This is a genomic window from Arenicella sp. 4NH20-0111 (assembly GCF_040366405.1).
Classification (GTDB): Bacteria; Pseudomonadota; Gammaproteobacteria; order Arenicellales; family Arenicellaceae; genus Arenicella.
Map to the genome: position 1 here is coordinate 115,344 of NZ_BAABWF010000003.1, position 57,671 is coordinate 173,014.

At 45.7% G+C, this 57,671-nt stretch carries 46 protein-coding genes and 1 riboswitch (2 of these 47 cut by a window edge); of the genes, 27 read left to right on the plus strand and 19 right to left on the minus strand.

Annotated features, from left to right (window positions below):
- Window positions 1-621: the 5' portion of a glycosyl hydrolase family 18 protein gene (locus tag ABWW54_RS07945; protein ID WP_353411709.1), read on the minus strand. It extends 549 nt beyond the left edge of the window; only the first 621 of its 1,170 coding nucleotides appear in the window; the start codon lies at window positions 619-621; its stop codon lies beyond the left edge, outside the window.
- 168 nt (window positions 622-789) lie between these two features.
- Between ABWW54_RS07945 and ABWW54_RS07950 the strand changes: the two genes are divergently transcribed.
- Window positions 790-1,794, plus strand: a complete 1,005-nt coding sequence (locus ABWW54_RS07950) for a Gfo/Idh/MocA family protein (protein WP_353411710.1) — start codon at window positions 790-792, stop codon at window positions 1,792-1,794.
- 83 nt (window positions 1,795-1,877) lie between these two features.
- On the opposite strand, the gene ABWW54_RS07955 is transcribed toward ABWW54_RS07950, so the two are convergent.
- The 4 genes from ABWW54_RS07955 to ABWW54_RS07970 all read right to left on the minus strand — a co-directional run bounded on the left by ABWW54_RS07955 (window position 1,878) and on the right by ABWW54_RS07970 (window position 5,706).
- Window positions 1,878-3,155 carry an inorganic phosphate transporter gene (locus ABWW54_RS07955; RefSeq protein WP_353411711.1) on the minus strand — a complete coding sequence of 426 codons (1,278 nt, stop codon included), beginning with the start codon at window positions 3,153-3,155 and terminating at the stop codon, window positions 1,878-1,880.
- A 46-nt stretch (window positions 3,156-3,201) separates the two neighbouring features.
- Window positions 3,202-3,879, minus strand: coding sequence for a TIGR00153 family protein (locus ABWW54_RS07960; protein ID WP_353411712.1), 678 nt, complete (start codon window positions 3,877-3,879; stop codon window positions 3,202-3,204).
- A 148-nt stretch (window positions 3,880-4,027) separates the two neighbouring features.
- Window positions 4,028-4,639, minus strand: coding sequence for a carbonic anhydrase (locus tag ABWW54_RS07965; RefSeq protein ID WP_353412074.1), 612 nt, complete (start codon window positions 4,637-4,639; stop codon window positions 4,028-4,030).
- An 8-nt stretch (window positions 4,640-4,647) separates the two neighbouring features.
- Window positions 4,648-5,706, minus strand: a complete 1,059-nt coding sequence (locus ABWW54_RS07970) for a TAXI family TRAP transporter solute-binding subunit (protein WP_353411713.1) — start codon at window positions 5,704-5,706, stop codon at window positions 4,648-4,650.
- 138 nt (window positions 5,707-5,844) lie between these two features.
- On the opposite strand from ABWW54_RS07970, the gene ABWW54_RS07975 reads away from it, so the two are divergent.
- Entirely contained in the window at window positions 5,845-6,321 is a 477-nt protein-coding gene (locus tag ABWW54_RS07975) for an arsenate reductase ArsC (RefSeq protein WP_353411714.1), read from the plus strand.
- 303 nt (window positions 6,322-6,624) lie between these two features.
- On the opposite strand, the gene ABWW54_RS07980 is transcribed toward ABWW54_RS07975, so the two are convergent.
- Entirely contained in the window at window positions 6,625-8,244 is a 1,620-nt protein-coding gene (locus ABWW54_RS07980; RefSeq protein ID WP_353411716.1) for a tetratricopeptide repeat protein, read from the minus strand.
- The gene (locus tag ABWW54_RS07985) at window positions 8,241-10,058 is read right to left on the minus strand and encodes an O-linked N-acetylglucosamine transferase, SPINDLY family protein (RefSeq protein WP_353411717.1); all 1,818 of its coding nucleotides are present in this window, start codon (window positions 10,056-10,058) and stop codon (window positions 8,241-8,243) included. The genes ABWW54_RS07980 and ABWW54_RS07985 overlap by 4 nt, the downstream gene beginning before the upstream one ends.
- A 271-nt stretch (window positions 10,059-10,329) precedes the next feature.
- Here ABWW54_RS07985 and ABWW54_RS07990 point away from each other — a divergent pair, with 271 nt between their 5' ends.
- The 13 genes from ABWW54_RS07990 to ABWW54_RS08050 all read left to right on the plus strand — a co-directional run bounded on the left by ABWW54_RS07990 (window position 10,330) and on the right by ABWW54_RS08050 (window position 24,009).
- Complete coding sequence (locus ABWW54_RS07990) at window positions 10,330-12,339, plus strand: UvrD-helicase domain-containing protein (RefSeq protein WP_353411718.1); 2,010 nt, start codon at window positions 10,330-10,332, stop codon at window positions 12,337-12,339.
- 426 nt (window positions 12,340-12,765) lie between these two features.
- On the plus strand, window positions 12,766-13,407 hold the full coding sequence (petA, locus tag ABWW54_RS07995; protein ID WP_353411719.1) for a ubiquinol-cytochrome c reductase iron-sulfur subunit: 642 nt from the start codon (window positions 12,766-12,768) through the stop codon (window positions 13,405-13,407).
- 3 nt (window positions 13,408-13,410) lie between these two features.
- Window positions 13,411-14,805, plus strand: a complete 1,395-nt coding sequence (locus tag ABWW54_RS08000) for a cytochrome b (protein ID WP_502907781.1) — start codon at window positions 13,411-13,413, stop codon at window positions 14,803-14,805.
- A gap of 15 nt (window positions 14,806-14,820) precedes the next feature.
- Window positions 14,821-15,609, plus strand: coding sequence for a cytochrome c1 (locus tag ABWW54_RS08005; RefSeq protein WP_353411720.1), 789 nt, complete (start codon window positions 14,821-14,823; stop codon window positions 15,607-15,609).
- A gap of 184 nt (window positions 15,610-15,793) precedes the next feature.
- Window positions 15,794-16,417, plus strand: a complete 624-nt coding sequence (locus ABWW54_RS08010) for a glutathione S-transferase N-terminal domain-containing protein (protein ID WP_353411721.1) — start codon at window positions 15,794-15,796, stop codon at window positions 16,415-16,417.
- A gap of 37 nt (window positions 16,418-16,454) precedes the next feature.
- Entirely contained in the window at window positions 16,455-16,883 is a 429-nt protein-coding gene (locus tag ABWW54_RS08015; RefSeq protein ID WP_353411722.1) for a ClpXP protease specificity-enhancing factor, read from the plus strand.
- A 61-nt stretch (window positions 16,884-16,944) separates the two neighbouring features.
- Window positions 16,945-17,646: a phytanoyl-CoA dioxygenase family protein gene (locus ABWW54_RS08020; RefSeq protein ID WP_353411723.1), complete on the plus strand. Its 702-nt coding sequence runs from the start codon at window positions 16,945-16,947 to the stop codon at window positions 17,644-17,646.
- A 74-nt stretch (window positions 17,647-17,720) separates the two neighbouring features.
- Complete coding sequence (hslV, locus tag ABWW54_RS08025) at window positions 17,721-18,266, plus strand: ATP-dependent protease subunit HslV (RefSeq protein WP_353411724.1); 546 nt, start codon at window positions 17,721-17,723, stop codon at window positions 18,264-18,266.
- A 14-nt stretch (window positions 18,267-18,280) separates the two neighbouring features.
- Window positions 18,281-19,621, plus strand: a complete 1,341-nt coding sequence (hslU, locus tag ABWW54_RS08030) for an ATP-dependent protease ATPase subunit HslU (protein WP_353411725.1) — start codon at window positions 18,281-18,283, stop codon at window positions 19,619-19,621.
- Window position 19,622: 1 nt separating this feature from the next.
- Window positions 19,623-19,922, plus strand: coding sequence for a hypothetical protein (locus tag ABWW54_RS08035; RefSeq protein ID WP_353411726.1), 300 nt, complete (start codon window positions 19,623-19,625; stop codon window positions 19,920-19,922).
- 51 nt (window positions 19,923-19,973) lie between these two features.
- Window positions 19,974-20,816 carry an SDR family oxidoreductase gene (locus tag ABWW54_RS08040; protein WP_353411727.1) on the plus strand — a complete coding sequence of 281 codons (843 nt, stop codon included), beginning with the start codon at window positions 19,974-19,976 and terminating at the stop codon, window positions 20,814-20,816.
- Between the two features lie 228 nt (window positions 20,817-21,044).
- A complete protein-coding gene (gshA, locus tag ABWW54_RS08045; RefSeq protein WP_353411728.1) occupies window positions 21,045-22,628 on the plus strand; it encodes a glutamate--cysteine ligase in 1,584 nt (527 codons plus the stop codon).
- Between the two features lie 10 nt (window positions 22,629-22,638).
- Entirely contained in the window at window positions 22,639-24,009 is a 1,371-nt protein-coding gene (locus tag ABWW54_RS08050; protein ID WP_353411729.1) for a 3-oxoacyl-ACP reductase, read from the plus strand.
- Window positions 24,010-24,083: 74 nt separating this feature from the next.
- On the opposite strand, the gene ABWW54_RS08055 is transcribed toward ABWW54_RS08050, so the two are convergent.
- From ABWW54_RS08055 to ald, 9 genes are all read right to left on the minus strand, one after another.
- Window positions 24,084-25,238: a sterol desaturase family protein gene (locus tag ABWW54_RS08055; protein WP_353411730.1), complete on the minus strand. Its 1,155-nt coding sequence runs from the start codon at window positions 25,236-25,238 to the stop codon at window positions 24,084-24,086.
- A 192-nt stretch (window positions 25,239-25,430) separates the two neighbouring features.
- Window positions 25,431-26,612 carry a mechanosensitive ion channel family protein gene (locus tag ABWW54_RS08060; RefSeq protein ID WP_353411731.1) on the minus strand — a complete coding sequence of 394 codons (1,182 nt, stop codon included), beginning with the start codon at window positions 26,610-26,612 and terminating at the stop codon, window positions 25,431-25,433.
- A gap of 147 nt (window positions 26,613-26,759) precedes the next feature.
- Window positions 26,760-27,461 carry a lysophospholipid acyltransferase family protein gene (locus ABWW54_RS08065; protein ID WP_353411732.1) on the minus strand — a complete coding sequence of 234 codons (702 nt, stop codon included), beginning with the start codon at window positions 27,459-27,461 and terminating at the stop codon, window positions 26,760-26,762.
- A 28-nt stretch (window positions 27,462-27,489) separates the two neighbouring features.
- Entirely contained in the window at window positions 27,490-28,053 is a 564-nt protein-coding gene (gene gmhB, locus ABWW54_RS08070; protein WP_353411733.1) for a D-glycero-beta-D-manno-heptose 1,7-bisphosphate 7-phosphatase, read from the minus strand.
- A gap of 19 nt (window positions 28,054-28,072) precedes the next feature.
- Window positions 28,073-30,163: a glycine--tRNA ligase subunit beta gene (gene glyS / locus ABWW54_RS08075; protein ID WP_353411734.1), complete on the minus strand. Its 2,091-nt coding sequence runs from the start codon at window positions 30,161-30,163 to the stop codon at window positions 28,073-28,075.
- A 10-nt stretch (window positions 30,164-30,173) separates the two neighbouring features.
- Window positions 30,174-31,079, minus strand: coding sequence for a glycine--tRNA ligase subunit alpha (gene glyQ, locus ABWW54_RS08080; protein ID WP_353411735.1), 906 nt, complete (start codon window positions 31,077-31,079; stop codon window positions 30,174-30,176).
- Between the two features lie 496 nt (window positions 31,080-31,575).
- Window positions 31,576-32,733 (minus strand): glycosyltransferase family 4 protein, encoded by a 1,158-nt coding sequence (locus ABWW54_RS08085; protein ID WP_353411736.1) that lies wholly within the window; start codon window positions 32,731-32,733, stop codon window positions 31,576-31,578.
- Window positions 32,723-33,439: an FkbM family methyltransferase gene (locus ABWW54_RS08090; protein ID WP_353411737.1), complete on the minus strand. Its 717-nt coding sequence runs from the start codon at window positions 33,437-33,439 to the stop codon at window positions 32,723-32,725. The genes ABWW54_RS08085 and ABWW54_RS08090 overlap by 11 nt, the downstream gene beginning before the upstream one ends.
- Window positions 33,440-33,600: 161 nt before the next feature.
- On the minus strand, window positions 33,601-34,716 hold the full coding sequence (gene ald, locus ABWW54_RS08095) for an alanine dehydrogenase (protein ID WP_353411738.1): 1,116 nt from the start codon (window positions 34,714-34,716) through the stop codon (window positions 33,601-33,603).
- Window positions 34,717-34,964: 248 nt separating this feature from the next.
- On the opposite strand from ald, the gene ABWW54_RS08100 reads away from it, so the two are divergent.
- The 6 genes from ABWW54_RS08100 (at window position 34,965) to nrtS (ending at window position 40,897) form a co-directional block, all read left to right on the plus strand.
- Window positions 34,965-35,450, plus strand: coding sequence for an Lrp/AsnC ligand binding domain-containing protein (locus tag ABWW54_RS08100; RefSeq protein WP_353411739.1), 486 nt, complete (start codon window positions 34,965-34,967; stop codon window positions 35,448-35,450).
- A 376-nt stretch (window positions 35,451-35,826) separates the two neighbouring features.
- Window positions 35,827-37,236 (plus strand): type I glutamate--ammonia ligase, encoded by a 1,410-nt coding sequence (gene glnA / locus ABWW54_RS08105; protein ID WP_353411740.1) that lies wholly within the window; start codon window positions 35,827-35,829, stop codon window positions 37,234-37,236.
- Window positions 37,237-37,418: 182 nt separating this feature from the next.
- Complete coding sequence (gene glnL, locus ABWW54_RS08110) at window positions 37,419-38,498, plus strand: nitrogen regulation protein NR(II) (RefSeq protein ID WP_353411741.1); 1,080 nt, start codon at window positions 37,419-37,421, stop codon at window positions 38,496-38,498.
- Window positions 38,491-39,873, plus strand: a complete 1,383-nt coding sequence (ntrC, locus tag ABWW54_RS08115; RefSeq protein ID WP_353411742.1) for a nitrogen regulation protein NR(I) — start codon at window positions 38,491-38,493, stop codon at window positions 39,871-39,873. The genes glnL and ntrC overlap by 8 nt, the downstream gene beginning before the upstream one ends.
- Before the next feature lie 97 nt (window positions 39,874-39,970).
- Window positions 39,971-40,642, plus strand: coding sequence for a TIGR04211 family SH3 domain-containing protein (locus tag ABWW54_RS08120; protein WP_353411744.1), 672 nt, complete (start codon window positions 39,971-39,973; stop codon window positions 40,640-40,642).
- Between the two features lie 12 nt (window positions 40,643-40,654).
- Window positions 40,655-40,897 (plus strand): nitrate/nitrite transporter NrtS, encoded by a 243-nt coding sequence (nrtS, locus tag ABWW54_RS08125; protein WP_353411745.1) that lies wholly within the window; start codon window positions 40,655-40,657, stop codon window positions 40,895-40,897.
- A 70-nt stretch (window positions 40,898-40,967) separates the two neighbouring features.
- On the opposite strand, the gene ABWW54_RS08130 is transcribed toward nrtS, so the two are convergent.
- Entirely contained in the window at window positions 40,968-41,843 is an 876-nt protein-coding gene (locus tag ABWW54_RS08130; protein WP_353411746.1) for a TraB/GumN family protein, read from the minus strand.
- A gap of 124 nt (window positions 41,844-41,967) precedes the next feature.
- On the opposite strand from ABWW54_RS08130, the gene ABWW54_RS08135 reads away from it, so the two are divergent.
- Together ABWW54_RS08135 and ABWW54_RS08140 are read left to right on the plus strand one after the other, a co-directional pair.
- Entirely contained in the window at window positions 41,968-43,008 is a 1,041-nt protein-coding gene (locus ABWW54_RS08135; RefSeq protein ID WP_353411747.1) for an AraC family transcriptional regulator, read from the plus strand.
- 134 nt (window positions 43,009-43,142) lie between these two features.
- Window positions 43,143-43,451 carry a hypothetical protein gene (locus ABWW54_RS08140; protein WP_353411749.1) on the plus strand — a complete coding sequence of 103 codons (309 nt, stop codon included), beginning with the start codon at window positions 43,143-43,145 and terminating at the stop codon, window positions 43,449-43,451.
- A 223-nt stretch (window positions 43,452-43,674) separates the two neighbouring features.
- Here the strand turns inward: ABWW54_RS08140 and ABWW54_RS08145 are convergent, their stop codons facing one another.
- Window positions 43,675-44,799 carry a ribonucleotide-diphosphate reductase subunit beta gene (locus tag ABWW54_RS08145; protein ID WP_353411750.1) on the minus strand — a complete coding sequence of 375 codons (1,125 nt, stop codon included), beginning with the start codon at window positions 44,797-44,799 and terminating at the stop codon, window positions 43,675-43,677.
- Between the two features lie 22 nt (window positions 44,800-44,821).
- Window positions 44,822-47,656, minus strand: a complete 2,835-nt coding sequence (locus ABWW54_RS08150; RefSeq protein ID WP_353411751.1) for a ribonucleoside-diphosphate reductase subunit alpha — start codon at window positions 47,654-47,656, stop codon at window positions 44,822-44,824.
- 173 nt (window positions 47,657-47,829) lie between these two features.
- Window positions 47,830-48,086, minus strand: a riboswitch (cobalamin riboswitch).
- Between the two features lie 149 nt (window positions 48,087-48,235).
- Here ABWW54_RS08150 and ABWW54_RS08155 point away from each other — a divergent pair.
- From ABWW54_RS08155 to ABWW54_RS08170, 4 genes are all read left to right on the plus strand, one after another.
- Window positions 48,236-48,970 (plus strand): SDR family oxidoreductase, encoded by a 735-nt coding sequence (locus tag ABWW54_RS08155; protein WP_353411752.1) that lies wholly within the window; start codon window positions 48,236-48,238, stop codon window positions 48,968-48,970.
- Window positions 48,971-49,284: 314 nt separating this feature from the next.
- Window positions 49,285-55,980, plus strand: coding sequence for a starch-binding protein (locus ABWW54_RS08160; protein WP_353411753.1), 6,696 nt, complete (start codon window positions 49,285-49,287; stop codon window positions 55,978-55,980).
- A 19-nt stretch (window positions 55,981-55,999) separates the two neighbouring features.
- Window positions 56,000-57,322, plus strand: a complete 1,323-nt coding sequence (locus tag ABWW54_RS08165) for a DUF1552 domain-containing protein (RefSeq protein WP_353411755.1) — start codon at window positions 56,000-56,002, stop codon at window positions 57,320-57,322.
- Between the two features lie 137 nt (window positions 57,323-57,459).
- Window positions 57,460-57,671: the beginning of a helix-turn-helix domain-containing protein gene (locus tag ABWW54_RS08170; protein WP_353411756.1), read on the plus strand. 589 nt of this gene lie beyond the right edge of the window; 212 of the gene's 801 nt are visible here — the first part of the coding sequence; its start codon is at window positions 57,460-57,462; the stop codon falls past the right edge of the window.

Below are 57,671 nucleotides of genomic sequence, written 5' to 3' on the forward strand. Positions count from 1 at the left end.
GAAGTCGATGCCTGATAACGTTGTATACCCCAATAGGTGGTAGACACATTGATTGCAACTGGTCTGACTTTTGTCGGCGGAGTATTTGTGAGCATTGCTGACGGCTTTATTGGGTAGAGTTTTACCGATCATCGATGTACGGGTATAAACTGGAAACTTGGTATTGAGCAATTGTGTAATACTCTGCGCCAGTTTTTCTATTGATACGTCGGTTCCCATTGAGTCCCATATATCTTCAAATTCTTGCCCGCCGAATGAAATTATCATTTTTTTGTGTGGAAATTCGTGAGCTAACTGCGTCCAGGTCAAATAGCTTTGAGGAATGTGTTTTGGGGACGCTTTGGGCAGGTCCAATAGTCCATTTGAGCTTGAAATTCGCCCACTTTTATCCCACCTAGCAAAAGAAAGAATGTATACGTCGGCGTTGGATTTGCTTAAGAGACTGACCGCATTATGAGGCAGTGACCACGAAGTTAAATACGCAATTTTTGTCGTTTGTTCGGTGGTTTGCCACTCGCCTTGCAGCTCAGCATGCGTGGAGTCGTGAAACAGAGCCGCGCTGATTAGTAGGGATATAAAGACCAGCCTTTGCGGAATGATGATGTAAAGTTGCATACTCATGAATTGGTTTAAACCTTGCTTAGCGTTACCGTCTGTGTAAAAATGACAACGTTGTCATTAAGATGTGATTCTATTCGTTTGACGCAATAGGGTCAATAGAGGCTATTTGTTTAGTGTAAGTAGCCGACTTTGAGATTTTACTATTTATCAATCAAGAGTTGAGTTTTCATGAGTGTTTTTAATTGGGCCATCGTTGGTACGGGTGGAATTGCTGAGCGATTTGCAAGTGTCCTGTGCCAGAGTGATAAATACGGAAAAATAAAAGGAGTACTGGGAACCAGTGAGAGTAAGGCATTGGCGTTCATGCGCAGCAGCGCTAGGGGACTTGTCGCCGAGCCAAACTGTTACACAAACATCTCAGAACTTATAGAAGATGGTGGTGTGGATGCAGTCTATGTCGCAACACCTCATCCTTCGCACTATACGTTGGCTGCCGCTCTATTGAAGGCAAAAAAACCGGTGTTGTGCGAGAAACCATTGACCATTAACAGTAAGCAGGCCTCGGAGTTGGTGGCACTTTCTGGTGAAAGTCACACGTTTTTAATGGAGGCGCTTTGGACAAAAACATTACCAATCTGGCGCCGTATTGAGTCTATTATTGAAGCCGATCAGATAGGTATAGTCGATAATTATAGCTGTGATTTGAGTTATTACTTCCCATTTGAGCCTAAGCATCGGTTGTTTAATCGAGAGCTTGGCGGGGGCGTCACTCTGGATCTCGCCGTGTATCCGGTCGCGTTGGCAAACGCGTTATCAGGTGTGCCGACTGGCATTTTAGCAAGTACCGTTTTATGTGAGACGGGCGTCGATGCTAAAACCAGTATTGCGCTAACCTTTGAAGACGGAGTGACTGGTCTTTTCTATAGCTCTTGCCATAGCAATTCTGAGGGCGTGTTTAGAATAACCGGATCAAAAGGAATTTTGGAAGCGCACAACCTTTTTTCGGGTGGCGCGCAGTCTATTATCCTCAACATAGACGGTATTAGAGCGGAGGAAGTTTTCGAATTTGACGTTAACGGTTTTGAGTATCAAATCAGTGAGGCAATTTCGTGTGTCCGAGCCGGAAAAACACAAAGCGATCTGGTGCCACATAAAAACACCCTCGAAGTCCTAAGAGTATTGGACGCGGTGGGTAATCAGATTGGACTGAACTATTCAGAGTCATCGCTCTGACGGTTACTTTTGTGGAGTCTACTATGAGCTTAGAGTAGGGTTAGAACCCGTCAATATTTGATGAGTTCTAACCGGTCGAAACGCTAGCCAAATATTGCTTTTAATATGAAAAAGAAAATAATTGATAAGCTGGCGCCTGCGGGTAGAGTGACCACCCAAGACATAAAAATATTACCCACAACTTTAAGGTTCAGAGCGCCAATACCGCGAGCTAATCCGACGCCCAACACCGCACCAACCAACGTGTGTGTGGTTGAAATAGGGAGGCCCCATGTGGAGGCAAATACAACCGTGGTGGCGGCGCCCAATTCCGCGGCAAACCCGCGGCTTGGCGTGAGCTCAGTGATTTTACGCCCAATTGTTGCCATTACCTTAAATCCGTAAGTAGCAAGGCCAACGATGATACCGATTCCTCCGAGTAGCAGAATCCAAGCTGGGAGAGCGGATTTTTTGGTGATCTCACCTCCCGACTCAATGACGCTGGCGATTGCGGCTAGCGGGCCAACGGCATTTGCGACATCGTTAGAACCGTGGGCAAATGCCATGGCAGAAGCGGTGAAAATCATAAGTATCGCGAAGAGGCTTTCCACGTTCGCAAATCGATTGTTTCCCTCCGACGTTTCTTTAACTCTTGATAACATGATGCCGCCTATAATCGCGACAATAACGCCAATAAGAGCTCCCAGCGGAAGACTGTTCAAAAATTTACTGCCAAGCCCGAAATCTAGTGCAAACCCTGTGTTCTTCACTCCTTTTAGGAGAGTCACCATGCCGATCATAAAGCCTACAAAGAACATATAGATCGGTACGTATTTCTTTGCGTTCTTAAACGGATTTTCGGTGTCTAAGATCAATTTTTGAACGCTCATAAATAGGATGAAAGAAATAGTGCCAGCGAGTACAGGTGAGACGACCCAACTGGCAACAATGGTCCCAACTTTGGACCAATTTACCGCATCCATTGAAATGCCAACAGCGGCAAACCCAACCAAAGCTCCAATAATTGAGTGGGTGGTAGAAACGGGCCAGCCTTTCATGCTGGCTACCAGTAGCCAGGTGCCGGCGGCTAAGAGTGAGGCCATCATGCCAAAAACCAGTAAGTCTGGCTGTTCCATGATGAGTGTTGGGTCAAGAATGCCTTTGCGAATCGTTGCTGTAACTTCTCCGCCGGCCAAATAGGCACCAGCAAACTCAAATATTACGGCAATGATGATGGCTTGTTTCACGGTTAAGGCGCGTGAGCCAACCGAGGTGCCCATGGCATTTGCGACGTCGTTGGCACCAATACCCCAAGCCATAAAGAATGCAAAAATGCAGCCTAAAATAAGCAATATGTGACCGTGTTGTGCGATTATTTCCATAGTTGTAAGAGAAAAGTTGTAATGTTTGTTTTTCGATAGCTGGTATTTATCGCGCGATCAATAATTGAAGCTTACCACCTGCACTTTGAGCGGAATCGGCTAACTCACCAATCCATTCAATGATTTTGTATAAGAACATCACTTCAACCGGAGGAAGTTGTTCTTCAATTTCAAACAAAGCCGCTCTAATTTGGATTTGTTGTTCGTCATTCTCATGTTCTAAACGATTAAGTTGGTCGATTAAATTATGAACGACGTCGAGTATTCGACCTTTAAAGCCCAATTCCAATAGCTCATCCATTTCATTGACAGCGGTGACGGCTTGGGCTGAAGTGTCTATGGTTGTTTTGATGAAGGATCTAACTTGATCTATCAATGAATCTGGAAAACGCATTTTTCTGCCCAGCATGATCCCAGCTATATCCTTGGTGAAATTAGCGATTTCATCTTGTTTGGTGACCAACAACAGTAGATCGCCTCGATCAACCGGCATCATGAGGCTGTTTGGTAGGTTTGACCGAAGGTTGTTTTTCGCATCATCCGCGGCATGTTCAAGCTCTGTAATTCTGTCGTACACTTGACTGGCAGTTTCCCAATTGTTATCGACTGATGCTTCAAAAAAATCATCGAGCAATTCGGCGCATTGATGAGCTAACTTTATATGGTCTTGTATTGGCCGAACAGGAGATTGACCAAACAAGTTGCTAAAAGGAGTGTCTGCCATAGTGCTTACCTTAGTTGTGTGTTTTTTGCATAGAACATTAGCATAGATAAAATCGCCACTGCTTTATGATTGTTATAACGGCTGGTTGTAGCGTGGAGTTAAACCCAGATATAGAACGTCTTCGAAGTGAATGATGGAGGCGAACCAGTTACTCGTAAAATGCCACCTTACCGGTTTCTAATGCGTACTCGGCACCCACGACTTTAAGTTTGCCCTTTTTTATCAGCGACCGAATGATAGTAGAACGCGAGGTTAGACTGTTAACAGAGTGTTGTACATTTGCTTTCATTGCTTTATGTAACAACAGTTCTTTATCAGAGCCCTGATCAGCATTAACCACAGGAAGTACGGCGGGTGTCACGCGGTCCACAATCGAAGCAATATTCGGGGAAATTTCGTCAGGGTGATCAATGAGTGCGTTTACCGTAGCGCTCACAGCCCCACAGTGCGTATGCCCTAAAACGATGACAAGTTCTGTACCAAATTGTTGGCAGGCGAACTCGATGCTGCCTATTTGCGATGGCGCGACCACATTACCGGCGACTCTTATGACAAATAGCTCACCTAAGCCTCGATGGAAAACCAACTCAAGGGGAACCCTCGAATCTGAGCAACCGAGTATGATGGCAAATGGAGTTTGCCCCTTCTTTGCATCTTCGAGCGTGACTGATGTGGTTAGCGCTGCACCACCTTCGATGGCTTTAACAAAACGGTCGTTACCGTTTTTCAACTTCTTAAGGGCTTGTTCTGCGTCCATAATTATAAGATTTATTTTAGTAATCGAGCTTCTTTGTAATAGCGCTCCGCTCCAGGATGTAGCGGGATTGAAATGCCGGCGTAGGGAAGCTCTTTTTTGACAAGGGTTGCTAGAGATGGATGCAGTGACGTAAAGTCGCGAAAATTTTCCACTACTTCTTTCACTACATTATAAATGGCTTTCGGTGAGGTGCTTTCATGAGCTACGAAGGTTGCTCCCAAACCAAATGATCGAATGTCTTCAGTGCTGCTGAGGTATCGACCTTTTTGAATGATTCCGGTGCGATAAAAGGGTTTGTCTGCAATCAATGCCTTAATGGCCGGATCATCAATGTCTAATATCTTGAGGTCGCAATCCTCGGGTAGTGACTTCAGGTTGTCTTCCAAACTGCTCGTAAGCAATAAAATAGAGTCGAGAAGTCCATCACAAATTTGAGCGATTTGCCTTTTGTCGCTCATTGGACGAATCTCTTTAAAATTGTCTTTCGACCATCCTTTGGCCCCAATTAAGTCGTTCATTATGCGATGTTGAAGCGAACGAGTGTAACCAAAACTGACTGTTCGATTTTCAAGTTGATCTAAGCTGGCAATGTCGCTGTTTTGTTTGACAATTAGAGCGATAGGGTCGGCTTCTAAAGCGAATACCGCTCTTAGCGCTGTGTCAGGACCTTTGTCCTCAAAAGTACTTGAACCATGATAGGCATGATATTGCCAATCGGATTGAGCGAACACCAAATCGAACTTGTCGTCGCGAAGTTGTCTAAGGTTGTAAATTGAACCGCCAGTGCTTTCGAGTGAACACCGAATTCTATGCGAGGCTTTATGTCTGTTCACCAATCGACATATAGCACCTCCGATTGGGAAATAGACACCTTTGACACTGCCAGTGCCCAACAACAAGTGTGTTAACTTTCGTCGGTTGTTTTGAGCGCTTCGTTCTAAAGCCGTTTGTCCAACTTCTACTTTGTTTGCTTCATTGGCGACTTTGAATTGATCGCACGCCGACAGTGCCAAACTTATCGCAGTTAAGACAGAGAGTAGAGGAAGTTTGCTCGTGGGCAATATTTTCATTGTTTAGGTGCAGGTCATGCTGAACATCTGAACTATAGCTAATCTTTGCAATTAACTCTAGAAAAGGGACAAAGTTGGCAAGTAATAGATTAGTCTCGGGGTCTAATGCTCAGTGAAAGCAATAACTAAATAATTTAAATGAAATTACTATTTATATGTACGCATAATCGTTGTCGAAGCATATTAGCAGAGGCGATCGCCAATCATTTATCGCAGGGTGATCTGCAAGCGTTCAGCGCGGGTAGCTCTCCGCAGGACAGAGTGCACCCACTATCGCTTAAGTATCTTAAGGACAACGGCATTGATGCTACGGGGCTGGTAAGTCAATCATGGGACGAGTTCGAAAATTCAGACCCAGACGCAATTATCACGCTTTGCGATGACGCGGCTCAAGAAACATGCCCGGTATGGTTTGATAAAACAGTTCAAGTACATTGGGGATTGGTGGACCCATCCCGCGATCTCGGTGATCTATCCAGGGAGCGTCTTGCGTTCAATCGCACGATCGATGTTCTTAGCCGCCGCGTCTCCAGTTTAACTGAGCCTTCTAAAATTGTGCTGAGAGGGGAGCCGTTAAGGGTGTTTTTAATCAATCTCGCGCAAACAATTGTGTGACCAGTTAACGTTATTAGGAGAGTTGAGCTGAGAAATTTGCTTGACGTTACGTTGGCCAAAAAAATCGCCGCTTAAGTAAGCGGCGATTGAATAACAAAAAGAAGAGAGAGTTATGAAAATAAATACTCATTTACGTTTCATGGGTAAATAGTAGCGTTTTCAATCATTTGCAGTTAAAAAATTAAGGTAGGTTAACTGCAAAATTCACTTTCCATCTGTTTTGTTGTTTTATTGCAACACTTGTTGTTGGGTGGCGACGAAATAGTTGTTTGTTTTACCACATGCGCTCGCAGAAGGATTGGTTTATGGCGAAATCACAGATCGTAAATGCTGAGAAAACTGAGCAATATCGTTTAGTTTACTGCGCTCGAATTCGTTTTCAGTCAGGCCTTTCCGTCCTACGGATGTGGCTAAATCTATAGCCTGAGTTTGATAGTGGTAAGTGGACTTGCATAACCATTTTTTTCTCCCACACTGGGTCAGTATTTTGCTGGTGTGTTGAGCCGGAAATAAGTCTCCGGTTTTTGCCACAATGATAGCCCCTTGATGCAGTGCATTGATGACCGATACTGGATCGTTCTCTGTGATGTTGTCTAGCGCTATGGCGCCGTTTTCTAATGTGGGGTTTGATAAAAACAGAAGTCTATCTTGTTCGATACCTTGTTCTAAGAAAAGTTCTCTAATGCGGTTGTTGACAAGTTTGTTGGTGGCGTCAATATGAATTTTCCATGTCGGTAGAGCATGCAATATATTCGACCAAGCCCTTACCGTTTCATTGCTGATGCCATGATGAGTTCCAGTGGTCGTGAATGTGTTTTCAGGAAGAGGGTCAGTATATTCGATCTCGTTTAGATTCGCTGCATAGCAATGAGATCCCATCAGCGGTTCTAATATTTTAACTAAGGGGGTTGCATAGCGCCCTTCGTGCCCTAGCCACCCATACTGTTGCCCTGCTACTTGCAAGCCAAGTGCTCGTTGGCGAGCGCCAATGCGCATTCCGCATATATCGACTAATGTATCAATTTGGTCAGCACGCACCTTTCTGGCGAAATCGGCGTCCGTCAATTGGGCAGAAGGTTTAATGTTAACGGAGTCGGCGAATAAATTTTGGTCAAAAAGATCGTCGTGCCAGTAAACATGAACTGAATCACGACCGGCAGCTAAGGTATTAATGACTGGAGCAATGAGCGACTGTACCCAGATAGATGGCAGTCTACCAATTGAAAAACCAATTCTCAGTTGGTGCTCGTTTTCCACCTTGTGAGTATCGTAACACCGGTCAGTGGGGATAAATCGATCGCGCCATAGTGCCATTTCGAGTTCTAAATCAAGGCTTGTTATGCTGTTGTTAATGACGGCGTGATGCAAATAGTTGCAATGTGAGGGGGCATGTTTATGACGAAGTAGGCGTAAAAAATCATAGGCGCGAACTGCTTGCTCTGGATTTCCACTTATTTTCAAGCAATCCGCCAATTGAAATGCCGCTCGATCGTGTTGGTGATCGAAATCTAGGGTTCTGGCGAATGTGGTGAGTGCATAGTCTATGTTCCCCACCATTTTTTGCGCTAAAGCGAGGTTGTATAGCCATTGGCCTCGTTCTCCGAATTGATCGATGAGAGATTTTAACAATCCGGCCGCAGCGGCAGGCTGTTTCGCTTCGAGTTGCAAGCAAGCCTGATTATTTAAAATGAACACCGATCTTGGATTTAACTCAGCGGCTTTTGTGCCCATTCGCCGAGCCTGTTCAAAACGCTGAGATTTAAATAGAGCGCTAAATTGGAGGGCGTTAGCCCCCGCGTGATTTGGGTCTTGCTCAAGGATCTCGTCAGTAAGGGTGACGGCTGAATCGAAGTTTCCGGCACGAAGTTCCTGCACGGATTTTTTCATAATCTTCGTTGCGTTACTTGCTGATTGATCGATCATTTCACCACGCTCGCCTGAATATCATTGTTGATCACTGTTTGCGAGGATTTTGTCGACAGCCATTGTCGCCATTGTTCTCGAATAGCGTAGCCAAAGTCCCTGCCGAATTGATTGGAATTGAGTAAATTGGAGTTAGAGAGTTTTGAGCGCAACTTGGTTTTAAGATCGACTAACGACGTTCGATCATTTGCTACGCGTTGGGCTTGATTTGCAAATTCATGAATGGATTCTGTGGCAAAATCGGTCAGGTTGAGCTGCTTCAAAATACTGCTCGTGACTCGGCTGCAATGCGTATGTCCACTCAAAGATAATACTGGCACACCCATCCACAAGGCTTCAAATGTTGTTGTTCGTCCATTAAATGGACTTGTATCGAGAGCCAAATCGATCTGGTTATAACTGTTGAGGTGTTCGTCGATAGCGGTTTGTTTTGAACTGTGGATTTTGACGCGCTTTGAGTCAATACCTCTATCGGCTAAGGCCTGAAGAATATGCTCTTGCGCCTGTTTCGATTGCAATTGCTTATGCTTGAGCATCAGAGCCGAATTTTTAACCGCATGCAATGCCGCGGCCCAGCAATCAAGCGTCAGTGTCGATATTTTTTCTGGGCTATTGAATGAGCCAAAGCGAAATATATTTTTGCTTTCGATCGGATTAACATCGGGTGTTTTGCTCAACGGTTCATAACACAGTGCACCATTTTGTAGTCTTACCAGAGATTCTGAATAAAACGCGTCATCCAGACCTATAGGGTCAAGAGACCGATCTGTTATGCGGCAATCTATGTGCTCCAATCCGCTGGTTGAAACCCCGCCAAGCCAACTAATTTGGATGGGCGCATTTCGTCGATTAAACAATGCCAATCGATTGCCTTTCGAGTGGCCATCTAACTCGATTAGAATGTCAATTTTGTCAGAAATAATTCGTTCCGAGAGCTTGTCGTCTGACATCTGTGCGCAATTGAGCCAAGCTGCTGTCAAGTTGCTAATTTGTTTGCTCACCGCGTCAACTCTCGGATCAGTATGATAGGCCGTGACACTGAAGTCATTGGCGTCTAGTCCTCGGAGAAGAGGTTTGATGAAAAAACTAGAGGCATGTGCTCTCATATTTCCAGACACCAAGCCTATTTTGAGCGGTCGGTCAGGATTTTTTTCAATGTCTTTAAGGCACGGGGGGCTTGATTGGTGGGCGAGCGAAGAAGACCAGCACTTTGCAAGCTGGAAGTTACTTTGGTGTGTTGTGTGAGTTAAATAGTTGCTCCAGTGAACCAGTTGTTGAATGTAGTTAGAGTTGCCTGGGTCAAGTGTTGCAGCGCGTTGGTAGCCATCATACCCAGCCTTAACTCTGGCAGAGCGACAATACAGTCGGGCAAGTTGAGCTTGTGTCGACGCGTGAGAAGGGTGCAGCATTAACGCTAATTTTAGTTGCTGCTCTGCCAAATCAAATTGACCATTGGTGGTGAGCGCAAAAGCGTATTCGCGATGAAGGGCTGCAATTCCAGGGCTTGCGTCCAATAAGGATTTCATGAGTTCAATCGCTTTGCTTGCTTGGCCTTGTTCGGCAAAAACGAGTGCTATATAGCGCCGTAAGTGGTTGCGCTCAGACAGAGTGGTGCCGTACGGACTGGTTTTCTTTTGCAATTGTTCAAGCAGCTTTTGAGCAAACAAGAGCGCATGCTTTGCGCTGCCCTTTGAACGCAGGCATCTTAGTTCGGTGGTGTCTCGCCAGGCCGATGCATCGTGCTTCTTTAATTCAGAGAATACCGTACTGTATTCGCCATTTTTTAGGTGTTCTTCTATTTTTTTTCGTTCCACGTTCGAGTCATTTACGTGTAAAGGGTTAGCTGATATTTCCCTGATTTTTAATCCCAACCCGAAAGTTAGTGTACACCAACTGGATGAAGGTTGGGTATGACAATTTGCTGTCAAAAATCCAGTTTGAGGGTTTGATGGTTAGCGAATGTCGGTCTAAAACGCATCAATGTTAATTTTTTGGTCTTGATGAACTATTTGCTTTGTTTCTGTATTGGATGCCCGTAAAATCCCTGTCTGATTAGTATTTTCGCACCCCCATTTTGAGGCAGTTTTGTTTGAGCAATTGAATGACCAGCAACGCGCGGCAGTTCAGCAATGCGATCGACCATTATTAGTGTTGGCCGGTGCGGGCAGTGGAAAAACACGCGTAATTACCTATAAAATCGCTTGGTTGTTATCGAAAATGCAGGTCAGCCCCAAAAACATATTTGCGGTCACCTTTACAAACAAAGCTGCGCGCGAGATGAAAGAGCGCATCACTGAGTTGCTCGGAAGTGAGCAAACTAAAGGTTTAACTATCTCCACCTTCCACAGCCTCGGAATGATGATATTAAAGTCCGAAGTTGAGGCGTCTGGGCGCAAGCCTGGGTTTTCTATTTTTGATCCTGCTGATTCGCTTTACGTTGTTCGTGAGTTGCTTAAAGCCGACCTCGATGACAACGGGTTGGTGGATCGAGTGCGAAACCAAATTTCTAATTGGAAAAACGAACTCATATCACCTGATAAAGCGGCCCAATTATCAATGACCAACCCTACACAGGTCGCTGCTGCGAAGGTTTACGCTGATTATGAGCGTTATTTGCAGGCATGTAATGCGGTTGATTTGGACGATATGTTGTATTTGCCTAATGAGTTGTTGCGTAAATTCGACACCATTCGACACAAGTGGCAACAGCGTGTTCAGTTTATGCTAGTCGATGAATATCAGGACACCAATGCAGCGCAATATAGACTCGTAAAGACTTTGGTCGCTGGCACACATGGCGACGGTTTAACCGCAGTGGGTGATGATGATCAGTCTATTTACGCTTGGCGCGGTGCGCAGCCGGAAAATTTGGTGCAATTGCAAACCGATTTTCCGAAATTGGAGCTGGTGAAGCTGGAGCAAAATTATCGCTCAATGGGGCGAATCTTGGCGTTGGCCAATTACGTTATACAAAATAATCCTCGTCCTTTTGATAAAAAGCTGTGGAGTGCGATGGGGTTGGGAGACCCTATCATGATTATTGCCGCTGATAACGATGAGCGTGAGGCTGAAAAGGTAGTCGCGGGCTTAATGCATCATCGCTTCCAAAACGACCGCCCATACAGTGATTACGCAATTTTGTATCGAGGCAATCATCAAGCGAGAATGCTCGAGCAAAAACTCCGAGAAATGCGCATACCCTACTTTTTGAGTGGTGGTCTTTCGTTTTTTGATCGCTCAGAGATTAAAGATGTGATGGCCTATCTAAGATTGATTGTTAATCCATCAGACGATAACGCGTTTGTTAGAGCTATCAATACGCCGCGCAGAGGCATTGGCGCAAGCTCTTTAGAAGCGTTATCTGAGGTGGCTAGAGAATCTGGCAAGAGCTTATTTGAATCGATTAATAGCGCAGGCTTGCATGCGCATCTGCCGCCCAAAAGGCAGGTTGCTGTGCGTCAATTTGAGCATTGGCTGGCTGGGTTTGCCGAACGAGCGAAAACCGACCCCCCTGTTCAACTCTTGAATGATCTATTGGACGAAATTGAGTATCAAGACTGGATTGCAAAGCAAAGTGGTAGTCCAGAGCAAGCCGAGATGCGATGGAGGAACGTCGAGGATCTTCTGAAATGGGTTAGGGCTATCGCCGACAAAGATGAAGGGCGTCGCATGGAGGATGTGGTCTCTACCGTTGCCCTAATGGGAATGCTAGAAAAAAATGATGACGAAAATAACGGTAATGTCGTTTCGTTAATGACCTTGCACGCTTCCAAGGGGTTGGAATTCCCGCACGTGACCATTGTTGGTTTGGAAGAGGAAATTTTACCACACCGTACGAGTATAGAGGAGGATATGGTCGAAGAAGAGCGTCGTCTCTTCTATGTGGGTATTACGAGGGCGCAAAAAGAACTTACCATTTCTTACGCGAATAAACGAAAGCGCTATGGCGATGAGATGGATTGCCAGCCCAGTCGTTTTTTGGATGAACTGGATCCACAGCACATTATCTGGGAGGATAAAGTATCGAATGACCCAGTGCACAAGGAAGAAGTCGGTCAAGCGCATTTGGATGCGATGAGGGCGCTTTTAGGGTGAGTTATTTTGCGTATGAGGTTGTTTCTTGGCGGTAGGCGAGTATCGTGCTAGATCTGTTGATAGGGTCATCGGCCACATCTTTTTTGAGGCTAAGTGGTGCTTGAGCGTAAAAATTGTGCTTTTCGAGGTAACAGGCTCTCAAAAAGCTTGACACATCTGCTACAATCGCGAGCCAAAATTATGAGCCTTGTGTGTGCTCATGAGTTTGAAAGATTCAGTTGCTCGAATTTTTAATAGCAGTTGCAAGAATTAAAGATGTGTACATACAGGATCAAGCTTGATCCTTTATGCAAAAAGAAGGGTAGACGTTTGGTGGGTTTAATAATGAGAGTGCCGACTCTTGTGAATTCCCGAGCGATGCTTAAACCAGATTAAAATAGCTTAAATAAAAGCCCGAAACTGAGGCTTAAACTTTTAGGAGCACGTATGGCTGACAATCACGTTAGTGAAGCGAGTGTCCACAACACTGAAGAAAAAAGTGTTGAAGACATCAAGCGCCGCCGCTTTATCACCGGAGTTACTGCCGGTTTTGGTGCCATTGGCGGCGCCGTTGCGGTTACCCCGTTTGTAATGAGTATGAGCCCCAGTGAGCGAGCAAAAAATGCTGGCGCACCGGTCCAATATGACTATTCCAAGATTCAACAAGGCCAAATGGTGAAGGTTGAGTGGCGCGGTAAGCCCGTTGTACTGCTAAAGCGTACGCCTGAGATGATGAAAGGGCTAGATCTTATTAGTGATAATTTAGCTGACGCGGCATCCGACGCTAGCGACCAGCCAGCGTACGCAAAAAATGAAACTCGTTCTGACCCCGCCAAGCCTGAGTTGTTGGTGATGGAGGGTGTGTGTACACATCTAGGCTGTTCGCCGGTTGAAAAGCTGGCCATTGGGCCGGACCCGCAAATGGGAGACGATTCTCAAGGTGGTTTTTTCTGTCCTTGTCATGGGTCAAAGTTTGATCTGGCTGGCCGCGTTTATAAAAACGTGCCTGCGACGTCTAATATGAATGTACCTCCGTTTAAATTCGAAGGTAACGTCATCACCATTGGTGAAGACGACGGGAGGGTATAAAAGATGGCTATTCATCGTCACGATAATCATAAAAGTGCCAATGCGTTCATGGAGTGGATGGACGCGCGTATGCCGGTTACCAAAGTATGGAACGAGCATCTGGCTGAATACATGGCACCAAAGAACTTTAACTTTTGGTACTACTTTGGGTCTTTAGCAATCTTGATGTTGGTCATTCAGTTGCTGACAGGAATATTTTTGACCATGCATTACAAGCCAGACGCTGCTCTGGCATTTGCTTCGGTTGAATACATCATGCGAGATGTGCCGTTTGGTTGGCTAATTCGCTACATGCACTCCACGGGAGCTTCTGCGTTTTTTGTGATTGTCTATTTGCACATGTTTCGCGGAGTTATCTATGGTTCACATCGCGAGCCGCGTGAAATGGTTTGGCTCATCGGTTGTGTGATCTTTGTTGCACTGATGGCTGAAGCGTTTATGGGGTATCTGTTGCCTTGGGGCAATATGTCTTACTGGGGCGCTCAAGTTATTATCTCGTTGTTTGACGTTATTCCTTTTGTCGGCCCATCTTTAACGGAGTGGATTAGGGGTGACTTTGTTATATCGGATGCAACGTTGAACCGTTTCTTTGCCTTCCACGTCATTTTATTGCCGCTGATTTTAGTTGCACTTGTTTTCCTTCACTTGGTTGCATTACACCACGTCGGTTCTAATAATCCAGATGGTATCGATATTTACGACGAGTTGGACGAAGATGGTCATCCGAAAGACGGTATTCCGTTTCACCCATACTACACAGTCAAAGACTTAGTGGGCGTTTGTGGGTTTCTAATCATTTACATGGGCGTGATATTCTTTTTCCCAGACATGGGCGGAATTTTGTTGGAAAAAGACAATTTTGCTCCAGCAAACCCGTTACAGACTCCACCGGATATTGTGCCTCTTTGGTATTTCACGCCGTTCTATTCGATTTTGAGAGCGAGCACTGAGACCTTATTGCAATTCTTTGCTTATTCATCAGTGATTATTGCTGTTGCCGCAGCGATCTTTACCAAATTCAAATTGCCTGTTCGTGCTGGCTTTATTATTTTGGGTCTCATCGCCGCCGTTGTTTTCATGAATTCAAGTGGTAAGGCATGGGGTGTTATTTTGATGGCCGCGGCCATTGTCTGCTTCTTTTTACTTCCTTGGTTAGATCGTTCTCCGGTTAAGTCTATCCGTTACCGAAGTTTGCCATTCAAGGTTGCATTGGCAATTTTCTTGGTCGCGTTCTTCATCTTGGGCTATCTAGGTATGAATGCGCCGACTCCAATTAAGACGCTGATGGCGCAAGTTTGTACTTGCATCTATTTTGCGTTCTTTATCTTGATGCCTTGGTTTACCTCTATTGGTAAGACCAAGCCGTTACCGACTCGTGTTACTGTCAAAGAACACTAATTGAGGATTAATATCATGAAAAAATTAACGACTCTGTTGGTAGGTTTTTTGGCAAGTGCATTGGTTAGTTCTGCTGCAGTGGCAGCAGGCGGGCACGGGGCTGCGGTGGACAAAGTGTATCTAAACATGTCTGATAAGGCGGCGTTGCAGAATGGCGCTAAGCTGTTTGTGAACTATTGCTTATCTTGTCATAGCGCTCAGTACGCACGTTATAATCGGGTTGCAGAAGATTTGGACATTCCTCTACAGCAACTTAAAAGTAGCTTGATGTTCGCCACTGAAAAAGAAGGTGATCTGATGACAACCACCATGCCAGCAGAAGATGCCAAGGCATGGTTTGGTGTTACGCCGCCTGACTTAACATTGGTGGCTCGTGTTCGAAAGCCTGATTGGATCTACACCTATTTACGTGCGTTCTATCGTGACGATAGTAGCCCGAGTGGCTGGAATAATTCATTGTTTGAAAACGTGGCTATGCCGCATGCCATGTACGAGCTGCAAGGCGTACAAAAATTGGTTGGTAAAGTTGCCGATGGTGGCGATCATGCCACTGATCAAAGCGCAAGCGATGGTGAAACCTATACTGTTGTGGGTGATGCCAAATTTGAATTGGTGCATCCAGGAAAGTTGTCTCCAGCTGAGTTCGACAAAGCCATGGGCGATTTGACGGCATTTTTAACTTATTTAGGTGAACCGGCTCAATTGAAACGCAAAACCATTGGTGTATTCAGTATAGCCTTTGTTTTGCTGCTGATGGGACTTTGCTACTTGCTCAAGAAAGAGTATTGGCGCGACGTACATTAACAACCTATGGTTGTTTCAAGCGCGGCATGGGTAAGCCTATGTCGCGTTTTGTCGTTTTGATTGCGCTGTATATGACTCAGTATTAAGTAAAATACGCGCTGAATTTGGTATTCAATTACCAATAGGCTCGGTTTTTTAAGAGGCTCTGGCCTCAAATGTAACACTTTATTAGGATCCTATTATTATGAACACACTCGTAACTCGCCGTTCAATAATGACGCTTTACTCTGGCACAGATTGTGTTCTGAGCCACGCATGTAGAATCGTGCTGCAAGAGAAAGATATTGAGTGTGAGCTGGTCTATACCGACCCAGCTGATACTTGTCAGGAGCTTGCAGAATTCAACCCTTATAACGAAACGCCCACCTTGGTTGATCGTGACTTGGTTCTCTATGACCCTTTTATTATCAATGAGTATCTTGACGAAAGATTACCTCATCCTCCGTTAATGCCCGTCGACCCAGTGACTCGAGCGAAGCAGAGATTGATGATTATGCGTTTGCGAAGAGACTGGATTGAGCCTTTTAAAGCTCTACAAGTTGATAAGAGAGATAAGGAGGCTGCAAAGGTCATACGTGATGGATTCATTGCTATTTCACCTTTATTTGCCGAGCAAGATTATGCGATGGGCGAAGAATTTTCCTTAGTGGATGTTATTTTCGCACCAATGTTATGGCGCCTTCCTGTGTTAAATATTATGTTGCCTAAGCAGGCGCAGGTTGTTGAAGAGTATGCTGAGCGATTGTTTGCTCGTCAGGCTTTCCAGGACAGTTTGAGCGATGCTGAGCGAGATTTACGCGGATTTTAATTCGGCTGTCTGTTAACCGCCATTGATAAGAAAGTAAATGACTTCAACTAAGCCATATTTGTTGCGTGCCATTTTTGAATGGGCAGAAGACAACAGCCTTACCCCACAAGTATTGGTTAATGCTGAGTACTCAGGGGTTGAAGTGCCAGAAGCGCATATTGTAGATGGGCAGATCGTGTTGAATATCGGCTCATCTGCAGTGCGGTTGCACGTGATGGACAATGAGTGCTTAAGCTTTTCGGCGCGCTTTAGTGGGGTCGAATATGATATTTACTTGCCTATGGACGCAATAATGGCAATCTTTGCGCGTGAAAACTCGCAAGGAATATTTTTCGAAGACACAGGTGATGATAGTGATCCTGACCCAGACAAAGGGTCAAAGCCCGATGTTAAGAAAGTGGAGCCCACGCCAATTAAAAGTGGTGAGGGCGCTAAGAAGAGCTCACACCTTAAGGTGGTTAAGTAGGCTTCTTTCTTGTGCTAATTCTTATAGCGGGTGGTAGTGTGATCAAAACACGTGCCCAGTAATGACGGAGTTAGCGCAAAATTTTGACGAGCAAGGCTATGTGGTGTTTGATGGTGTTGTTGGAAAGGAGGCCTTAATTGAACTTGAAGAGCGGGTTGCCGAACTCCAATATGCCCTTAGGATAAAGGATTCTTCTGGTAAGGCGCTTACTCAGGCTGGCACACGAAACCTGTTGCGAAAAGACTGGGTTAGGGCTCTGGCCGCATATATATCAGGGGATTTGCGTATAGCGCAATTTCTACCGCAGAGTCTTATTTGTTTGCAGTGTAACTATTTTTTTAAGACGGTTGATGTGAATTGGCACGTCGCTCTGCATCAGGATTTGAGTGTGCCTGTGGAGAGCCAATTTGCATCAAAAGGGTGGGGTGGTTGGTCACTAAAGGAAGGCGAACTCTTCGTGCAACCTCCTAAGGAAATCATTAAGGAGCTGGTGATCGCTCGCTTGCATATCGAGAATACTTGCGCGACTAACGGTGCTTTGGAAGTGGTTCCAGGTTCGCATAAAGCATCTGTGTCATCTACAGAAAGAGTGTTGGTTCCGGTTGAAGCCGGCGGTGTTATGCTGATGAGGCCATTGTTAATGCACGGCTCCAGAAAAATACGATCCGGGACCCGAAATGTTTTGCATTTCGTTTTTGCGCCTCGGGACCTAAATATACCCGGTCAATGGCCACAAGGAGCTTGGGTCAAGAATAAAGCTTAATCTAGCTCAAAAAGTTCTTGAAAACATATTAGCTACCACAATATAAGATCAATAGTTTTAATAAAGAGACGAACATGCCAGAAATTAGAGGAACCACCATTTTGTCTGTACGCCGAGGCGATCAAGTTGTGATCGGCGGAGATGGGCAAGTATCAATGGGCAATACCGTCATGAAAGGTAATGCACGTAAAGTACGAAGGCTCTATAAAGGGCAAGTGATCGCTGGCTTTGCGGGTAGTACGGCAGACGCATTCACATTGTTTGAGCTTTTTGATGCTAAATTGGCGAAGCATCAAGGGATACTAACGAAAGCCGCTGTTGAACTAGCTAAAGAGTGGCGCACAGATCGAATGTTGAGAAAGCTTGAAGCGCTATTATGTGTTGCTGACAAAGATGCTTCTTATGTGATCACTGGAAATGGTGATGTGATAGAACCTCAAGGGGGTGTTATGGCTATTGGCTCTGGTGGTTCATTTGCTGAGTCCGCTGCAAGAGCTTTGGTGCAGAATACCGATATGAGTGCAAGAGACATCGTCGAAGCTTCGCTTAACATCGCTGCGGATATATGCATCTATACCAACCATAATCTTACGCTCGAAGAGCTTGAGATCAAAGAATAACTCACAGGTACATCATGAGTGAAATGACCCCCCGCGAGATCGTTCAGGAGCTCGACAAACACATTATCGGCCAATCTGGCGCTAAACGAGCCGTAGCAATCGCCTTGCGTAATAGATGGCGGCGAACACAGGTTTCAGATGAGCAGCTTCGAGCAGAAATTACACCTAAGAACATATTAATGATAGGCCCCACTGGGGTTGGTAAAACGGAGATCGCTAGGCGACTTGCCAAATTGGCTGATGCACCGTTTATTAAGGTTGAAGCGACCAAGTTTACGGAAGTTGGGTACGTCGGTCGTGAAGTCGACTCCATTATTCGAGACCTTGCAGATGTTGCTGTTAAGGGGCAGCGAGAATCCGAAATGGTGAAGGTGAAGCGCCGAGCTGAAGACGCAGCTGAAGACAGAGTTCTTGATATTCTGTTACCGCCTGCCAGAGATGTAGGTTTTACAGCCGAGACAGGAGAAAGTTCAGATGGCGCAGCCAGGCAACGGTTTCGTAAGAAGTTGCGTGAAGGTGATTTGGATGCTAAAGAGATTGAAGTCGATCTGACAGCCAACCCAATGGGAGTGGAAATATTTGGCCCACAGGGTATGGAAGAACTCACTAGCCAGCTTCAAGGAATGATGAAAAACATGGGCTCCGATAAGAAACAGAGCCGAAAAATGCCGATCAAAGAAGCACTTAAAGTGTTGACGGAAGAAGAAGCCGCTAAACTGGTCAATGAGGAAGAAATTAAGCACAATGCGATTCAGCGCTTGGAAAACAATGGCATCGTGTTTATCGACGAAATAGACAAAATTGTTGGCAGAGCCGAAGGCGGAAAAAGTCCAGACGTATCGCGAGAAGGCGTGCAGCGTGATCTTTTGCCTCTGGTTGAAGGCAGTACTGTTTCTACAAAACATGGAATGATCAAGACCGACCATATATTGTTCATTGGCTCGGGTGCGTTCCAACTCTCAAAGCCCTCCGATTTAATACCTGAGCTCCAGGGCAGAATGCCGATTCGAGTTGAGCTTTCTGCTCTGACCGTTGAGGACTTTACGCGTATATTGACCGAGCCAGATGCGTCCTTAACCGAACAATACGAAGCGCTCTTAAAGACAGAAGAGGTCACGTTGAAGTTTACTGAAAATGGTATTCAACGCATTGCGGAATTGGCATGGCAAGTAAATGAGAGTACAGAAAATATTGGCGCTCGTAGATTGCATACCATGCTTGAGCGTTTGCTGGAAACAGTGTCATTTGAAGCTAGTGATAAGTCTGGAAGTGAGATCGTTATAGATCAAGCCTACGTGAACCATCACCTTGATGAGTTGGCTGAGGACGAAGACTACGCTCGCTATATTCTCTGATATGATTTTTGCGATTCTATTTTTTGCAGCGTTCGTGGTTGGAGTGGCGTGTTTTTCTCTGAGTGAGAGGTGGTGGCTTGGTGGCGTCATTTGTTCTGTGGTGCTGGGATTATTCGCATGGCTTGGCTTTACGGAGGCTTCCATGAGAGAGTTGACTTTGTATTTTGGTATTCCGATCGTTTTTTTGGGCAGTCTATTTGGAGCCTACATCGTGCAGCTTCGCAGAGCACCTGATGTTGATGAGGACCCGAGCGAGACGCAAGGCTCATCAAAGGATTCGGTTAACCTGTCGGGCGAATGAAAATTAACGTGTTAAAGAACATTTTGTGAACTAAAAACAGAGAATCGAGACATGAGTGGCAAAAATCGAGATCAATGGAAAGAGAGAACTGTTTGGATCACGGGCGCGTCATCCGGAATTGGTGAAGCCCTTGCTATTGAATTTGCCATGCTCGGAGCGAACTTGGTAATTTCAGCGCGCAGAGAAGATGTGTTGCAACGTTTAAAGGCAAGACTATCTAAGCAATCGACTTCATCAGACGTGTTGGTGTTGCCTTTGGATGTTACTGAAGATCAAGAGATGCCAAAGGCGGTCGACTCAGTGATAGCGGCCTTCGGACGTATTGACCTTTTGATAAATAATGCGGGCATATCGCAGCGTTCCACTGCGCTTGAAACCGACATGGGCACGTATCGATCCATATTTGATGTGGATGTGTTTGGGCAAATAGCTCTGACTAAACAAGTGCTGCCTAGAATGATAGAACAGGGATTTGGCCATATTGCCGTTACGGCTTCGGTGGCTGGGAAGATGGGAGTGCCGTTCCGAACTGGCTATTGCGCAGCTAAGCATGCTGTCATGGGGTTCTTTGATGCATTAAGGGCGGAGGTTGCTCATCAAAACATTAAAGTCAGCACTATTGTGCCGGGATTTATTCAAACGAACATCTCCTCGAATGCCGTTGCTGGTGATGGATCGAAATTTTCTGGTACGGATCGTGATATTTCAGGTGGGATGAGCGCAGACGAGTGCGCGCGCGTAATTATTGCTGGTCTTGGTAAGCAAAAAGCTGAAATTCCGGTCGGCAATGGTATGGAAATGCATGCGTTGTGGATTAAGAGGTTCTTCCCGAGTCTTCTCAATAAGCTAATGTTAAAACAATACCGTAAACGGGCTGCTGCCATAGGAAAGTAAATTTGGCCTGTGGGTGAATATTGTCTTTGCACCTTTTCTCGCTTCATTCTCCTATGACATTAGTTTTTCGAAACGAATCACCCCCTAGGGTCATCATTGAATCCATTCGCTGAATGATTTCTGATACGATCTTAGGCACTAATTTCTAACAGTCTGTGGTTAAAAGCGATAACCCGCAGTCTTTATTGGTCGCTCTGCTAACTTCAAGAGCGCCGGCGAGTCTTAATTATGCTTCACTCTGAATGTACCTCTACACTCTCAATGATTACCGATGAACTCATTCCACATTTGGTGGAGATTGGTCGGGGCGTGGAAAAGGAAGGCTTGCGCCTGAACCCATGTAGCGGTATTGCTCAGGATGAACACCCTAAGAGCCTGGGGTCTACTCTGACACACCCCAGCATTACCACCGATTATTCTGAAGCGTTGCTGGAGTTCATTACGCCGAAGCAAACTAACATAGACGACACCGTCAATTGTTTGACAGGACTGCATCAATACACCCTTAAGAATATTGGTCAGCAACTCATCTGGCCGACGAGCATGCCATGCCGACTGGATGGTGAAAAAAGCATACCAATTGCGCTCTATGGAGACTCTAATGTTGGTCAGCTTAAGCATGCGTATCGTCAAGGATTGGGAGTTCGGTATGGAAGAGTCATGCAGGCCATAGCCGGAATACACTATAATTTTTCACTGCCGGACTCTTTCTGGAAGGCCTATCAAAGCAAGTTCGTGCAACAACAGGCTGATCAGGAACAGGGGAGTCTTCAGGAGTTTAAATCAACTCATTATTTTTCTTTGATTCGAAACTTTCGTCGGTATTCATGGATTTTGCATTACCTATTTGGAGCGTCACCAGCACTAGATGCAAGTTTTCTGGAAAACCACACCAGCCATAATCTAGATCAGTTATTAGACGGTACGTACGGCTTACCCTACGCGACATCCCTGCGTATGAGTGATTTGGGCTACCAAAATAGTGCGCAGGAAGAACTTCACGTTTCGTATAACTCATTGAATGATTACGTTACTACTCTAGGTGACGCAATGAAACAGTCGTATAAACCTTACGAGGAAATAGGTGTAAAGCGTGGAGATCAATACATTCAATTGAACACCAATGTATTGCAGATTGAGAACGAATATTACAGCGACATTCGTCCGAAGCGAGTTACCTTCTCAGGTGAAAAGCCTATTGCAGCGCTGAAGGAACGAGGCGTTGAGTACATCGAAGTGCGTATTTTAGATATTAATCCGTTTCTGCCCGAGGGAATCTCTGCGCAACAAATGCGCTTTATGGACGCGTTTCTATTGCATTGTTTGTTTGCACAGTGTCCTCAAAACAGTGATACGCGTTGTCAGGAAATTCGCGGAAATCAACGAAATGTCATATTGCGTGGACGTGATCCCGAGCTAACCTTAAAGCGAGGCACAGAAGATGTTCCCTTTAAAGTGGCAGCAACCGAGTTACTTGATGCCATTATGGGCACCGCTAAGCTCTTGGATAAAGCGCATGATAGCTTTGATTACACATCATCGGTTTACGCACAGCAGGCTAAGGTGGATGACGCCGCTTTAACACCGTCAGGACAAGTCGCGAGTACCATTGCGTCTGGTATTGAGTTTATTGATTTTGGGATGACTCAAGCGCAGATCCATCGAAAGCACTTCTCTAGCATTGGTCTAGATTCGGATGTCGAGGCGCGACTCACTGAGGAAGCTGCTCAGTCCATATCAGATCAAATAGAGATTGAAAAAGCGGATACACTGTCATTTGAAGAATACCTGAACAGCTATAATGAGAGTTAAAGTCTGACGGATGAGTGATTCATATTTAAACTTCGCGAATTCTCGCTTTGGTGCCAAGCTTACATCGATGCTTGGTTTACCGAGGCCGTTGGTGCTTGATCGTTTTAGTTCAAACCAACCAAACTTCGAAGGTGATGTTTTAGTAGGACGCTGCCAAAAGGGTGAGATTTTTGATGTGGTCGTATCAATGTTGGCTAGTATTGGGGCGAATCCGCTGCAACATTCAACGACCCCAGACGATGCCTCAATAGGTGATTGGAACGGTGTCGATAAAGTCAAAGGTTTGATCTTTGATGCCAGTAATTTGAGAGATTCGGACAGTTCTGTCACACTGCATCAGTTCTTTAGTTCTGCTGTAAAGTCAGTTCTACCCAATGGGCGAGTTATTGTATTGGGTCGTCCGCCGGAAAGTTGTGCGCAGGCAAGCCATAGCACCATGCAGAGAGCATTGGAGGGGCTTACAAGGTCTCTTGCTAAAGAACTAAAAAAGGCGATTACGGTACAATTGGTATACGTAGAGTGTGGCGCAGAACAGAAGTTAGAATCGACAATTCGATTTCTGTTATCCCCGAAATCGGCTTACGTCTCCGGGCAGGTGATCAGGGTTTCGATGCCCGTGTGCGATCACAATGAGGTTGATTGGAATCAACCGTTAAGCGGTAAAAAAATATTGGTCACTGGCGCGTCACAAGGGATCGGCCTTGCAATAGCTGAAGTCGCTACCAGAGACGGAGCACACGTGATTTGTTTGGACATTCCCACGCGCAAGGAGGCGTTGGCAGACATTGCTAAAAAATTGGGAGGCAGCTTCATTGCGTTGGATCTGTCCTCTGAGTCGGCCCCGAGTGTGCTTCAAGAGGCCGCTGCAAACGATGCGGGTTGGAATGCAATCATTCATAATGCCGGCATCACGAAGGACAAAACGATTGCAAAAATGGAAAAACATTGGTGGTCTCAGGTTGTTGATATCAATCTCGGGGTCCAAGAAAGGATTAATAGAGCATTGATTGACTCAAAGGGGTTGAGGTCTGGCGGAACTATAGTCTGCGTTTCTTCAATCTCAGGTATCGCTGGTAATCGAGGTCAAACTAACTACGCTTTTTCTAAAGCGGGCGTAATTGGTATGGTTGAAAGTCAGGCCCCCATTCTCCGAGAGCAGGGAATCACGATCAATGCGGTTGCACCGGGCTTTATTGAAACTCAAATGACGTCGGTTATTCCGTTTTCTGTCAGAGAGGCGGGTCGGCGATTGAACTCCTTGAGCCAAGGTGGTTTGCCTGTTGATGTGGCGGAAACCGTAGCCTGGTTCGCCAGTAGTGGTTCTTCAGGTGTGTCTGGAAATGTGGTTAGAGTTTGTGGGCAAAGCTTACTCGGTGCGTAAATAGCGCTCGGCGAGTATCTATTAGAGGCTCGCCGAACATGGTCTCACCATCGATTGTTTATGGTGTTTTTACCCTAGAGCTGCTGAAACGGATACTTAAGTTGAGCTTCAAAGGTTCGGGGCAGTCTTTCAGTCGTCCCGTAGACCGCTGGCCAATGTTCATCTGGGAGGTGGAATGTTCCAAACAGTCTGTCCCATATTTGAGTATGCGCAGCATAATTAGTATCGATGGCTGGCTCTTCCGAGCTGTGATGCCAGTGGTGAAACTGAGCCGTGACCAATATGTGTTTAAGTGGGCCAAGATTGAAACTGGTGTTACAGTGTATGTAGACCGCTTGTAGTGCTGCGAATGCGACATACATATCCAATGCTAATTTGTCCGGACCAAGCAAGTAGAGCGGCACAATGACCAGCGTTCTCTCAATGAATGTAGATACCACATGGCTTCTAGAGCCGGCCAGCCAATCCATGGTTTCGACAGAATGATGAACGGCGTGAAACCCCCATAACTTGGGCAGCTCATGAAAAGCGCGGTGTTCCCAGTAAAGTACAAAATCTGCGATAAGTAACACGATGATAAATTGAACCCAAATTGGCAAGGCCTGAACGCTTGCCTGCAAGCCATCATTGATCGCGAAATCACAGACGCTCACAGCCCAATTTCCAACTAAGATAATGGCTGAAATAAGAAGGTGGTTGACGCCAAAATAAAGCATATCGAGTTTCCACTCCTTACGTAGAACTACTTGATCGCGATACTTGGGCAAAATCTTTTCAAGTGAGGTGAAAACAATTGTTGAAAGAAGAAAGGACAAGATTAGCCAATCAACGCCTAGCGACAATGGCTTTGTTTCAATTTCTCCAGTAGGAACATTGTACCCACCAAGTAAGAATGCAACGCCTGTGAAAATTATCCCAGCAAGTCCCATTCTACGGCGCTTACCACTGACAAAAGTAGCGAATGCAAAGAATAAAGAACCGTACATGCCGTATTTGAGAGCAGTCCGAAACATTTCTCCATCGTAAGCTGCCCGTAGCTCCGCCGTTGTTAAATAGGTGGGAAACGAATAAGCGAGTACAGCGAGTAAGCTTAGCAGGCCGAGAGTTAATGATGTGTAGCCGCGAAGTAAGCCTTTACCGTTGCCTAATTCCTTATTAGGCATGGGCGTTACGTCGCGTTCGACGTAATGAAATTTTGCAGTGTTAGACTCGGTGGTGGTCACAGACATGTTGACTCCTCGTTAAATGTTCTTAGGCAAATCGACGAGGTCTAAATTTAGTGGTTGAGTGTATATATTTCGAGCTAATTAGGATTTATATAGTATTTTCGTTCTCTAGGTTTAATATATATGCACTTTATGGCGAAGGCATGATGATTTTCATTAATGGTTCGATGAAATTCTCAGTTGTAGGCATTGAGATTAATTCGCTCGCGCTACGATATTAATATCGCGTTTAGGGTACGGAATCTCTAAATTCTCTTGACGAAAAGTTTGGTGGATTTCTTTGTACATCAGGTGAGTAACCCTTCCCCTGTCTTTAGGTTCTTCGATCCAGCCCATTAGCTGGATGTTGATACCGCTCTCGCCAAACCCCCTCACTCTTACCCTTGGAGCAGGGAAGTCACATAAATCATCTTGTGATTGGGCTAGGTCCATTAATACTTGTTCCACATGATCTAGGTTGGCATCGTAAGCGCATTGAACGTTCAATCTAATGCGCATCTTGGGGTGAGAGCCCCCGCTTTCATTGACCACTTTTGCATTGCCGATAACGCCATTTGGGATCGTGACTTCAATATCATCGTTGGTCAATATTCGCGTACTTCGAATTCCAATATGTGTCACCTTGCCGCGTTCGCCGCCATCTAGATTCACGTAGTCTCCTAGTTTGTATGGTCTATCTGCAAGTATGAAAACACCTGAAAAAAGATTTGCTAGGGTGTCTTTAGCGGCAAAACCCACCGCGATCCCGACAATTCCGGCGGACGCCAGTAGGCCTACGGGATTTATGCCCCAAATTATAAGGGTTACGTAAGCCGCCAGAATCAAAATTAATATTTTGCTGGATATCACCATCAACGGTTCTGTGCGAACGTCGAACGCTTGAAATTTCGAGTCGTCCCTGGAAAGTGCATTGATGACGCTGGCGCTGATACTTAATGCGGCCTTTAGTATGCCAAGAACGATCATCGTGGACGCAATAGGTGCTAAGTATTTGAAAACACCTTCATCAAATCCCGCGGACTTGGACGCGACAATAAGACCGAACCAAATAACCGTAGAGAAAACCGGTGGTCGTAAAGCCTCGATGATTGAATCGTCTAAGTCGCTTTTGGTACGAGTAGTTAGTGAGCGCAATCCGCTTATTGCATAGCGTCGAATTAAATACGCGAGAGACCAAAATATGATGAATATACTCGCCGCCTCGGCAATTGGGTATTGCTGAACAATTTCCCAATAAGGTTGTAGTGCCTGAGGGAGTAAGTCGGTAAAGGTAGGTACCTGTTCATTGAGATTAGCTGTGGATTCGAAAACCGCAGTCTCTTGCTCGCTTGGGCCGGTGTCAGTGTTGTTGGCAGCTGGAATAATGCTCTTGCTCATGTTCTAACGGTGCGTCAGGTTGCTTGTATCAAATGGTTTTATAGCACGCTGGAACTATAAGTTGTAGTTTGAAGTGTGGCCGGTAATTCCCATTTTAGTGACAAAATATTTGGCTGTAACTCTAAGGTCGGAGAGGTTAGATGCTACTTAATCATACAAACCTTGAGATACAATCCATTCTCGTATTTCACGGGTCAGTTCTGTGTCTGTTTTGCCCTCTACTGAAATTGGTTCGCCGATGATGCATCTGATTTTCCCAGATTTGATCCAAAAACTATCTTTCGACCAATACTTACCGGCATTGTGGGCAACGGGCACGATCGGCCGGTTTGCTGCAATGGCTAATTTAGCGGCTCCCTTTTTATAGTTTCCTGGTGAGCCCCAAGGAGCTCGCGTGCCTTCCGGAAAAATCAAGACGTAGCGGTTTTCCTCGAACTTTTCGATTCCTTGATCAATAACCTGGTCTAGTGCATTTTTGCTGTCGCTACGGTCTATTGCGATTGGGCCGGTGGCTCTCAAGCCCAGGCCAAACACCGGAATGCTGAGAAGTTCTTTCTTCAAGACCCACGCCAGGGGAGGCAGAAACGTCTGTGTTGTGATTGTTTCCCAGGTTGAGGAATGCGCACATGCAAACACGCAAGGAGTCTGTGGAATGTTTCCCATGCCTTCGGTTTCATGGCTTAAGCCGCAGGTAACTCTTAACCACCAAGTCACAAATTTTGCCCAACCAGCGATCATTCTAGACCGAGTTGTCGGTTTAAACATCAAAGCAAAAAGAGATACGATGAAGAATGGGATAGTCGAGAGAGCCTCGCCTAAATAGAACAGGATTGAACGAATGTAAATCATAAAAAATAGACTATTGTTTTTACTGGGCTTAGATTTCTTTTGCTAGCAAAGCGTCTACAAAGCTTGCTAAGTTATCAAACACAGCGGTATCGCCAAGGTCGAGTTCAGCTTCTTTTTCTATTATTTTTACTGATTTTCGACCGTTGCCGGTTTTGACGAGCACGGGCGTTGCACCGGCACTCTTTGCGGCTTGTAGGTCGCGAATTGAGTCTCCCACTGAATAGACGCCTTTAAAGCTCAGTCCCAGGCGGTCTCCCAATTCTGAGTACATACCACTTAAAGGCTTGCGACACGTACAACCCTCTTCAGGATGGTGAGGGCAGTATAGAATTGTTTGAATTTGCCCACCCTGCTGACGCACTAGATCAATCATGCGACCATGAATCTGACCTAATTTGTCGGCACTAAATAACCCTCGGCCCACCCCGGACTGATTGGTTATGATGACTACCTCAAAGCCCGCTTGGCTTAATCGAGCGATTGCTTCAAGACTGCCCTTTAGGGGAATCAATTCTTCAGGAGATTTAATGAAATCCGCTGAATCACGATTGATGACTCCATCACGATCTAGGATGACAAGTTGATTACCCATTGGACGATTGCTCAAAAATTTAGCTTAATAAAGCAATGTCAGCGACCTGCAGGAATAGGCTTTGAAGCTTCTTCAGCAAGGCGAGTCTGTTGTTTCGTTGAGCTTCATCTTCTGACATGACCATGACATGTTCAAAAAAATCATCAACGGGAGAGCGTAAGCTTGCTAGCTTGTTTAAGCCTTGTGCGTAATCGCCGTTACTGAACAAATCAGTGCATTCGGATTCAATTTCGCAAATGGCGTTAAAGAGTTGTTTTTCGGCATCTTCGCTCAGTAAAGAAGGCTCCACGTCAGAGCTTATTGCTTGCTTTTGTTTCTTTAATAGATTGCTTATGCGCTTGTTGGCAGATGCCAAGTCAGCTGCTTCCGCCGCGTCATTGAAGGCGTGGACGGCTTTAACACGGTGTTCGAAATCAAGGGGAACTTCCGGTTTGCAGGCCATGACGGCGTTGATGGTGTTTCTGGCTATATCTTGAGATTGATAGAGTGCGGTTAATCGGCCGAGAATGAACTCGACGATGTCTTTTTGCGTGTCAGAGTCAATGACATAGGATTGATACTCAGCGTAGATATTGACGCTTTGCTTGACGATCTCTGGTATCGAAAAGCTGTGCTCACGTTCAATCAATATTCGAAGAATACTTAATGCGGCCCGTCGGAGTGCGTAAGGGTCTTTGTCGCCAGTAGGTCGCTCGCCGGCACCGAATAAGCCAACAAAGCTGTCAATTCGATCAGCTAGAGCGACGGCTTGAGCTTCGTTCGAAACCGGCAATGAGTCGCCTGCAAATTTGGGCCAATAGTGTTGCTCAATGCAGTCGCCCACAATGGATGGTTCGCCTTCTCGGTCAGCGTAATAATGCCCCATTATGCCTTGGAGCTCATCAAACTCGCCCACCATATCGGAGACCAAGTCAGCTTTAGCCAGAAGAGCGCCTCTTTTAGCATCGGTGACGCTGCCATTCATTTTGGCGGCAAGTTCCCCAGCTAGAGCTTCGATGCGTTTAGTGCGTTCATAAAGGTTACCCAGTTTTGCGTGAAATCTGACGCTCTTGAGTCGATCTATACGAGATTCAAGCGTTGATTTTTGATCTGTTTCCCAAAAAAACTGCGCGTCGGATAATCTAGCTCGAAGTACTTTCTCGTTCCCCGTTTTTACTTGTTCAGGATTTTTACTTTCGATATTACTTATCGTAATAAAATAAGGGATCAGTTTTTTATCTTTGCCGATGACGTGAAAATACTTCTGATGATCGCGCATGGAGGAAACCAGGCACTCTTGAGGTACATCTAAGAAATCATCATCAAAGCTACCAAGAATAGGGCTGGGGTATTCGACCAATCCCGTGACTTCGTCGAGTAAGCCCGTATCTTCTTCTACAGTGCCCCCGACAGACAATGCGGCTTCGGTAGCTTGGTCTGAAATCATTTGCCGACGTTTGGCGAAATCGGCAATGACGTGACCTTGATCTAGTAACACCGATTCGTAGTTGTCTGCATTGTTAATCGCGATAGGACCTTGGCTATGAAATCGGTGTCCGCGGGTTTCATTGGAAGATGTAATATCCAGAGCGGTGGCTGGAATAATTTCATTGCCGTGCATTACTATCAACCATTTTAGCGGTCGGACAAACTCAGCATCACCCGCTCCCCAGCGCATTCGTTTTGGTATTGGAAGCCGTTTTATTGCTTGCGCCAAGATCTCTTGAATTAAAACCTCTAGCGTTTTTCCTTTTTCCACTAGGTTGTAGCTTAACCATTCACCTTTATCGGTCTTTAGTCTTTCTAGTTCTTCCACCTCAACACCGCATGATTTGGCGAACCCCAAAGCGGCCGGGGTAGCCTGCCCCTCGGCGTTGAATGCGGCCTGAACTGCAGGCCCTCTGCGCTCAACCACTTGATCAGGTTGAGCAGGCAAAACATTGCCGGTGCTAACCGCTAGTCTGCGTGGTGTTGCGTATGGAAGTGTTTGTTGTGCATCACTCTCGGTAATTAACTGTGCGCCCAGTAAGCCGCTGGTAATTTCTCTGGTAAACGCGTCACTCAATTTCAGCAATGCTTTTGGGGGTAGTTCTTCGGTTCCCAACTCTATCAGTAAGGTTCTGCTACTCATTTTATTCTCCTTAAACCGACTGAGGTTGGTCTAGTAAATCTTTACCGCGCGGAAAGCCCAGTGCCTCACGTGAATCGTAGTAGGATTGAGCCACACCCTTAGCCAGTGTCCTTATTCGACCGATATATCGCGCGCGTTCAGTGACGCTAATGGCGTGTCTCGCGTCGAGCATATTGAACGCATGAGATGCCTTTAGCATTTTTTCGTAGGCAGGAAGTGGTAGGCCTTGTTCTAAACAGTGGCTAGCTTCAGCTTCACATGCACTGAAAAAGTGGAAAAGTTCTTCAACATTTGCATGTTCAAAATTATAGGTGGATTGCTCTACCTCATTTTGATGGTAAATGTCTCCGTAGGTAAAGCCGTCTGTCCATGTTAAATCGTAGACGCTATCGACCCCTTGTAAATACATCGCGATACGTTCAAGGCCGTAAGTGATTTCTCCGGTCACGGGGCGACAGTCTAATCCACCTACCTGCTGAAAATACGTGAACTGCGTGACTTCCATGCCGTTTAACCAAACTTCCCATCCGAGTCCCCATGCGCCAATGGTCGGTGATTCCCAATTGTCCTCAACAAACCGAACATCATCGCTCAACATGTCGATCCCCAACTCTTTAAGAGATTCCAAGTAGAGTTCTTGAATGTTGTCGGGCGAAGGTTTGAGGACTACTTGATATTGAAAATAGTGCTGTAAACGGTTTGGGTTTTCGCCATACCGTCCATCGGTGGGCCTTCTTGATGGTTGAACATACGCCGCTCTCATTGGTTCAGGTCCAATTGCACCGAGAAAGGTGGGTGTGTGAAAAGTCCCAGCGCCAACTTCAGTGTCAATGGGTTGCATAAGCACACAACCGTTCTTGGCCCAAAATTGTTGCAAACGCAAAATGATGTCTTGAAAGCTCAGTATATCGCTCATGGTCTATTTGGTATCAGAATAGGGCGGGGTTCACCCAAAATAGTAGGCAGGCTCAGCCGCCACAAAATAAGACCACGTATTATAGCTGCACCGCCCGATTTTGCGAGCGATTCGCACGGGTTTGTTGTTTGTGTTTTTGCCAGTGGTTTGTAGGGCGCGCGCGTCTATTTGATATTTAAATTGACAATTTGTCCACAATATAACTAAGATTCATATCAATTCTAACAAAAAGTTATAAAACGATAGACAAGCGCACAATTATCCAGTAACTTCCGCTTTGACTGAGGTCAAGCCCAAGTCGCCTAGGAGTGAGGAAAGTGCAGTAATAGCACTACTCAAGAGAATAAAAAGGCTCGTTACCAATAAAAAAAATAGACGAGTCTTTTTATTTTCTAAAGTTCGCTAACAACATTTGTTGAAAAGGAATTTCATGCTTGTGTTGATTCTGCCCGTTGTTTGAAAGATTTTGAGAATCCTGCTGTGTTCGCTGCCCTGTCTATGATTTTTTGCCCTGTTTGCAGTTCATTGTTCTCTCAATGTGTTCAATCAGTTTTTTTGTGGATGAAGACAAACTGAACGTGTCCGAAATTCTCTTTTTTGCTGCAACCCCATACTCAGTTCTAAGTGCTGGAGAATTGAAAAGGTGTTCTATCGCCTTAGCTAATGCTTCTGGATCGCTAGGGGGAACGATTAAACCGTTCTTATTATGTTCAACCATAAATGGTATTCCCTCTACATTTGTACCAATAACTGGTAGTCCAGTCGACATGGCCTCTAGCACCACGGTGGGGAGAGGGTCACTGACGGATGGTATGCAAAAAACATCACTTTGTTGGTACAGTTCGTTTACCTTTTGTGCAGAAATGTGACCGTGCAGGGTGACTCTGTTCGAGAGTCCTCTGTTGTGTATGAAATTCTTAATATCATTATGCAGAGGGCCATCACCGCCGAGTGAAAGATTGATTCGTTCATCGAGCAGGAGCATGGCTTTTAGTAATGTAATTGGGTCCTTTTCTTTCGAGAGTCGACCAATAAACAGCACAGTAAACTTGTTTGGTTCTACGGGAGTTTTCTTGGTGTTTGGTTGGTCTTGAATGTTAATGCCGTTAGGTATGACGGCGACAGACTCTTTGGCGGCGCCATACGTTATGGCTTTCTCTCTCATATAGGGAGAAAGCGCGACTATTAAATCTATGCTTTTGTACGCTTTTACGCTCGACCATTTGTAAAGTCTGGTGAGTAAGGGGTCATAGGTGCCAACAGGGCGAGTGAAAATATCACCATGTATTAACATTCCCATTTTTAGATCTTGGCGCAATTTTTCTCGCGCAGTTGCCGCATGAAGATGGCTATGAAACAAGATAAAATCGATCTTATGTTCTGCGTCTATTTGCTTTAGTTTGTCGCAAAACCGTGAGCTGAGAATGAGTGCCCTTATAAAGTGGCCGTATCTTTTAAGCCAGAACAGTTTTGGCTCATTAACTTGATGGGTCGAGATGCCAGTGTTCTCTGTCTTGCCATGCGCGCAAACGATGGTCACTGAAAAATGCTGGCTTAGTGCGATAGATTGGTTTAGTGCAATATTGTTGACACCACCACCAGGGATGATTGAGTCGACGACGATCGCAACGTGTGCCTTAACGCTAGCGCTCAAATTTCAAGCCTTTGCGCGCGAATAGAACGTTGCAAAAGAGGAGTTCGGCGCGTCCGTCCCACTGGGTGGTTTGGTCATAAAACCCAAGTGTTAAGTAACCTAGTTTAAGGAGATTGGCGGCTAATTCTGGATAATGTGTGTAATACCCGTTTGGATCAAAGCCCGCTTCAATTTCAAGTATGTCTATTCTATGTTCGCGCAACAAAGTGTCTGCGCCCTCTAATACTTGATGCTCAAAGCCTTCCACGTCTATTTTTAGGACATTTATATGGCTAATTTTGTTTTGGCTGCAATAAGAGTCTAAAGTTACCACGCGGGTTGTTTCTCCGCCCTTTCCCACGTCGTCATAAACAAAACTATGGGATACGTCGTGTTTGCCGTAATGAATTGTAATCTCTTCGTTCTTGTTGCCCACACCAAGGTGGTTGCAAGTCGCTATGTCGCCAACCCTTTTTTGTAGCTCGGCGTGAAGTCGCTTAACAGGCTCGAAAGAGTGAATTGTTGGGCTGTTGAATTCTCTGTTCCAGAGGTCTACGGTTTGGCCAATGTTAGCCCCGACATCAAACATTATTTGAGGCTCACTGATGATATTGCGGATGTCTAATGTGATTTCTCGACCAAAAGCCTTAGTGCTGTAGACCTTTAGGTGCAATGGCTTTAGAAGTCCAGAATTTACTATGTGTTTGAATGTTTCTTTTATCTGCAAGACTGATTCCCGTAATTCACGCAATAGACCTACAAAATCATAACGTAATTTCTGATGATGAGGGTAATCTAATCTCGAGACTTTCTCTTGTTGGTAGTGTTGATTTGACCAAAAAGCACGAACACCGCTGTTCGTGCTTTTTGATGATAGGTCGTTTAATGTTAAGCAATTAGGCTCTTCGGGTCGGTAAACTCTAAATTTTGCGCTTGAGCGACGGCTTCATAGGTGAGTTTGCCTGCATGAACATTTAGTCCGTTAAGCAGGTGCGGATCGCGGCGCATTGCTTCTTTCCAGCCGTGATTGGCTAAGCTGATTGCGAATGGTAACGTTGCATTATTGAGTGCGTAGGTCGAAGTTTGAGGTACGGCACCTGGCATATTGGCTACACAATAATGAACCACGTTGTCCACCATAAAAGTTGGGTCTTGGTGCGTCGTGGCCCTTGATGTCTCAAAGCACCCGCCTTGATCAATGGCAACGTCAACCATGACAGAGCCAGGCTTCATCGTTTTGATTATTTCTCTCGTTACCAGCTTTGGAGCGCTGGCGCCGGGGATCAGTACCGCACCTATTAGCAGGTCTGCTTGAGCAGCGTGTTGTTCTAGTGCTTCGGCGGTAGAGTAAATGCATTTTGCTCGGCCTTGAAACAGCGCATCCAGTTCTCTGAGTTTCGGGACTGAGCGGTCGAGGATCGTGACCTGCGCTCCCATGCCTGCCGCGATGTAAGCGGCATTTTGACCGACAACCCCTCCACCGATCACCAGTACCTTTGCGGGTTCTGTTCCAGGGACGCCCCCCATCAAAACGCCGGATCCACCCTGTGCCTTTTCTAAGCAGTGTGCGCCCGCTTGCGCTGCCAGCCGTCCTGCAACCTCACTCATTGGTGCTAATAGAGGGAGTGAGTTATTAGGCCCGGTAACCGTTTCATAGGCGACAGCCGTCACGCCTGACTCGAGAAGCAATTGAGTCTGTAGCGCGTCAGGCGCTAGGTGTAGATAGGTGAACAAAAGTTGGCCCGCACTGAGTTGTTTACACTCATTAGGTTGTGGTTCTTTAACTTTGACCACCATTTCGCTCTCGGCAAATATGGCTTCATTTGATGAGGCGATTTTCGCGCCAACAGCGATGTAAGCGTCGTCGGTCAGGCCGATTCCATCAGCAGCACCTGTCGAAATAGTGACCTCATGTCCATTGTTGACTAGTTCTTTAGCGCTTGCGGGACTTAGCCCAACTCGATACTCATGATTTTTTATTTCTTTAGCTACACCGATCTTCATGTTTGTCCTCTCGCCAATGATTCGTTGGTTTTCAAATGTGGGTACTCGCCCGTGTGCAGAAGCCACCGTTCTGATTAATCGCCATAATACGATCTGCAAAACGGCGCGTTAAGGTGATATTTTTTTTATTTGCATGCATTGCAGAGTAATTTAATTATTTTTGATAATTGTCTGGTGAATATTTCTTTTTTAATTATTTTGCGTGAGAATAATCACTGATTTCACTATTGATTTTGGGTATTTTCCTTATGGATGAATTAGAGCACTTAGATGTTAGTAATTTGGACAAATATGATCGGCATATTCTTAACGTGTTGCAGAAGGAAGGTCGTATTTCATACACCGATTTGGGGCGTCGAGTCGGTTTGACAACCACGCCATGCATTGAGCGAGTTCGAAAGTTAGAGCGAGGCGGCTTTATAAAAGGCTATTCAGCCATGTTGAGCGCTAAACAATTAGAGGCGGGATTGGTGGTGTTTGTTCAAATAAGCTTGGACCGTTCTAGTAAGCAGAGTTTCGAGGGCTTTCGAAAAGCAATTCAAGGGTTAGATCCTGTGCAAGAATGCTATTTGGTTACGGGAAGTTTTGATTTTCTTGTTAAGGCTAGAGTGAAAGACATGCGCGCATATCGAGATTTTTTGGAAGAAGAGTTGCTTGCTGTTCCAGGGGTGAGCGGTTCCACCAGCATTGCGGCAATGGAAACAGTCAAAGAGACATTGGCGATCACTGTTTAAGCACCATAAAGGTGCATTATTTTGCATTAAGCACTTTTATGGTGCATTAAATGCCTTAAAATGATGCGTTTGAGGCGTCAATCCTGAAGGTTGTGGCGTAAATAGGGGCATTTTCGAGTTGGCATGATCATTGCTTTACCTTTCAATGTCTCATTCCTGTGCACAGGGCGTGAGACAACTGAGTCAAGTTGCTCCTGAATCGTTCAGGCTCGAACTTGATTAGGGACAGATGCTAAAACGTTAAGCATTTGTGCCCGCTTAATAGTTGCCGACTAAGTCGGTAGGGGCGGTGATAGCTGCCAGCAGATATGGCTTATGACATTCGGTTCGAATGTTTGGGGTCTACTAGATAAACCATTGATATTGAGGTAAGAAAATGTCAGTTCAAGACGTTTTAAAGCAAATCAAAGACGAAGACGTAAAATACGTTGATTTTCGTTTTACTGATACACGCGGTAAAGAGCAGCACGTTACGGTCCCAACTTCTGTTGTTGACGAAGATACTTTTAAAGAAGGCAAGATGTTTGATGGTTCTTCTGTTGCGGGTTGGAAAGGCATTAATGAGTCAGACATGATTTTGATGCCTGAAGCAGAGTCGGCAGTCCTTGACCCATTCTTTCAAGATAAAACATTGAACATTCGTTGTGACATTGTTGAGCCTTCTAACATGCAAGGTTATGAGCGCGATCCACGTTCGATTGCTAAACGCGCTGAAGAGTATTTGAAAGAGACGGGCATTGGCGATACTGCGTTTTTTGGTCCTGAGAATGAATTTTTCGTTTTTGACGATGTTCGTTTTTCAAACGAGCCACGTGGCGCGTTTTATGAAGTGGATTCTAAAGAAGCTTATTGGAATTCAGAAAAGCCGTACGAAGAAGGAAATATGGCTCACCGTCCAGGTTTGAAAGGCGGTTACTTCCCTGTCCCTCCGGTTGATTCTTTGCATGACTTACGTGCGGCGATGTGTCAGTCGTCTGAAGCCATGGGTTGCCCAACTGAAGTGCATCACCATGAAGTGGCAACAGGTGGTCAATGTGAAATCGGTACGATTTTTAACACCTTGGTTCGTAAGGCCGATGAAGTCCAAATCTTTAAATACGCGGTTCACAATACGGCTCATATGTACGGCAAAACCGCCACCTTTATGCCTAAGCCAATCGTGGGTGATAATGGCTCTGGTATGCACGTGCATCAGTCGATTTTCAAAGACGGTCAAAACACATTTGCAGGCGATGGATATGGTGGGCTGAGTGAAACTGCCTTGTACTACATTGGCGGTATCTTCAAGCATGCAAAAGCCATTAATGCTTTTGCCAATGCCTCTACTAACTCTTATAAGCGTTTAGTGCCTGGTTTTGAAGCGCCTATTTTGTTGGCTTACTCAGCACGAAATCGCTCGGCATCTTGTCGTATTCCTTACGTGATGAATCCCAAAGGTCGTCGTATTGAAATTCGTTTCCCAGACTCGACTGCTAACCCTTATTTGGCGTTTACAGCGATGTTGATGGCTGGTCTTGACGGCATTAAGAACAAGATCCATCCTGGCGATGCGGCTGACGAGGATTTGTACGAGTTACCGGCTTCAGAACAAGCGAAAATACCTCAGGTCGCAGCTGGTCTTGATTACGCTCTTGATGCGCTTGATAAAGATCGCGAGTTCTTACTTGCTGGTGGCGTTTTCACCGACAGTGCGATTGATGGGTACCTTGAGCTTAAGCAAGAAGAAGTTGATGCGTTGCGTATTAATACGCACCCAATCGAGTTCTTGCACTCTTACAGCTGCTAGTCCTTTCTTTATAGAATGTAACGTGCTTCGCAAAGTGCGAAGCACGTTACTCTTTAGCAGGAAGCTAAATTTAACGGGCATAGGACGCTTAACTAGTTTTACCCTCATATACCGACCATAGACGTTGGATAGCTGGGTCGATTAACGCACCAATTTGGTGCAATGTAGGCATAGGGCTATTTGTGAACAGCGATCTAATACTTGAAAGCTTGGAATGTGCAGTCATATTGATTGATCAAAATGATTGCGTTGAGCAAGTAAATATTGCTGCTGAAACACTTCTTTGTCAGAGTCGCCGCTATCTATTAGGCAAGCCAGTTCGGGAACTAATCAGTGATCGAACGGTACACAAATCTTTGAGTGAGTGTCGGCTTCACAACGCGAAATTTACTTTGCGAGAGGTGGAACTCGAAGAGCTAGATCAAAGTTCTTTGGTGGACATGACGCTTTCTGCCGTCACAACGCAGCGTGGCGTTGAGCCATCTATTCTGATTGAAATAAACTCGATAAATCGTATCTCACGATTTATGAAAGAGAAGAATCAACTTGAGAGGCAGCAATCCTTTAGGTTGATGATGAGAGGCTTAGCTCACGAAATTAAAAATCCTTTGGGTGGGATCCGCGGAGCAGCCCAACTTCTAGACCGAGAAATCAAGGACCCTTCACGCAAAGAGCTGACCGATATTTTGATTAAGGAAGCCGATCGGCTAACTCGACTGGTTGATCGAGTAATGGGATCCAGAGAGCAGTTGAAACCCAAGCTTCTGAATATTCATGAAGTTCTTGAGCATGTTGTTCACTTAGTAAGCGTTAATGATGGGATTTCTCTGAATATCAGTCGTTTTTACGACCCGGCTTTGCCTGAAATCGAAGTTGATAAAGAACAGATGATTCAGGCACTTTTGAACATTGTTGGAAACGCGATTGAAGCTCAAGAAAACAGCGATATTGTAAAAATTGGTTTGGTCACTAAGTTTGAGCGCTTCGTTACCATCAATCAGGTTTTACATCGTCAAGCACTCAAGGTGCGAGTGTGGGATGAAGGCCCTGGTGTACCGGTGGATATGAAAGATGTGATTTTCGACCCATTGATCACTGGGAGGCCGGAGGGCACTGGTCTAGGGTTATCAATTACCCAAGAGATTATTCAACGGCATCATGGTGCCGTTCAATTAGAAGATTTTCATGGAAAAACATGTTTTTCCATCTATTTACCCTACAACCCGCAGGAATCCGTAACGAGGGAAGCAAAAAATGCATAAAGTTTGGATAGTGGATGACGACTCATCGATACGTTGGGTATTAGCTAGAGCGCTAAGAGCAGAACAATTTGATGTCAGAGATTTTGAAGATGCGGAACATGCATTGACGGCGTTAAAGTCAGACACGCCGGATGTGTTGATGACGGACATCCGAATGCCAGGAATGAGCGGGTTGGAGCTTGCCAAGATGCTTAACGAAGATAATCCTGATATGCCGGTCATTATCATGACTGCTCATACTGATTTGGACAGTGCGTTGGCCTCTTATGAAAGCGGTGCTTTCGAATACCTTCCCAAGCCCTTTGATCTTGATGAAGCAGTCAGATTGGTGCAACGAGCCGTTGAACCTAAGGAAGGGGCTGAGCCCGGAGAGGAAGAGGATCGTGATGATGTGACGATCATTGGTGAAGCGCCCGCGATGCAAGAGGTGTTTAGGGCGATAGGGAGATTGGCAAAATCGAACATTAATGTCATGGTTTGTGGCTTATCGGGTACTGGTAAAGAGCTAGTCGCCAACGCTTTACACCACCATAGCCCTAGGGCAAATAAGCCATTTGTCGCGATCAATATCGCGGCCATACCGGCAGAATTACTTGAATCGGAACTCTTTGGTCATGAAAAAGGCGCGTTTACGGGTGCGCAGGCTCAACGTAAAGGGCGGTTTGAGCAAGCTGACGGCGGGACGTTGTTTCTTGATGAGATAGGTGAAATGAGTGCCGAGTTACAAACTCGCTTACTGCGAGTTCTTTCGGACAAGCGCTTTTATCGAGTGGGAGGACGAGATCTTGTCTCGGTTGACGTTAGAGTGCTTGCAGCAACAAACCGGGATTTAGAGAAGCAGGTTTCCGAAGGCCATTTCCGAGAAGATTTGTATCATCGATTGAACGTGATTCGCATAGACATACCGTCATTAAAAGAGAGAGCCGAAGATGTGCCTTTGCTGGCTAAGCGCTTTTTAAGAATGAGCGCGGATGACCTGGAAGTTGAAATGAAAGTGCTCAGCGAAGAGGCGATGGTAAAGATGGTTATGTATGACTGGCCAGGTAACGTTCGTCAGTTAGAAAACATGTGTCGATGGATAACTGTGATGGCGCCCGCTAAATCGGTGGGTGTTGAAGATCTACCTAAGGAATTACTTGAAGAATCTATCGAGGAGCAAACTCAAGATTGGGAAACTGCCTTGGCAAGGGCGGTGAGACAGAAATTGAACATGGGGCAACAAGACGTACTTAGCGATTTGGGTAAACGCTTCGAAAGCACGCTACTTACTGTGGCACTGGAGCACACCAGCGGGCATCGTCAACAAGCGGCTAAATTGCTAGGATGGGGCCGAAATACACTGACCCGAAAATTAAAGGAGCTTGAGTTAGATTAACAAATCGTGACGAGATTCATCTAACGGCTTATGCTTGAATGGGATGCGCTGTATACTTCGCCGATTAAAGAGTTGGTAAAATTTGGCCCCATCGCACATGAAACACATCGTTCTCACCGCCATAGTGTTTGGCGTTACCATATATAGTTCAATATCTTCAGCTCAGTCTGGATACATTACCGACACACTTGAGGTAATGATGCGATCTGGGCCCAGCAATAAGAATAAGATTATTAAGATTTTAGAGAGCGGTGATCGCATGGACATTATTCAGGCGGATGTCGGTAATAATCACAGTGAGGTGAGAATTGCCGATGGAACGACAGGGTATGTATTAAAGCGATATATAACGGACACTCCCTCCGCTAAATCTAGAGTTGCAAGCTTGGAATCGAAACTCGCACAATTACGGGCGAAACCTGGTGAGTTACAAGCTCTTCTGGCAACAGCGCAAAAAGATAATCAATCACTTATTGAGCAGAACACGGGCCTTACCGCTAAGCTCCGAACGACCACAGAAGAGTTAGATAACATTAAGCGTGTGTCCTCAGACGCGGTTAATATTGCCAACAGGAATACAAAATTAGAAGACGAAGTACAGCAGCTATTGTTGCAGTTGGATGATATTCGGATTCAAAACAAAGGACTTAAAGATCAAAGCGCTCAAAGATGGTTCCTACTTGGTGGTGGGGCGATCTTATTTGGCTTGTTTTTAGGGTGGTTGTTGTCGATATCCAAACGAACTCGACGCCAGTCATGGGGAGCATAGGCGAGTCTAAGAGTGTCTAACCCTTCGCCAAATGGCGGTTTCTTTACGTTAGCGTTGAGCGCTAGGGTTGTATTGCCTTCGCTTAAGATAGCTGCCGTGGTTGGAACGATACTGGCTGCAATTAACCACGGCGGGACAATCATGCGAATGGATATGAACGCAGTTAGCGCGCTTCAATTGGTATTGACCTACATCGTCCCCTATTGTGTTTCTACCTATTCAGCAGTCAGGGCCATACAATCTCATGAGACTTAGAAGCAAAAACTCTCAACGTCTAATACTGTCCGCGCCTGATGAGGCTTGCCTTAGGCATTGAATTGTTTGACTAATCAAGTTGTTCAATTTTAAAGCCTTCATTGGCGAGCATGGTTAAAACACTGTCTTTTCCTGCTAGGTGGAGCGCACCGACAAGTACAAATTCTACTTCAGGGCTGTCAAGCATCCGCTTGATTTCCGGAACCCAGTTTTTATTTCGATCAGCGAGTAGAAATTGGTAAAGTTCTGGTGACTCATTAATCATCTCATTAATCGCTAGGCTCTCTAGCCTATCCATGTCTCCTTCTCGCCAAGCGGAAAGGAGTTTTGGCCATTCGTCTTTTAGTTTTTTGATGTCTCGCAGTGTGGAGTTCGTGACTAAGTCTGCATCGAGGTCGTTAATTCGACCTATAAATGACACTTGTTCATCAATGGTTTCTAACCACATGACGTCTTTTTCCTGAGCTTTCGACTGAGAATTAAAATAGGCTTCTACGCCACTCTCACCGGTAATGCCTAGACCTTGTAACTCTAGTACCACTAAAGTCATGTTAATCCCAGCGGGGGTAAATCGAGTAAACATCGACACAGGTAAATTACGGTCTTCGAGAAATGCAACAAGTGCATCGTAGGTTTCTGGCTTTAAATCATCCTCAATTGTTTTGCCGTCCTGGTACATCAATACCTGTAAAAATTTCGCCTGTGTGGTAAGCGATTGTGCACTTTCTATGTCAGTTTCAAAAATTATGTCTTCAGAAGCATTAAAGGCCAGGTTAAATGAGGAGGGTAGAGGGTAGTCGTCCTTAGAGAGTAAATGGATTGTGCCGCCAATGAACAAAAGCTTGTCTCCTTTTGTTACTTTCCATACGGGTGATTTTGCGTATAGGGGCGAGTAATAAAAGACAGAAAACAAGGCTGTTAGAAAGATAAATTTAATTTTTGACATTCTTGTGCTTCCTTAAGTTGCGCGTGAGTTAATCATAGTGAAGAAGTGCTACTTCAGATAGTCGAATTGAGCTTGCGAAGTACTTTTTTTGCATCAAAAATTAAAGTTGGTGTGAAATTCACCGATGTCATGGCACACTTGGCGAATGGAGTACTTGAATATTACGTTTCGTCTACTGGCAATCTCACAGGTAATACTGTTTACGCTTTTTATTGCTTTCTCAGATAATCCAAAGCGAGTTAAAGTGGTCGGCATTGGGCTTATGTTTGGGATTATGTCTTACGTAGGCATGCCTTTAGTCGATCGCTATACACCGCATTATGAAAACTTGCGATTTATGTGGTTTTTCGGAGCAACGGTACCCAGTATGCTGCTGCTTTTCGTATTCTTTATATTTGAAGAGAGCTGCCAGGTGCCCAAATGGATGCTCGCACTGATCTCTGTGTCAATGGGGGCCTCGGCCTGGTTTCACATTATTGACTTGGGGTTGCCGGGTTCCCCGCTTTGGCTGCAGATTCTTAAATGCATTATCACACTGACCGCCATCTCGGTCGTGTGGCGAGGCCGTGACAACGATTTAGTAGAACTTAGAGCGAAGGCCCGGAATATATTTATTTTCGTTTTTTCTATTGAGACATTAGTCATTATATTTGTTGAGGTGGTGACTCACTTCGAGCCTCCTATCCTGATTGATACGATGACCCAATTTTGTATATTGGTATTCACTTTAGCGATGAACTACGTGTTTTCTAGGTTAAATCCAGATGCTAAATTAATGTTGCAGCCGATCATTACGGCACCCATTGAGCCTAAGGAAGCAAATGACCCGGTCATAGCTCAATTATTGGAGAGGATGCGTGAGGAGCGCTTGTACGCTGATCACGATTTACGAGTTGGGACGCTCGCGCAATCATTAAAAATTCCCGAGTATAAACTCAGGCAAAAAATCAATCAGGAGCTGGGTTATCGCAATTTCAATCAGTTTGTTAACCACTATCGGATTGAAGAAGCCGGAATCAAACTCAGAGAGGACACACGAACACCGGTATTAACAATTGCGCTAGACGTCGGCTTTAGGTCAATCTCCTCATTTAATAGTGCGTTTCAGGCGCGTTTCGGGTTGAGCCCAACCAAATATCGTACCGAAACACTGACGGATACTTAAAAAGACGACCGGATTTCAAAATTCGGTCTGTTTTGCCACCATTTCGGCAGAATTAAGTCGTCGAAAGAAGTGAAATACGCTCAAGCCATGAAACACGGCGAACAAATTTAATTTCCTTATCCTGGAGCGTAATCATGAAAACTTTGATCAAATCAGCATTAGTAGTTGCCGGCCTTTCTTTTACATTCGGTGCAAATGCAGCGAAAACCGATGCAAACTATTTGGCTGAGTGTAAATCAACCATCAATGCACAGTTTGATTCTGTGAGCAAAATAGACGTAGCGAGCATCAATTCACGCCGTAACGTATTCAAAGCGAAACTGAGAGTGAAAGCAGCGGGTGAACGCTCAATGGTTCTTTGCGAGATTCGTGGTGAACAACCAGTGGCGTTGGAATGCTTAAAAGGTAAAGCCTGCGAAGCGAGTTCTATAGCTGCAAATTAAGGTAAAACTTGACCTCATTTACTACTTGGTGTCCTCACACCATTTTTGGCCAGAGTTTTTATTAAACTCTGGCCTTTTTCTATTTCGCAAACATAGATCATCAATACAGGATTGAGGGTGGATCTATCGATAAAGCTCAGCTGACTAAGCGATTGACGGCTAAACCATCAAGGCTATCGTCAGTCGGTAGCATCAATGAATCACTATGATGATAAATAGCTATTTACCAGCTCAAGTTGGCTCCAGTTTGGTACTCGGTTACACGAGTTTCAAAGAAATTTTTCTCCTTTCTTAAGCTCGCTTGTTCATTTAACCAAGGTAAGGCATTGTTTGCGCCGGCGAATGGTTGGTCGAGTTTTAGCTGCTTTGCTCGTCGGTTAGCTAGGTAGCGAAACTGTTCTATGTGGTCTTTCGCGTTGTAACCCATGATCGGCTCAGGCAAAAGAAACTCAGCATAAGATCGTTCAGCTGCTTCGCATTCTATCCACATGTCCGTAACCGCAATGGGGTTCAATGTTAAGCCTTCTTCTTTGATGATTTGATTTACGACTTTCATCCCGAACCCATAATGCATAATTTCATCGCGCATGATGTACTGAAATTGCTCGGCCGTGCCTTTCATTAAGCCTCGGCGCTGTAGGGCGAATATTGGGCTAAAGCCATTGTAAAACCAACAGCCCTCGAATACTGCCGCAAAGAATAGGTACGACATGACAAACTGTTCTAGGTCGTCTTTGTTTCTAAGGTTTAAATTATTGGATAGGGTCGCTTCCAATCGTTTGTTCGCCAATTGAATTTTGTTGTGAATCTCGGGAACGACTCGGTAGCGGTTGTAAATCTCGCTCTGTTCTAGGCCTATTGTTTCGATGCAATGCTGGTATGTCCATGTGTGCATTGACTCCTCAAAAACCTGTCTGGCTTGGTATATTTGAAGTTCAGGCGCGGTCATTTTTTCCATCACGGCTAGTCCTATGTTTCTCATGGCCAATATGTCTGACGTGGTTAAATAGGCGAGTACATTCTCAAAGACATGGCGTTCTGCGTCGTTAAGTTTATGGTGGTAGTCGTGGACGTCTTGGGTCATGTTTACATCTAAAGGAGTCCAATGATTTTTATTGGCGTTAAGGAAGTATTCCCATGCCCAAGGATATTTAAAAGGTGCCAGTTGATTGACATCTGTCGCTCCGTTCACTACTCGCTTATCTTCCGGATTTATTGGGGCGGTGCTTTTGGAGTCTGCGTGATCCTGTGATCTAGACATGCCGATTCTATCCTCGTTCGAGTTATTCTGAGTGCTGCGTGGAGCGATGGCATTTTTTAAGGGATTGCTCCAGTCTAATATCTTCATTTTTGGAATTCCTAGAGAGAGGTTATTGGCATGCTTCACAATCAGGTTCTAAGATCGAACAGATTGAGGGAGGGCTTGGTTTGTCAATCACGCTGGGTTGCGGCGTGTCATTGGATTGGGGTGAAGGCTGATCAAGGTTTTTTTCCATGTGTGTGGCCCCCAGTGAGCGTAGGTAGTAGGTCGTCTTAAGGCCACGAGACCATGCTGTTTTGTACAGGCTATCGAGCTGTTTGCCGGAGGGAGTCGCCATGTAGAGATTCAGACTCTGAGCTTGATCAATCCATTTCTGGCGACGAGCCGCCGCCTCAATAAGCCAATGAGAATCTATTTCGAAGGCCTGCGCAAACAAAGTCTTTAGTTTTTCCGGGACGCCTTCGAAGGAACGAATGCTGCCGTCAGAACGTTTGAGTTCATTGACTAAAGTGCTCGACCATAGCCCAAGTTTCTTGAGTTCATCGACCAAAAAAGTGTTCACTACAGTAAATTCGCCTGATAAGTTCGACTTTACGTATAGGTTTTGATACGTCGGCTCGATCGATTGACTCACTCCGACTATGTTGGAAATCGTGGCGGTAGGAGCGATGGCCATCACATTTGAGTTACGCATGCCGTGGGTGCTTATCTGTGATTTCAGTAGCTCCCAATCCAATGACCTTTCGCAATTGAAAGTGCAGTACTCTGCCCCGCGCGCGGTTCGCAGTAATTCGACAGAGTCAATCGGAAGTATTTGTTGTGACCAAAGAGACCCTTGAAAGCTGCTGTAACTGCCACGCTCTTTCGCTAGCTCACTGGACGCTTGGATGGCGTAGTAAGACAGTTGCTCCATGCTGGTGTCAGCGAAGTAGACAGCCTCCTCGCTTGCGTATGGAATCTCAAGCTTGTATAGCGCGTCTTGAAACCCCATCATTCCTAGGCCAATGGGGCGGTGTCTTAAATTTGATTTTTTGGACTGTGGGCAGGCGTAGTAATTAATGTCGATTACGTTATCCAATGCCCGAATCGCCGTTGAGACGGATCGTTTTAAGCGTTTGAGGTCGAGTGTTCCATTGGTAATGTGTTGCGCAATATTTATCGAGCCTAAGTTACAGACAGCGATTTCATCATCACTGGTGTTTAAAGTAATCTCAGTACACAGATTTGAAGAGTGGACAACGCCGGAATGTTGTTGTGGAGAGCGAAGGTTGCATGCGTCTTTGAATGTAATCCAAGGGTGGCCTGTTTCAAATAGCATGGACAACATTTTGCGCCAAAGGTCAGAGGCTGGTACTCGCTTAAAAAGGGAGATTTCGTTTCGTTCAACTAACGATTCGTAGTATTGGTATTTTTCTACGAACGCTTTGCCACTTAGTTCATGAAGATCTGGAACATCATCAGGCGAGAACAGTGTCCACTGTGCGTCTTCAAATACTCGTTGCATAAACAGGTCAGGCACCCAATTGGAGGTGTTCATATCGTGAGTTCGACGTCGTTCGTCACCAGTGTTCTTTCGAAGGTCTAAGAAATCCTCTATGTCTAAATGCCAAGTTTCGAGGTAAGCGCACACTGCGCCTTTGCGCTTGCCACCTTGATTAACGGCCACAGCGGTATCGTTCACCACCTTTAAAAAAGGGACCACACCTTGTGATTGGCCGTTGGTACCATTAATTCTAGCGCCTAAAGCACGAACGGGTGTCCAATCGTTACCTAGGCCGCCAGCCCACTTACTTAGCAGAGCGTTGTCTTTAATGGATCCATAGATGCCACCGAGATCATCGGGGACGGTGGTTAAATAACAAGACGAAAGCTGAGGCTTGATGGTGCCTGAATTAAACAATGTAGGAGTGGACGCCATGTAGTCAAAGCTAGCAAGTAGTCTGTAGAACTCTATTGCGCGTTCATTTGGTTGTTCTTCATTTAAGGCTAAACCCATGGCGACTCGCATAAAAAATACTTGCGGCAACTCGAGTCGCTGTTGCTGCCAATGCAGTAAATATCGATCGTATAGAGTTTGTAAGCCTAGAAATTGGAATTGAAGGTCGTATTGCTCATCAAGCGCTTCGGTTAATGTATCTAGATCGAAGCGTGTAAACCTCGAATCTAATAGCTGGCAATTGAGGCCATGATTGATGGCTTCACGAAAAGCCTGCGAATAGAAGTTGGGCGTTGACAGGTCAATGTTCAATGATTCTGAGACTTCTTGCTTTAGAGCGTGTAAGAGAACCCGCGCTGCGACAAAGCTGTAGTTTGGTTCATTTTCGATCATTGGGCGGAGTGTCATCACCAACGTAGTAGCAATGTCTTTGCTGTTGATGCCTTGATAGAAATTTTTTCGTGCTAGTTCATACACTGTTTCGGGGGATACATCCGAGAGGTTACGGCAACAAAACGCCAGTAGTGACTTAGTGTTCGCGAACTCGTCTCCTTCGCTTTTATGCGTCTCTTGCTCTTTAGCTCGGCGGTCTGACCTTTGTTGGCGATAGAGTACGTAGGCTCGAGCAACTTTTTGTAGCCCTTGTCGCATTAATCCAAGTTCTACCTGGTCCTGAATATCTTCTATGTTGATTTTGTCTCGATCGAGCAACGTTTCTAATAAGCGCTGACTTATAGCAGAGCTGATTTGCTCTGCAATGACGCTGGTGGATGAGGGGGTATGATCGGTGTCGGAGGCGCAAATTGCTTTAGATATCGCAAGTGTTATTTTTTCTTCTGAATACGGCACCAAATTGCCGTCACGTTTAATGACAAAAATGAGGGGTTTGGACGTCGGGGCAGAGGATGAAGTGTAAAGATGAGAGCTCGACAGAGGTTCTGAGTCTGGCGTCAAGTCCGGGGCCAAGTCTGGAGATGTAGTTGCACGTAACTGTGTGTCGTGTTGCATTCGGTTAACCTTAATGTTCGCGTGAATTTGTTATCCTTCACGACCACGCTGAACATCAGGCAGATAAAGAGCACCAAGCAATCTTTGACTCGTCATTAAACAAGCCAATCGGATTGTGGGAGCACACACTGTCCCATTGCCCAACCTATGACGCGAAGGCTGCAATAAACGTGTAAAACACGTACGCTCTGGCAGGTATTCGGACTTAGGGGCATGTCTATCTAGTAGCTAAGTAGACACCTACGGTGGTAGCTTCCCGTTGTGTTATCAACAACAGTGCTTTTGTCGGATTTTATCACTCAATATGGAGTGCTTTTCCGTCATCACCACCTTCGTTCCCCATTACCGCTGCGCGTCAGTTCTGGATTTTCACCAGATTCCCTCTTAGCACGGCTGGTAAACAGCGTGAACCAGTGCAAAGCACAATATATAGTCATTTGTTGCATTAGTAAACACTAGATGTGCTGGGCTTATTCTGTGTCAACCGTCGCCTATTGCGCTTTCGTTAATGTAAAGTCCCACTCAAAGTCGAGTACTGTAGTACTCTTAATGGCAAAAACTGCTAGGGCTGTTTCCAATATGAAAAATCTTGCAATTGTTAGCGGTGCCAGTCGTGGTATTGGTCGTGCTGTTGCTATTAAATTAGCAACGAATGGATACGCTGTTGCGATTAACTACCTGCATGACAGGGCGTCGGCAGTTGAGGTAGTTGCTGAAATTGAGGCCGTTGGCGGTGTGGCTAAAGCCATACAAGCCGATGTCGCCAATGAAACTGATGTGATTCGACTCTTTGATCGTTCGCTTGAACTCGGAGAATTAAAAGTATTGGTAAATAATGCGGGAATTTTAAGGCCTCAGCTTCGATTGGAAGAAATGAGCTTAGAAAGAGTTAAGGCGGTATTTGAAACCAACGTCTATGGTGTGTTTTTGATGTGTAAGCAAGCCGCTAGGGTAATGTCGGATCACTGCGGAGCCAATATTGTTAATGTATCATCGATTGCGTCCAAAACTGGGTCAGCAAATGAATACGTAGATTACGCTGCCTCAAAAGGCGCCGTAGACAGTCTCACTATTGGCCTCGCTAAAGAGTTGGCTTCACGCGGAATCCGAGTAAATGCGGTCAGGCCTGGGATGATACATACCGAAATTCACGCTGCTGGAGGTGAGCCGAATAGAGTAGATCGGTTGGCTTCAAAAATACCTCTAAACAGAGGTGGCAAAGTGAATGAAGTAGCCGAATCGATCGTCTGGCTTAGCTCTGGTCAAGCCTCATATTGTACTGGGGCGCTGTTGGATGTGGCCGGTGGACTATAAGGTTGTTTCTCGCCATTTTTCCGTTAACGGAAAAGCCAGGCGCGGCGCTAGATGAACGGTTCTAAGCCTAATCGGTAAATTTTAGTTATGCAGGGCCTGAGTATTAAGCAATCAGGCCGCGTGTAACAGAGCTTGATTAACCGCGTTGGCATTGTTGCAACAAGGATTGGTTGAGTTGCTCTGTGTAATTAGTGGTTTTTACCAGCTGAATACGTATGCATTTGATTTTTAATGGTTTTGAATACGTATGTATTGTCTTTTGCGCGACTTTTATAAGCCTATATCATACCTGTCATAACAATAAATTATGACTGATGAGTGGAGAACGGCTTGTGGAGAACATGAAGTTTGGACAGGTAATTCAATTAGCATTCGGTTTTGTCGTAGGTGCCGTTGAATCAAAGTTGAGAATAAACGTAGCGCTGAGTGGAGGTGGGGGCCGAGCCATCTTGACGGCGGCCTTGTACCTGGCAATTGCAGTAGTTGGTCCACTGAATGCACAAACGGTGGCTGAGTCGTCAGTGTGTTATGACAACCCTCAAAACTTCGCTAACCCAACGGTGTACTATTGGAATCCTCAGCCTGACACAGCCAATATCGCTGACGTTACCTGGCCGGGGATTGAACTTCAGGTAGAGGGACAGTACTACTGTCATGATCTTCAAGAACTATCTGAATCCATCAATGTGATTTTTAGTAATAATGGCTCCCAGCAATCTGGCGATTTATTGATGGCCGGTGATAATCGTTGTTGGACCAATGGACAATGGCAATCGTTAACGGCTTGCGGGCTTTCAATTGATGGAAATCCACCTCCACCTGACGGAGAGTCAGTGACGGTCTATTTCAAGAACGACGAGAATTTCGCGAACCCACACATACATTATTTTGATCTACAGCCGGCCTCACCAAATTCGCAGTGGCCCGGTGCCCAGATGGAAGCATTAGGGGATGGGTGGTTCAGTTTTGAATTTTCGACACCCCTTAGTCAAGGTGGAATTGTGTTTAATGATAACGGTGCTGCTCAGACGACGGATCAACTGTTGACCTCGAGCCAGCCCTGTTTTCAAAATGGAGCATTCGTTGGCTTAGACTCATGCCAATACGACCCAAACCCTACATTGAATTACCCCGCTACTACAGCGGTGTATTTTGTGAATAACCCAGGCTTTGAGGCTCCGACTGCCTATTTTTGGAACGTATTGCCTGCTGAAGCCATGACGAACGTGAACTGGCCCGGTCCCATCATGGAAGAGGTAGGAGCCAATGATCTATTCTTCGTGGAAGTTGGCGATGCAATTGAACAAGGAAAGATAATTTTCAACGATCAAGGGTCTAATCAAACAGCGGACTTAGACTTTTCTTCTTCGAACCTGTGTTTTAACAATGGCGTCTGGATGACACCAGAACAATGCGGGGTGCCGAGCCAATCACAACTTGATGTGGGTAATGATCGAAAAGCTAATCGAGGAACCAGGCTGGCGTTAACACTTCCTGAAGAGAATATTAGTGGTTCCGTAGTTTGGCAAAGCAGCGCGTGGGCGGGAGATCTAACCGGAGCATCTGTCGTCACGCCTGAGTTACAAAGCGTAGGGGATTTTGTCGTGACCGTTACCGTTGGGCAGCAGAGTAATGAGTTTAATCTTGAGGTTGTCAGTGCTGTGTCTGCGTTACCAGAGCGGCCAATATTAGCAAAACCATTGAATTTCCCAGTCAATGGCAGTGTGTCGACTGGGAACTACGAATTTGAAATCGCTTTCCCTAATATCGCTGATAATTTTATTGCACCCGTTCAGGTGCTCAATGATGGACTGAATAATCTAATTTACGTGGTTGATAAACCTGGAATTGTTTGGGTCTTTCCGAACGATGAAAGTGTCGATGAATCGCAATTAGTTCAGGTTTTGGATATCCGTGATGAGGTGCGTGATAATCATGAGCAAGGCTTTATTTCGATGGCGTTTCACCCTCAGTTCGCGCAAAACGGGTTTGCCTACATTTACTATATTGAAGGTGAGAATGATGAGCCTTCGAGTGGAGGCGCTTTTGATGACGGAGTACTACAGCGCATAACCATGAACAGCACGACCACACCAACCGCTGTGGTGGCCGGGTCGCGGGTCGACGTGTTGCGAGTGCCTCAAGTTGGCAATGACCACAAAGGGGGAAAAATGGAATTTCACCCCGGAGATGGATTGTTCTATATGAGCTTTGGTGATGGCGCGTACGCGGCAACCGCAGGTGACCCAGTGGATCCTACCGATCCAAGGAAAAATAACGCAGCCCAGGAAACCGATAATTTGCTCGGTACTTTCATACGAATTGAGATGTTAGACGTGGCTGAAAATGGCCTGTTTTATCGAATTCCCGGCGACAACCCATTTGTAAATAATACAGACTTCCGCGGCGAAATTTGGAGCTATGGGCACCGAAACCCATGGCGTTGGTCATTTCAACAAACCGCACCATACACGCTTTGGGAGACAGAGGTAGGTCAAGCTGGATTCGAAGAAGTAAACATCATTGAGCGCGGGAAAAATTACGGTTGGCCTATATGCGAAGGCGAAACTCACAGAGGCCAGGCAGGAGGTGATCCTCAGTTGAATAGAAGCTGCGTGGGCGACCTAGAGGGGCCTGTCGAAGGCTACTTTCATAGTACGGGTTCGGTGTCAATTATTGGTGGCGTTGTCTATAACGGGAATGCGCTACCAGCATTGCGAGGTAAATTTCTATTTGGTGATTACATAAGTAAAAATATTTGGACGATCGAAGAAGGGCAAAGTAAACAATTGCTGAGCGATGGATTTCCGTCAAACATAGTCTCCTTTGGTACGGACTTAAGTGGCGATCAAGTTTTAGTCTCTGCCTATGGGTTGGAGTTTGGTGTGTCGGGTATCTATCGTATTGTGGATCGCGATGCGGCCGCCGCGGTAATTCCTAGTAAACTCTCTCAAACCGGACTTTTTGCTGAGTTGAGTACTCAATTTCCAGTTTCTGGCTTGATTGAATATGACGTCAATTCGAAACCTTGGTTTGATCACGCTCAGGTCCGGTACTTTGTGTCGATACCAAATGAGAACACGATTGATTTCGAACAACAGAGTCTTTGGTCATTGCCCGTGGGGTCGGTGGTGGTGAAGCATTCAGATGTACAGAGCTCAGCAACAGATAAAATTCCTTTTGAGACCTCAGTGCTGTTTAGGCAAGAGACCGGTTGGGAAGCCGCAAACTATCGCTGGAATGATGAAGGTTCTGACGCTGACTTAGTGACATCAACTCGGTCTGAGTCGCTGCTCGAATACATTGAGGGAGCCACACAGCTAGTGAGCAGGACTGTTCGAGCGGGAGGCGATTGCGGGTCTTGTCATACTGGACTTGGAGGGAAAGATCCAAGGGGACTAAAAACACAACAATTTAACAGACCTTTTGCACAGCAGGGCATTGTTGAAAACCAGCTGGACTCTTTTAATCAAGTCGGCCTTTTTAGTGCGCCTATATCGGCGTCCATCAATTATCAATCGTATGTTGACCCTGCCGATCTCAATGCGGATCTCAATGAACGAGCGAGGGTCTATCTCGATACCAACTGTTCGTCCTGTCACAGCGGAAGTCTGATGAACTTAAAGTACGGTGTTCCACTTAGCGACATGGATATGATGAACAGAAGGCTTGCCGGAAGTCAGTATCGGATGTTGCCTTTTGATCACACGCGCAGCGTAATTCATTCTTTTCAGGTCTCAGATTCGAATCGAATGCCCAGAGGAACCAACCTTACTAACCCTGTTGCAGCAACCCTGTTTGAACAATGGATCGACGCTGATGACGCATTGGTTGAACAACAGGAAATCAAACTCACCGTTAATGAACAAGATTTGCGAGTTGGGGAGCCACTGGAACTTCAGGTGGTTCAACGTTATGACAACGATTTTGAGCGGATAGTGTATGACACAAACACCTCCATTTTGTGGGCGAGTAATGACTCAGATGTTATGGATTTGTCTGGCCAAACCACGGGAGTCATTACAATCACGCCAACCGCCGCGGGGCAGGTGACGGTGACCGTGATTGTTAATGGAGTCAGCTCAATAAAAACGCTCACGGTTCTTGGGGGCGCGTTGCCGCCTCAAAGCTTTATGGCGACGGCACTCTCCTCAAGTTCAATCAGTTTGAGCTGGGTGCCGAATGACCAAAATGAACCGTCATCGATCGATTATGTTTTGCAGAGGTCAACAAACGCGAGTGGACCATTTGTCGATATAGCTAATTTGACTGGAGCGCAAACGAGTTATGTGGATTCGGGGCTGAGTGTGAGTACGCGTTACTATTATCAACTACGAGCAATCAACTCAGAGGGTAGTTCACCATCTGTTTCCGCATTCGCAGACACGCTTGCGTCATCGTCGGTAGATTCTCTTACCATTGAGTCAGGGAGTAATTTTCAGCTCATTCAAGGAGAGAGCCGTCAGTTGGTTGCCTTGGCTGATCGTAGTGGCGTGGTCGAGGGAGTAACGCCATCGGCGAGTTGGTCTTCAAGCAATCCCAGCGTTGTCAGCGTTTCCGTTGCCGGTCTGGTGACGGGCGGGTCGGACGTTGGTACTGCCACAATTACCGCCACCTTTGGCGGTGAATCTGGCAGCATTCAAATAAACAATCAAGGTTCGGGAACCTACTTGTATTTTAATAACCAAGCGGCCAATTGGACTGAAGTTCGTGCTTACGTGTTTTCCACCACGAACGGTGCGGAGAGCGCGCAAAGCGGCGATTGGCCAGGAACCTTGATGCAACCATCAATTGAGTATGGTGGTAAGTGGCTTAGGTTGGCGGTGACACAAAGTCAGTTTGGGCAACAACAAACCGAGGTTGTTTTCAACTGTGGTAGTGCAGACTGTAAATCGGAGGACTTGATCATCAATACCGGTTCTCAGCAGCAGTGGTATGAAGGTAATCAATGGTTGAATGCCGAGCCCAATGGAGGTGGAGCCGCTTCCGCGGGGACTCAATTGATCATCAATAATGGCGATATTCGGTGGGCAAACAATGACAGCAACCTTACCGGTAGATTATTCACACCAGGTGCTCTGGTTGATTTAAATGCCGATCAAGTTGGCGTCGGTCAAGCTTTTAAACAATGGGAGGGCTCAGCGGCTCCGTACATTCTAAATGTATCTAGCCCAACGACGAAAATGCTCGTGCCGTCTGCTTTATCCCTAACCTTGAATGGAGTATTCGACACGATTACTGATGAGTTTAGTGGCGGGAGAGATTTCTATCGGTCCGCTCAAGCGGGTTGCGTCGGTTGTCATGCTATCGATGGGCAAGGTTCGCCGCCACTGACTAACCTCGCCAGTAAATACACCTTGGCTGAACTGACAAGTTACATCAGCGCTAATATGCCCTTAGGTAACACCGCTGGCTGTGAGGGTGAATGTGCATCAAGCATCGCTGAGATGCTACTCGCTGACGCATTTTCGCCACCGGCCGGTGTGTGTGATTTTACTAGCTTGAATGACATGGTGCCGGCAGATCGCAGCAATCGGCTTCTAACGCTGTACGAGTACAATAATTCTGTGCGGGATATTTTGGGTTTGTCTAGCGATGTTGATGTGACCTCGGCAAACTTGCCTGCGACAATTCCAATAAACGGTTTTAAGACCGCTGCCGATACGGTGTTCACCGATGAGTACGCTCAGGGCTATGTAAATGCCGCTGCCGCCGTGGCCGACATTATTAATGATGACCTGTTCTCTTTGGCACCAGACTGTTCTGACAACCTAGCTTGCGCGATTGCAGACGCCGGAAAGCAGGTTTTTAGACGACCTCTTTCTGCGGCTGAGGTAAGTGAGTTGCAAGGTGTTCATGGCGTTGGCGGTGAGCGCGCGGTAATCATCAGTTTGTTCTCTTCACCCGCGATGTTGTATCGATCGGAAGTTGGTCAAGAAATCACTTCTGGGGCTGAGCAAGGGTATTATCGGCTTACCAACTATGAGGTCGCGTCGATGCTGTCTTATACCTACTGGGGAACCACCCCAGATGACTGGTTGATGGGGTTGGCTGATGCGGGACAATTGACGTCGACTCAACAAATACGTTTGGCAACAGAAACAATGCTTCAAGACCCCAGGGCTGAGGTGGCGTTCGAGCGTTTTGTTGAAGGTTGGATGGAGTTAGAGAAAGAGATAGGTACCCGTCAACTTAGCGATCAATTGAAAGCTGACATGAAAGAAGAGACCATGCGTTTTGTTAAAAGTACTTTTTTTAACAATGGCAGCTATGAAGACTTAATGACGGCAAATTACAGTTTTATGACTCAACGGTTGGCCGATCACTACGGTTTGCCATGGCCTGGTGGCAATGGCTGGCAACAAGTGTTCTATTCGGGTGATAACTCCGAGCGACGCGGAGTACTTGGGCACGCTAGCGTACTGACTATTCAATCTGCTCAGGAAAAGACACATCCGGTGAAGCGCGGGCTGTTTGTACGCAAAAATTTGATGTGCCAAGAGTTTCCACCGCCACCGTTGGGAGCCGCATTAGACCCCGAATCCGATCCAAGTAAGGGTGTCAGGCATCGCTTCGAGGTGGCTCATGCGCAGCCTGGGTGCGATACCTGTCATCAATTTATTGATGGTATTGGGTTTGGTCTTGAGTCCTACAACTCATTCGGTCAATTTGTTCGAGATGAATTGACTGAAGACGGATCCGTTCTTCCGATTAATGCCAATGGGTATATTGGAAGCTTGGAGTCAGCAGAAACCTTTCTCTCTAGTAGTGATCCTGTTTTCGACTATCACGGTTTGGATCAACTGGTTGGGCTAATAGCGGCGAGTTCGCATGGCAAGTCTTGTTTTGCCCGTCAATGGTTCCGGTATGCGAATGGACGCAGAGAGGGCACTGAGGACAGCTGTTCGCTGCAGGGTTTTTCTAGTGACTTTAAGGCGCAAACTGACGTCTCACTTAAAGACCTGATCATCGACTTCACACAAACACGCAATTACACATTACGTAAATAGGCTTAAAGGAGAATATCTTATGAATGTACTCAAGTTGAAAATGCAGCGTCGCTCCTTTCTGAAAAACCTGGCGTATGCTGGTTTGACGACGTCTTTTGCGGGAAAGGTTATGTCCACCAAAGCATTTGCACAAACGGTTCAAGCTCGTCGATTTGTCTTTGTCTATTATCCAAATGGCGTCAGCCGAGGAGATACTCGTTGGCATCAATTTAATCTTGGCCAGCTCAATGGGGCTAGTTTTGGAACCAGTCCATTGTCTGAGCTTTCATCGAACTTTGACAAAATTGTGGCATTTAAAAACCTTAACTTTACGGGTGCTGGAGGTAATTCAGGCCACCCTGAAGCCTGCGAAACCTTGTTTAGTGGCGGCCAGCCTGGTCAAACGTTTGATACGTATTTAGGCAGTTCCATATCCGGACGGCTTAGAGACAATATTCATCTTGGCGTGTGGTCTAGCCGAGCACGTAGCAAGAACCACATGCCGTTTTCCGATGCGAACGGTCAAAAGGTAGAAGTGCCAGATGACCCTCAAATTTTCTATAACAATAATCTATCAGCGTTCGAAAGTAACGGAAACTCAGATTCAGATCCAGACGTCGCCTTGCGTCAACGAGTGGTAGAGTCCTTGCATGAAAATTTGGATGTCATGCAAGCTCAAACGCTCAATGTGACACAGCAGGGTAAGCTGTTGACTCATGAACAGGCGTTGGATTTTTACCAAACCGTATTAGGAAGTAACGCCTCAATTGATGGAATTAGTAGCCCAGGAATATCAATGACGGGCGAGGATGAAATCGGTCATGATTTGGCGATGGCACAAACAAGAAACATAGCGATGTCATTTCAGGCAGACGTTAGTAGTGTTGCCACGTTGCAGTTGATGAGTGCTCAGGACGAGTCTCTTAAAATCAATTATCCAAGTATTCGACAATATATGGGAGAGTTTGGCAGCGGTGACAAATTATTTTATAACGAAACTCGTAGTCATGTTGCCTCACACGATGAGAAGCCTACGTTTACCGCACACGCGCATTGGTACTGTCAAGTGGTTAACAATTTAGTCGATGAACTCTCGCAACGAGATGACCCTAAATGGGGCGGTAAATTGATGGATCACACGGTCGTTCTGGTTATGTCTGAGATGGGTGGCGGAAATCATCAGCAGGAAAATAGCGGCACCTTTGTGGTCGCTGGAAATAATACGGGTGTACAGACCGGACAGGGGCTTGATGCGGGAGGAAAGACATCGGCAAGCCTAATGTTAGAGGTAGCAAACACGTTTGGTCTTGGTATTAACAGCTATGGAAATAGCGATGGCGGCATTCCGGGCTTTTCGGCCTAATGCATTTTCTTTGAAATTGGATCATGCAATGGGTAAATTTCATGTTGCAATGGGCGCGGGCCATCGCATAGAGTGCTCCTTATGTGAGGCGTGACACGTTGAGATATCCGCCGGAATGATTGGAGCCTCAGATCAGCATGGCCTTTTACACCCAATATGATGTCAGTGAGCAAAGCCAGCGTTACTTTAAAAAAGTGTGGTGCTTGGATAATTCGAGCAACAAAGCGAAAATTTTAGAAAAATCCTCGTTGCCCAATGGGTGTCAAAATATTGCCATTATTCATGGTCAGGGAGTTACGCTAACAACTCGAAAGAAATCCTTCGCATTGGCTTCAGGAAGCTTTTTGAC

Excerpts from the sequence above, each read along its gene's own strand:
- ABWW54_RS08015 (WP_353411722.1), top strand. The coding sequence starts at position 16,455 with ATGACTTCAACTAAGCCATATTTGTTGCGTGCCATTTTTGAATGGGCA.
- ABWW54_RS08010 (WP_353411721.1), top strand. The coding sequence starts at position 15,794 with ATGAACACACTCGTAACTCGCCGTTCAATAATGACGCTTTACTCTGGC.
- glnA (WP_353411740.1), top strand. The coding sequence starts at position 35,827 with ATGTCAGTTCAAGACGTTTTAAAGCAAATCAAAGACGAAGACGTAAAA.
- ABWW54_RS08100 (WP_353411739.1), top strand. The coding sequence starts at position 34,965 with ATGGATGAATTAGAGCACTTAGATGTTAGTAATTTGGACAAATATGAT.
- ABWW54_RS07975 (WP_353411714.1), top strand. The coding sequence starts at position 5,845 with ATGAAATTACTATTTATATGTACGCATAATCGTTGTCGAAGCATATTA.
- ABWW54_RS08160 (WP_353411753.1), top strand. The coding sequence starts at position 49,285 with ATGAGTGGAGAACGGCTTGTGGAGAACATGAAGTTTGGACAGGTAATT.
- hslV (WP_353411724.1), top strand. The coding sequence starts at position 17,721 with ATGCCAGAAATTAGAGGAACCACCATTTTGTCTGTACGCCGAGGCGAT.
- glyQ (WP_353411735.1), bottom strand. The coding sequence starts at position 31,079 with ATGAGCGATATACTGAGCTTTCAAGACATCATTTTGCGTTTGCAACAA.
- ABWW54_RS08060 (WP_353411731.1), bottom strand. The coding sequence starts at position 26,612 with ATGAGCAAGAGCATTATTCCAGCTGCCAACAACACTGACACCGGCCCA.
- petA (WP_353411719.1), top strand. The coding sequence starts at position 12,766 with ATGGCTGACAATCACGTTAGTGAAGCGAGTGTCCACAACACTGAAGAA.
- ABWW54_RS08165 (WP_353411755.1), top strand. The coding sequence starts at position 56,000 with ATGAATGTACTCAAGTTGAAAATGCAGCGTCGCTCCTTTCTGAAAAAC.
- hslU (WP_353411725.1), top strand. The coding sequence starts at position 18,281 with ATGAGTGAAATGACCCCCCGCGAGATCGTTCAGGAGCTCGACAAACAC.
- ABWW54_RS08145 (WP_353411750.1), bottom strand. The coding sequence starts at position 44,799 with ATGAAGATATTAGACTGGAGCAATCCCTTAAAAAATGCCATCGCTCCA.
- ald (WP_353411738.1), bottom strand. The coding sequence starts at position 34,716 with ATGAAGATCGGTGTAGCTAAAGAAATAAAAAATCATGAGTATCGAGTT.
- ABWW54_RS08065 (WP_353411732.1), bottom strand. The coding sequence starts at position 27,461 with ATGATTTACATTCGTTCAATCCTGTTCTATTTAGGCGAGGCTCTCTCG.
- gshA (WP_353411728.1), top strand. The coding sequence starts at position 21,045 with ATGCTTCACTCTGAATGTACCTCTACACTCTCAATGATTACCGATGAA.
- ABWW54_RS08005 (WP_353411720.1), top strand. The coding sequence starts at position 14,821 with ATGAAAAAATTAACGACTCTGTTGGTAGGTTTTTTGGCAAGTGCATTG.
- ntrC (WP_353411742.1), top strand. The coding sequence starts at position 38,491 with ATGCATAAAGTTTGGATAGTGGATGACGACTCATCGATACGTTGGGTA.
- ABWW54_RS07955 (WP_353411711.1), bottom strand. The coding sequence starts at position 3,155 with ATGGAAATAATCGCACAACACGGTCACATATTGCTTATTTTAGGCTGC.
- ABWW54_RS08000 (WP_502907781.1), top strand. The coding sequence starts at position 13,411 with ATGGCTATTCATCGTCACGATAATCATAAAAGTGCCAATGCGTTCATG.
- ABWW54_RS08150 (WP_353411751.1), bottom strand. The coding sequence starts at position 47,656 with ATGCAACACGACACACAGTTACGTGCAACTACATCTCCAGACTTGGCC.
- ABWW54_RS08130 (WP_353411746.1), bottom strand. The coding sequence starts at position 41,843 with ATGTCAAAAATTAAATTTATCTTTCTAACAGCCTTGTTTTCTGTCTTT.
- ABWW54_RS07950 (WP_353411710.1), top strand. The coding sequence starts at position 790 with ATGAGTGTTTTTAATTGGGCCATCGTTGGTACGGGTGGAATTGCTGAG.
- ABWW54_RS08040 (WP_353411727.1), top strand. The coding sequence starts at position 19,974 with ATGAGTGGCAAAAATCGAGATCAATGGAAAGAGAGAACTGTTTGGATC.
- ABWW54_RS08155 (WP_353411752.1), top strand. The coding sequence starts at position 48,236 with ATGAAAAATCTTGCAATTGTTAGCGGTGCCAGTCGTGGTATTGGTCGT.
- ABWW54_RS08140 (WP_353411749.1), top strand. The coding sequence starts at position 43,143 with ATGAAAACTTTGATCAAATCAGCATTAGTAGTTGCCGGCCTTTCTTTT.
- glyS (WP_353411734.1), bottom strand. The coding sequence starts at position 30,163 with ATGAGTAGCAGAACCTTACTGATAGAGTTGGGAACCGAAGAACTACCC.
- ABWW54_RS07970 (WP_353411713.1), bottom strand. The coding sequence starts at position 5,706 with ATGAAAATATTGCCCACGAGCAAACTTCCTCTACTCTCTGTCTTAACT.
- ABWW54_RS08050 (WP_353411729.1), top strand. The coding sequence starts at position 22,639 with ATGAGTGATTCATATTTAAACTTCGCGAATTCTCGCTTTGGTGCCAAG.
- ABWW54_RS08020 (WP_353411723.1), top strand. The coding sequence starts at position 16,945 with ATGACGGAGTTAGCGCAAAATTTTGACGAGCAAGGCTATGTGGTGTTT.
- gmhB (WP_353411733.1), bottom strand. The coding sequence starts at position 28,053 with ATGGGTAATCAACTTGTCATCCTAGATCGTGATGGAGTCATCAATCGT.
- ABWW54_RS07960 (WP_353411712.1), bottom strand. The coding sequence starts at position 3,879 with ATGGCAGACACTCCTTTTAGCAACTTGTTTGGTCAATCTCCTGTTCGG.
- ABWW54_RS08035 (WP_353411726.1), top strand. The coding sequence starts at position 19,623 with ATGATTTTTGCGATTCTATTTTTTGCAGCGTTCGTGGTTGGAGTGGCG.
- ABWW54_RS08120 (WP_353411744.1), top strand. The coding sequence starts at position 39,971 with ATGAAACACATCGTTCTCACCGCCATAGTGTTTGGCGTTACCATATAT.
- ABWW54_RS08135 (WP_353411747.1), top strand. The coding sequence starts at position 41,968 with ATGTCATGGCACACTTGGCGAATGGAGTACTTGAATATTACGTTTCGT.
- ABWW54_RS07980 (WP_353411716.1), bottom strand. The coding sequence starts at position 8,244 with ATGATCGATCAATCAGCAAGTAACGCAACGAAGATTATGAAAAAATCC.
- ABWW54_RS08055 (WP_353411730.1), bottom strand. The coding sequence starts at position 25,238 with ATGTCTGTGACCACCACCGAGTCTAACACTGCAAAATTTCATTACGTC.